Below are 57671 nucleotides of genomic sequence, written 5' to 3' on the forward strand. Positions count from 1 at the left end.
GAGCATGCAGGCAAGCCTAATGAAGCAACTGGCCGTGCAGCGGGCGGAACCGCGTCCTTTGGCCCCGGACAACCGTCGGTTGGCGCTCCCGCTAGGACGACTTCCTCAGAGTCGCCAGGCAGGGTGGCGAGCGACGAAACGCCTAGCCATGTGCTGTCCCTTGAGCTGTTTAATGAAGGCAAATCGCCGCAGGACATAGCCGCAGAGCGCGGCCTCAGCCGGGTAACGGTGGAAGGGCATATTATCCGGTGTGCGGAGGAGGGCTATGAGCTGGACTTTAGTCGGATTATTCCGGCCCACCGCGAAGAGGAGATTGTAGCAGCCATTATGGAGCTGAGTCCCGAGAAGCTGCGTCCGATTAAAGATGCGCTGCCGGATGATGTCGATTATTTTGCGATCCATGCTGTTATTTTTAAATACGGACTGAAGGCAGAGGATTGAACTGGAACTTACTTTTTAACGTATGGTGTGGATAGGTTTATGGAAGTTCTTTGTATTTGCTAGGCTCATCAAGTATACTGTGTTTAGTAGAAAAACGGTGCAAGTGCAGCGCTGGCGGGCACTCTTCGCCATTCAACCATGAAGCTTACGCGACTCGCGTAAGCTTTGCCATGCGAGAATACGATCAGTGCTTGCTGGGCGCATGCTGCCCCGTAATATTTTTTAGGAGGAAAGCTGAATGTATGACGTAATGGTTTTGCTGCATTTATTAGGTGCAGGGGGAATGGGTTTTTATATTGTGCTTCCCATTATGATTGGCCGCGCATCGAAGCTTGCGGGAGCGGGACAGGAAGGTTTGGCTGATGGCCTGCTTTCGGCCAATCGGATCGCGCAATATTTTCTCATTATTCAGCTGCTGACTGGCGGCTACATGATGTCGAAAGGCGATTATGCGGTTATTTGGATGATTATTGTTACGCTTTTGTTTTTGGGGATTGCCGCACTAGGCGGTATTATTACAAAGCCGCTGAAGCGAATTGTTTCCTCTATTCGTGAAGGTCAAAGCGCTTCTGCACATATCAGCAAAGCTCGCATCTTGAGCCTTATCGTACTGGTGCTGTATGTAGTTGTGATTTATTTTATGCGTTATCCAATTATGGCTACTGCGTAACAAGCGGCAAGTGAACACAAGGGTTGTTTGATCATGGAAGGAAAGTAAGCTCAAATCAACGTTGCAGGGGGCGGAGAATGTGGGACAAGCATCACCAGACATCATTACATTCGGAGAATCAATGGCGCTATTTATGCCGCAGGAGCATAAGGCGATTGAAAGAGCGACTACACTAGAGCAGGGCTTCGGAGGTGCGGAAAGCAATGTCGCCATTGGTCTTTCACGCTTAGGCAGCTCGGTAGGCTGGTTCGGCGCACTTGGTAATGATCCTTTCGGTCGGATTATATTGAAAACGCTTCGCGGTGAAGGAGTAGATGTAACCCGCGTTAGACTGAGTGATGAAGCACCGACAGGTATGATGTTCCGCGAGACGGTAGCTGGCCGTATGGCGGTGCATTATTACCGTAAGCATTCCGCTGCCAGCCGAATGGAGCCTGAGCATCTGGATGAGGCGTATATTCAGGGAGCGAAGCTGCTGCATGTAACAGGAATTACAGCGGCGCTTAGCGATAGCTGCCGCCGGACAGTACGCAGAGCCATTGACATTGCTAAGGATGCGGGTGTCAAAGTAAGCTTTGATCCCAATTTGCGTCTGAAGCTTTGGTCAATTGAGGAAGCGCGGGAAGTGCTGCTGCCATTTGCTGCGGATGCGGATTATTTTTTGCCGGGCTGGGATGAGCTGATGCTGCTGTACAGCACAAACAGCTATGAAGTGGTAAAGCAAAAGCTGCTTGAGCTGGACGCGGTAACGATTATTAAAGGCAAAGATGACGCGACAATTGTGCTGGAGGGCAGCGAGGAGACAGCTGTTCCTTTCTATAAGGCGGAGAAGGTCATTGATACAGTCGGAGCAGGCGATGGTTTTTGCGCAGGCTTTTTGGCTGGCATTATGAAGGGAATGACGCCTGTTGAAGCGGTAAAGCTTGCCAGCATCAATGGCTCACTCGTCGTTCAAATGCGCGGAGATTGGGAGGCGCTTCCAGAATGGAGCGTTGTTGAGCAGCGTATGAGCGATAAAGCGTGGGTGGAGCGTTAATTATGGCAGAACCGAATGTTCCGTCGTCTAAAGGACAGCGCCGCCGCGAGGCAATTTTACAATTGCTTAAGCAGCAGGGGCGCGTTACAATTTCCGAGATAGTGGAGCAATTCGATTGTTCGGAGGCGACCGCAAGAAGAGACTTAGAGCAAATGGAGGCCAGCTATCCGATCATACGTACGATTGGCGGGGCGATGTATGACGGGCTCAGCGTCGTTCGTGATATGGGTTTTTCGGAAAAGCAGGATATTTCGTTCCTCGAAAAAGAAAGAATTGCCGCGAAGGCGATATCGCTTATTCAGGAGGGAGATGTTATTGGCCTGTCCGGAGGCACGACCAATTATTTGATCGCTAAGCAGCTTAAGCTCAGAAGCGGTATTACCGTCGTGACGAATGCGGTCAATATTGCGATGGAGCTGGCGGGAAGCCCCATACAGGTCGTTGTAACGGGCGGCATTATGCGCCATAACAGCTTTGAGCTTTGCGGGCCGCTGGGGGAAGGCATGGTCGAGCATTTGAATATTGGAAAAATGTTCATTGGTGTCGATGGCGTTTCGGCAGGCGGGGGCATTACAACGTATTCAGAACAGGAAGCACAAATTGCCAAAGCATTAATCAGACGCTCGACCCAGACATATGCCGTATTCGATCAAACGAAGGTTGGCAAAATGTCACTTTTCTCGATTTCGCCGCTTGCAGCGTTGCAGGCTTTTATTACAGACCAGCCGATTGAAGGCGAGCTTAAATCAGCGGCGCAGCAGCTAAATATTGACATCTATGTAGCAGATACGAACGGTTAGCAGGGAAGGCAATGGGAGCTTGAAAGGAGGCTCCTGCTGCCTTCTTTTGCATGAATTAGCCTGCATCATGTAAGGGCCGCAATGTAACGATTAGCTTTCGTTTAGTATTGACAATAAATAAACGATCGTTTATTGTTGACGCATGAGACTAAGAGATGAAAATAAAGTCGAAGATATTTTTGAAGCTACCATTCAGTTGATCAATGAAATTGGCATTTCGGAAACGTCGATTTCTAAAATCGCCAAGCGGGCGAATGTGTCTGCGGCTACGATTTACATTTATTTTGAGAATAAGGAGGATATGCTCGGCAAGACGTATTTAAAAGCGAAGAAAATAATGAGCGATAAGCTGTTTAATGGGGTCGACCATTCCGCGCCAATTCAGCAGCGTTTTGATCTGTACATTCGCAATTTTATCCAGTTCGTACAGGAGCACAAATCCTATTTTTTGTTTATGGAACAAATCTCGAACTCCCCATTGCTGCAAAATTGGTGTCTGGAAGAAACTGCGGCGCTTTATTTACCTATATATGATTTTTTTGAGAGTGGCAAGCAGCAGCAGCTGTTCAAGGATGTAGATAATGATATGCTTATTACGTACTCTATTTTGCCGATAGCCGAACTGGTTAAAGAACAGTTTAAAGGGGCTTTTGAGTTTACGCCTGAAAAGCTGGATATAGCGATTAAAATGAGCTGGGACGCTATAAAGAAATAAGTTATGTGGATACAATATAATTGATTATTCACTTATTATATGAGAAGCTGTGGAAATCGTTTTTAGACCGGGAAATCCACGTCCAAAGACGATTTCCGCTGCTCCTGTGCGGTATTTAAAGCTCGGCTCCCTTTATTGAAGGGAGTCGAGCTTTATTTTACGCCGCGCAGGCAGCTTCGATTGCATTAGATACATACCGTAGCTCTGCAACAATATAAAGCAAGGGAGCAAATCAAGCCGATATCTTGCCTGTATTTCGATCCATAGCTGCACGAACGCATAGCCCAGCAGCAAAATCAGAAACAGCATATAGCTAGCTTTCTGCTGTAGCGCGAACCGGCTGCGCCATAAGCTGTACAGCGAATATACGCCAGCGGCGCTCATAGCCGTGAAGAGGAAACGCTCCGCTATTTTAAGGGCAGCGGCAAGCTCCAGACGGTTCATATCCTTCAAGCTCCACATGACCGCCGAATCCTCTTCACCCCAAAAAACCGTGAGCTTGCGTGCGAACAAGGAGGCTACGGCGATTGGATCACTGAGACGCTCCTTAATTAATGCCAGCTCTGCTGCATCGCGCTCCTCGCCAAGCTTAAATTGCAGCACATATTTGCCATCCTCAAGTGACCATCTGCCATCGGTTTCCGCATTCAGCCCTACGACGAATTTCCAGTATGGCTCCCGGTTAGAAAGTGGGTATTGCGAAGCACCGCTCTGCACGAGGGCAAAGCTGGCCAAAGATTGCACCATATAAAAGATAAGGAGTACCCCGGCAGCGCGGACAAGTATTCCCGTAGAGAGCTTGCCTATCGGCAGCTCGGCAGTTCTGCACTCGTCCGATTTAGCTTTAAATAAGCGAAATAACAGTAAAAAGGCAATAAAGCCAGCTATATATACGAGGCTGAGCGGCCTCATGAGGTTCGCAAGTCCGAAGGCAAGGCCGATTAGCAGCCAGCCATAGCTCTTTTCGAAGCGTTTATTTATAATGAGCAGGCAGCCAAGTGTGAAAAAAAAAGTCGACCAATGCTGATTCGTCAACACCGAGCACATGATGATAGTAGGAATATATAAGGCATAAAGCATTCCTGCAATTCGCGCCGTATGCTCATTAAACAGCTCTAGCGCAGCGTAATAAATGAGCAGCACGGTTGCAGTACTGAATAGTACATTTACTAGCTTAAGCATGAACAGTGCAGCTTCGCCAAATAGCTTGATCATGCCCGCCTCATACATCGTAAAGCCAAACTGATATACCCAACTTAGGAAATATTCATCCTGATTAAATGAAAAATCGCCTGCTGCTGCGAGCTGGGCAGCATGATACATAAACAGGAAATCGGAATCGGGAGGCGTATCGATCCAAAGAATCCAGCCAAGCCGAGTTAGCAGGCTGACCGCCATAAGTGCAAGCAAATAGCCTTTAGCCGATAGCCTCCGTCCAAGCAGCCAAGAGGCGGCAAGTATGAGGCTAAGCGTAACTAAAATGCCGCCAGCGGCGAGCAAGGGGTTTTGGAGCAGCTGCGAGGTATTCATAAAGGAAGCAGTGAAAACGACAACGAAAAACAAGCCTCCTATTAAGGTGAGTGTTTGAGCAGATAAAGAGCGAATGGATTGGAATAAGTTGAATAAGCGCATAGTTTCTCCTTTCTTTTAGCGGACTGACTTCTCCAAGTTTATCCCAAAAAGGGGGAAAGAGGCCAGCTGCGAGCCGGAATCGGCTAAACCAACGGAAAAAAAGCATCAGTAATAGGCGAGGCCTGTTACTATGTCGTATATTTCAAACGAATAAAGCCGCCCCTGCTGTTAGGCAAGAGCGGCTTTCATCCGTTCAGGGTATAGTTTATTCGTCGGAAGCATGGAACACAAGCTTGCCGCCTACCCAGGTGCGGCTCACAGCGGTGAAATCAGCATCCGTCAGGATGATATCTGCTTGCTTGCCGCAAGCGATGGAGCCCGTATGCTCATAGATGCCAAGCTGCTTAGCCGCATTGCCGCTCGCACAGCGACTGACCTCAGCGACAGACAGCTCCGTGTTCGCCAGCATGTAACGGAAGGCGCTCAGCATTGTCAGACTGCTGCCTGCGAGACTGTCGCTGCCCTGCAGGCGGGCAACCTGATCCTTCATCTCGACGGCCAAGCCGCCGAGCGAGTAGTTTCCGTCGGGCATGCCCGCTGCCGACATGGCATCGGTAATGAGAATGAGCTTATCTGCCGCTTTGGCAGCAGCAAGCAGCCGGATTGCTCCCGGATGAACATGATGGCCATCGGCGATAAGCTCAGCATAAATCCGTGGATCGCTGAGAACAGCGCCGACGGTTCCCGGTTCCCTGTGATGCAGCGGACGCATCGCATTATACGTATGGACAGCGTGGGACAGCCCGGCGTCTGCTGCGGCTTCCATATCCGCGTAGGTGGCATCTGTGTGGCCGCAAGCGGCAATGATGTTATTTTCAGCAAGCCAGGCAATGAGGGGAAGAGAGCCTTCCCGCTCAGGGGCAAGCGTCAATATTTGAATCAAATCGGGAAACGCCGCAGTCCATGCTTCCAGCCAGTCAAGCCGCGGAGGCGAGAGGTAAGCGGGATTTTGCGCGCCGATCCATTTTTCATTTAGAAAAGGTCCTTCTAAATGGACGCCAAGCAGTGCTGCATAGGGCATGTCCCCGTTTCTGTACTCCGCTGCTGCTTGCAAAACAGCCTCGAGCGCTGCTTTAGGCGCTGTCATCGTAGTCGCAAGCATGCCAGTTGTGCCTTGGGAGGCGTGAAAACGGGTAATCGTGTCGTAGCTGCTGCGGCTGGCATCCATAAAGTCAGCGCCAAAGCCGCCATGCACATGGACGTCGATAAAGCCCGGCAATAAATAACCGCCGGCTCCATCTATAATTGGCAGCGTCAGCTCATCAGCGCTAAGAACAGCATCTTTTTCCAGCAGCTGGTGAATGAGGCCATTTTTAATAACGGCGCTGCCGAGCATAACGCGGTCTTCCAATACAATATGGACGTGATGGATCACCCATGAGGCGGGCGAGTTAAGCATATGATTCCAGCTTCCTTCCGGCTTCGCGGTCGAGCAGCACGATAACCCGGGGATGCGTCTGGAGCAGCGAAGCCGGCACAGCGGTTGTAATAGGGCCGGTTAATGCTTGCTTCACGATCTCCGCTTTATCTGCGCCGCGAACCACGAGTATTATGGTATGTGCTTTCAGGATGGAGCCAACACCCATCGTTAGCGCCATCTTCGGAACCTCTGAGGCCGATTCAAAAAAACGGGCATTTGCCTCCAGCGTTTCCGCCTTCAATTGAACGGCATGAGTGCCTGCGGATAGCTCGGTATCAGGCTCATTAAAGCCGATATGTCCATTATGCCCGAGCCCGAGCAGCTGAATATCAATCGGGTTTTGCTCCAGCAGCTGGTCATAACGGCCGCATTCGGCTTGTAAATCTCCAGCCAGCCCATTGGGCAAATGATAATGATCATCTGTAATATCAATATGGGAAAATAAATGCTGCTTCATATAATAAGCATAGCTTTGCTCATGCTCAGGAGGCAGGCCGACATATTCGTCCAAATTGACGGTAGTCGTCTTGGCGAAGGATACCTCCTTGCTGCGATAGGCTTCTATTATTTTGGCATAAATGCCGAGAGGTGTCGAGCCTGTAGCAAGCCCTAGCACGGCATCCGGCTTCTCCTGAATTTTATTAATAATGGCTTGGGCTGCATAAGCGTCAAGCAGCTCCCAGTCGTTAAAGTGAATGATTTGCATGATGAAGCGCCTCCTTCAGGTTATGATTATATTTTAAACCAAAACTATCTTTTTAACAATAATTTTGATTGTAAAATTCATATTAATGAATTTTACAATCAATTTAACATGGACTTACAGCATATGTTATGATGGACGGATAGAATATTCGCAGGAGGTAAGGGCAATGACGATAACGCAGCATACGGAGGCGGAGGAAGCGGAGAAAACCGCGAAGCGCAAAAATGAGCATATTCGTATTTGCTTGCAGGAGGAAGTGAACGGCCAGCATATCGATACAGGGCTTGATCGGTTGCGGTTCCGTCATAATGCGCTGCCTGAGCTGTCATTTGAGGAAATTGAGCTTAAGACGGAGTGGTTTAAGTTGCCGATGAAAGCGCCGCTGCTCGTCAGCTCCATGACCGGAGGCACCTCGGAGGCTGGGGCTATCAACCGCCGGCTGGCGGAGGCTGCCGAGGCGCGGGGCTGGGCGATTGGACTCGGCTCCATGCGGGCAGCTATTGAGCGCGAGGACCTGGCGTCCTCCTTCCATGTCAGAATGGAGGCGCCCTCAGTACCGGTCATTGCCAATTTGGGAGCAGTACAGCTGAATTACGGCTTCGGTACGGATGATTGTCTGCGTGCGGTTGACATTGCAGAGGCGAATGCCCTCGTGCTTCACGTCAACAGCATGCAGGAGGTTTTTCAGCCGGAAGGCAATACGGACTTCCGCGGCTTGCTGGCGCGAATCGAGCAAGTATGCCGTGCGCTCCCTGTGCCAGTCGGCGTGAAGGAGGTAGGCTGGGGCATTGATGCTAGCACAGCCGCAATGCTTGCGAATGCAGGTATTTCCTTTATAGATGCCGCAGGAGCTGGAGGCACATCCTGGAGCCAGGTTGAGAAATACCGGGCGGGGGATGGACTGCGCCGGCAAGCCGCGGAGGCGTTCGCGGATTGGGGCATTCCGACAGCGGAAAGCGTTAGCGCCATTCGCCATACATTGCCGCATATGAACGTCATTGCAAGCGGCGGCTTAAGGCATGGTGTTGATGCAGCTAAAGCGATTGCGCTTGGTGCGAATCTCGCTGGTTTTGGGCGTGTCTTATTGCCGCAGGCGGTGCATGGGACAAACGACCTGTCGATTCGCCAGCTTACCCAGCAGTTTGAGCGCATTGAGTTTGAGCTGAAGGCGGCAATGTTCGGCATTGGCGTCCGCACAATTGAGCAGCTTCGCCAGACTGATCGGCTAGCTTCGAAAGCCGACTAATGATGAATTAGCCCACGCGGCAAATGAAGGGACCGCAGCCTACTTAACTAGGCCGGTCCCTTCAATTTTGATTCGGGCCTTGACGGCGAATTGCAGCGTCGGGTAAATATTTTGCCATTGCTGCCAGGCTGCCTCGCCGGCATGGGTTGCCCGGTAGCGCAGGCCAAAGCCAAAGGGATCTACGCCAGCCTGTTGTATTTTTTTTAGCAGCTTCTCCGTCGTTTTAGAGTAATCTGCACTTAGTTTTTTTTCCACGGGCCCCCAGCTTTGCTCAAATAGATTGGGAGGCGCTTCCTCCATAAGCGCTTTAATGTGAACATCCATGTTTAATTGAAGCTTTCCGTTTTTTTCTCTGAAGTAAAAGCGGCTCTTAATTCTGCTGATAGCCCCCACAAGCCGATTACTGGAGAAGCTTCCCTGAATGGAGGATTTCTCAAAGTTTTGGGCCAACTGATTAAAGAGCTGTGATTCCTCTGGCTTCAGGACGAGCTTAATTTTCGTTTTATCCAGCAGCGCGGTACGGTTAATAATATAGCCGCTGTTGCCCTCGCCCCGAATAATCGGAATAACAGGATCGAGACCTCGTTCCATAACCCGTCTGGATAGATCGGAAAGCGATTCTACATAGGTATAGGGATTATCCGTCCCATCTGCTCCGAAGCTTAGAAATAGCGCATTTCCCGGATAGCGCTCTGCCGTAGGGTTTATTTGCAAAATCGTCCGCGCATCCGGCGAGCCAATCGCCAAATTCGCAATACTTTGTATATCTCGCCTTCTTTTCATCCAATCCAGCATGGGAGAATAATCCTTCCAGGCAACGCGCTCGCCAATGAGGAAAATTTTGCAATGACCAAAGTCCAGCTCCTTGTCCACATGGGCTTTCAGCATACGCACACCTTCGGCGATGCTTGAAGCTTCAATGGTTTCGACCTGCGCTTTGCCAGCGCCAGGCTCGATTTTAGGTGAGGCGATGGCGAGGCGCAGTGTAATGAGATAAGGGTTTTGTTTTTTGCCGCTGAAATCGATACCCATCGCCACGATAAAATAACGTTTGTCAATATCCTTAAAACCGCAGCCGCTAGAGGCTGTACAGACCAATAGCAAGCACAAAGCTAGCAGTGTGAGCTTGAACCAGCGCATATTCATGCGGAAGTACGCTCCTTTCGGCTAAGCATGAATACAGAAATAACGATGGCTATATATGAAAACAGCATCGCGATAAGCCAATAACGCGTAAATATAAACTCCATGCGTTCATTGCCGAAAAATAAATAAAATACGGCAGCTATAGCAAACACGCCGCAAATCATATAGTTGATAAACGGCGTTTCCTCGAAGTCGGTTGCCATTTTCAGCTTGGGAAAGCAGCTTTTAATAAATTCCATCGCTTGATGCCAGCAACTCATCGTATAAATGAGCGATAGATTCAAGTAAATAATCAGAAATAGAAACAATACGCGTTCGATGAAGCCGTATTGCAGTGTAATCGCATCGGCAGTCATGCTCCAGACATAGAGATATTCACTTACTGCCTCTGTACCATGAAACCCAATAGGCACGAAGAAGGAAATGCTCAAAATAATCATGCCCAAAATGGGAACAAGCCAGCGGTACGTATAGCTGAAATTCGGAGGCAGCAGGCGGTTGAAAATAGATAGATTGAAAAAACCGGTGAATACAAATACTCCGGCTGCTATAGAACCAAGCTCTGGACGCACCATAACAAAATTGGCAACGGTATGGATGGCATCCCAATTTAGCTGCGGGTGTTTCACCATTTTGAACAGCACGAAAAAAATAATCGGCGCATTGAGCAGCAGCCCAACCTCAATAATATGCTGGACGGATAACGTCGAGCGCGAAGCCGCGTAGCCGCAGGCAATAACGAGCAGGCATAAAATGGCCAGCGGATTTAGCTCCGGATTGAAGAAGCGGTTAATCATGAGCGCGAAGGCGGCCACGACAATAGTAGAAGAAATGAAGCTGATAATCGCTACATAAATCATAATGGGCGAGACAAGCCAACGCGGCCAAGAGGCGCGTAAAATTTCAGGCAGCCCCATGCCCGGAAAATGAGATAGCGCAGCTGTGTAGACATAGGTCAGCAAAGTTCCGATGACTCCGGAAATCAGCATCGAAGAGACAGCGCCGGTGTAGCGGTGTTCGATCAAAATATGTGGAACATACAGCATCAGGTTAACGAAGCTGGTCAGAAAAAAGTTGTAAAAGAAGTAGCGTGTCATTCCACCTTCACCTGCCCAATGTCCCCCGACTGCGGTTTTCTGCCTGCAAACATGCGAAAATAAGGCTTGCCAAAGCTGCGCAAATTGCATAAATACACTACATACATGAAAGCACCTACCGTAACGCCGGTAATACCGAAAAAGATGGCCATCACAATAAGCGGGTATTTCAAAAAGCGTATTGCAAATGACAAGGAATTAACGGGAACGACAAAATTGGAAATAGCGACAACAGAGGTCACGATAATCATAATGCTGCTAACGAGACCGGCTTGCTGGGCAGCTTGCCCCAAAATAAGACCGCCGACAGTCGTAGCGGTTGAGCCAATATAGCGGGGCAGTCTAATGCTAGCCTCGATTAAAGCTTCGATCATAAATAGCATGACCATTACCTCTATGAAGGACGGATAGGGAACAGCCGAGCGGCTTCCTGCGATGGAGAGTGCCAGCTGTACCCGGAACAGCTCTGGATTGTAAGAAATAATAGATACATAAAGAGCTGGCAGCGTGATAGTCAATACAACCGCGACATACCGCAGTAAAATAAGCGTGCGGGTCATCCAAAAGGCTTCATAGTTATCCTCTACCGCATGCATAAAATCGAAAAAGGTGACGGGAAGCACTAAAGCGAACATATTTCCTTTTACGAGTATAGCGATTTTACCATTGGAGATAGCAGTCGTAATGCGGTCTGGGCGCTCAGTAATCAGGACGGTAGGGAACAGATGCCACTGCTTTCCAGTTAAAATCGTTTCTAGCTCGCCTGCTGCCTGCAGCATTTCGGTTTGAGCCTTCGTCAGTCTTAGCCTTAACTGATTTAAAACAGTCGGATCGACGCGGCGCTGGTCAAACAGCACAATAATTTCCGTCTTCGACAGCGAGCCTACGGTGTGCTCCTCTACGCATAGCTCAGGGGAGTGGTACATGCTGCGGATGAGGTTGAGCGACTTTTTTAAATCTTCGTTCAATGCTAGCTGAGGTCCTTGAATCGCACTTTCCACTTGGGTTTGGGTGCTTTCATTACTAATAATTTTCGCTGTATAAAGCGAGTAAACCATACCTTGCGCTTCGATTAAGATATTACCCTTAAGCAGCAAATCGGTCCATGTAGCTGGATCATCAACGACTAGATAATCGCTAATTGTACGCAGCTGCTTAACGTAGGGAACCTCTTCCTTCATAAACGGAACGATTACATAATTGCTGATCATTTGCTCGTCGCAAAGAGAGGAAATATAGGCAATTTCAATACTCGATTCATCATTTTTGAGTTGTTGCATCTTCAAGTCATCCGATTGGGCAAACAGCAGGCGAATGTGTTCGATCACAGGGCGCCCCTCCTTCCAGCTTGTCGTTCACTGGCTTAAGGTGCGTCAGGCGGCCAGTAATTATACCCATTGGAGTGAAACATTACAGGGTATCCTTTTGCCTAAGCAGCATAAAGTGCAGTACAATGAAGGGATGAGAAAAGAATTGCTAGGGTAGAGGAGAATACATATGTCCAACTGGTTCGAGCAGAGTTTCGGAAATGATTATATGGTTGTTTATAAGCATCGGGATTGGGATAATGCCTATAAGGAAGTGCAATTGATGGCGCAGTGGCTCCAGCTGCCGGCTAAAGCAAAAGTGCTGGATATTGGCTGCGGCATGGGGCGTCATGCTTTGGCACTTGCGGATTTCGGCTACGAGGTCACAGGGATGGATTTATCAGAGCCGCTGCTTAGCGAAGCAAGAAAGCATGATACGTTGCAGCGCGTAACTTGGGTGCAGGGCGACATGCGTCAGCTCCCTTTCGAATCGGGGACGTTTGAGGGGACGGTTAATTTATTTACGTCGTTTGGCTATTTTGCAGATGAACAAGAGAACGTGCAGGTGTTGCGAGAAATTCGCCGCATGCTGAAGCCAAACGCGCCATTTTTAATTGATTTTCTAAATCCGGCTTATGTCGAGCGCAATCTCGTTGCAGCATCGGAGCGCAAAGATGCAGAGACAGGCTGGGTCATTCGCGAGCGGCGTAAAATTGAGGATGGCTGGGTCAAAAAGCATATCGAAATTGCTGTAAGCAGCAATGAGGCGGACAATCGCCATTATGATGAGCAGGTTCGCCTGTATTCGCTCACATGGTTTGAGCAGGCTTTCGCCGACGCAGGCCTTGTGCTGGAGAAAACGTTCGGCAATGTCGATGGCTCAGCCTTTGATGAGTTGAACTCCCCGCGTCTCATTATGCTTGGAAGGGCTCTTGCGTAATGGCGGCTCAAGCGGTGCAATGGGAGCATGGACTGCTGCAAGTAAAGCTTCCGCTGCCCTTTGCACTAAAAACGATGAACAGCTACGTATTTACTGAGCCTGCGGGAGGTTACACGCTTATCGATCCCGGTCTGCGAACGGAGGAGACGCTCACAGCATGGGAAGAGGTGTTTGCGGACCATTCATTTGCGCCGGAGCAAATTTCGCGCATCGTTCTCACGCATCATCATCCCGATCATTACGGCTTGGCGGGTTATTTTGCCGAGCTAAGCGGTGCGCCAGTATTGATGTCAAGGCGCGCCCATAACTATGCCAAACGGTTATGGGGAGAGGGCAGCACGATGACAGAGGAGTTTGCTGATTTATTTGCGTTGCATGGCATGCCGCAGCATCATATAGATGAAATTAAAAGCAACTTTAGCAGCTTTCATGACAAGGTTTCGCCGCAGCCGAAGCAAGAGCAAATCATTTATATTGAGGCTGGAGAGACGCTGGAGCTTGGCGGTTCACAGTGGGAGCTGCTAGATGCGCCAGGACATGCCTATGGCCAGCTCTGCTTTTATGAAACAAATAAACAATGGATCATTTGTGGCGACCAGGTTCTGCCGCGCATAACCCCCAATATTAGCATCATGCCAGGTGAGGGGATAAATCCGCTTGGCGATTTTCTGGCAAGTCTGGACCGTCTAAGCGAATACAAGGTGAAGCGCGCTTTTCCCGGTCATTATGATTCATTCACTACGTTTACCAGTCGGATCGCCGAAATCAAGCAGCATCATATGCAGCGGCTGGAGCAAATGCAAATGATGCTGCAGGAGCCGCTCACGGGCTTTGAGGTATGTGAACGATCTTTCGGTGCACGGGTAAAGCAAAGCCCGCATCAGCACCGCTTTGCAATGGCCGAGACACTTGCCCATTTGTATGAGCTGGAACTGTCAGGCAGCATATCGCGAACGGAGCGTGCGGGCATCATTTATTTTTTCAAATGATAGGGAACGGTCGTTACGACGACGTTTTTGCGGTGCAGCAGCAGGGCGCGAATCATAAAGCTAGTTTGGTTGTGTAAAATATTATGCCAGCCGCGTTTCGGAATAAATTGCGGAATAATGACCGTCACGCGGTAGCTCGACTGGCTTGCCTTGCGTTCCACCGTATCAATAAATTTCAGCAGCGGCTGCATGACGGAACGATATGGCGAATGCAGCACAACTAGCCGTATGTCCGGCTGCCACTCCTTCCATTTTTTCTCGAACGCCTCGCCTTCCTCTCGCTCAAACGGCACATAAACCGCAATAATTTGATTCACTGACAATGACTTCGCATAGGCAATGGAATTATCAACGACATGTGTCATGCCGGCTACAGGCAAAATCAATACATTGCCATCAATAACCATGGCAGGCTCGCAGGTTGTGAGCCGCAGTTGCTCGCCGACGGCGTTATAGTGCCTTTTAATACGATGAAATATAAAAATAATAATCGGGAGAAACACGAGCACAGGCCATACTTGAGCGAACTTGGTCAAGAAGAACATCATCGTCACAATAAAACTAATGAGCGCTCCTGCCGAATTAATAAGCAGCTTCAAGGCCCAGCCCTTCGGCTTCTGGCGTACCCATTTTACGATCATTCCCGTCTGGGAGAGCGTAAATGGAATGAACACACCGACTGCATAAAGCGGAATTAAATGCTCGGTCTGACCGCCAAAGGCAATAATTAATAGGATGGACAGCACGCCAAGGCTGATAATGCCGTTGGAATAGCCAAGGCGGTCGCCTCTGACTGTAAACATCCGCGGAATAAACTTGTCTTTTGCTAAATTCACTGCCAGCAGCGGGAAGGCCGAATAGCCAGTGTTGGCTGCCAAAATTAAAATCAGCGCGGTTGTACCCTGAATGAAGAAATACATAAAATGCCGTCCAAAAGTATGCTCAGCAATTTGAGAAACAACCGTTACTTCTGCCGCCGGTTTAATGCCGTAAAAATAAGCAAGAAACACAATGCCAGAGAAGAGAATCGCCAGCAAAATACCCATTAATGCAAGCGTCTTTGCAGCATTGCGGGGAGCCGGGTCGCGAAAGTTCGGTATCGCATTGGAAATGGCCTCTACCCCTGTAAGCGCGGAGCTGCCGGAAGCAAAGGCACGCAGCAGCAGGAACAAGCTAACGCCTGCTACTGGCGTGCCAATCGGCGTATGCAGCTCAGGCGGTACTTGGCCAGTGACAATGTTGTAAATACCTGCGCCAATTAAAATAAACAGAGCAAGGACGAATAAATACACCGGATAAGCGAGAATGGAGGCTGACTCGGTTACGCCACGCAAATTCAATATCGTAATTAAAATGACGAAAATAACAGCAATCAACACATTATGCTCATGTAGGCTGGGAAATGCTGATGTAATCGCATCGGTTCCAGCAGAGACGCTGACGGCTACCGTCAATATGTAGTCTACAAGCAAGGAGCCGCCTGAAATTAATCCAGGGAAAATACCGAGATTTTCTTTGGAAACGACATACGCGCCCCCGCCTTGCGGGTAGGCAAATATAATTTGCCGATAAGACAGGATAAGCGCCAGCAGCAAGATGAGCACGAATGCGGCAATAGGGATGGAATACCAGAATGCAGCAGCACTTACCGTTATTAGCACAAGCAAAATTTGTTCGGGTCCATAAGCAACGGAGGAGAGAGCATCCGACGAAAGGATGGCCAGCGCTTTCAGCTTGATCAGCTTCTGATCGCCCAATTCATTGGATTTGAGCGGCCGTCCGATTAAAAGCCGTTTTAATAAAGTCATCATTTCAGGTCACCGCCAGCTGTTAGTCGTAAAAATGTAAGGCCGTTTTGCAAAGCACGTTATTGCTACTATTTCCTGTTGCAAGTTATTTCACCATGGAAAAAAAAGCTGCATAATCTCTCCGCATGATCATAGTCCTCCAGCAGACGGTTTGTAAAATCTCGTTTTCAGCTGAAAAGAGGCGGAAAGCTTCCCTTTTGACCATGTAAGCGATTACAGTTGAATGCGGTTTAGCGGCGCGAGGTGTAGCTTGCGCAAGGCATGATTATTGCTTTATTTTCAAAAATTATGATTTGAAATCTTCCCGCCGGCTGCTCTTTTATTTGCTTTGAGACGTTATCCCCTCAGCTCAGAAAAGTGAAGCAGCATCGGCAAGCCCAAATTCTGAGCTAAGGGGATAACAGCGTAAAGTAAAAAATAAAGCGGACATCATTTCATGGGAAAGGCTGTAAAACTGAAATGAGAATGTACATTTGCTCTAAAACGGGCTAGTCGATCGGCATAAAACAGGCGCCGCATCTTGATAAGATGCGGCGCCTGTTCGTTTAATATCCGATTTTAATCGAGCGGGGGATTAGTTGATTCTTCACGCTCCGCCTGCTTCCGATGAGCAATTCGGCTTGCGGCTGAGGCCGCAATAGCACCGATTATATCGTCAAGGAAGGTGTGAACTTCACCGCTCGTTTTATCATTAAGCCTTTTCAAAATGCCGGGCTTCAGCTTGTCAATATAACCAAAGTTGGTGAAGCCGATGCTTCCATATACATTGACGATGGACAGGGCGAGAATTTCATCGCAGCCGTACAATCCTTCATCGTTTCTGATCATTTCCTGAAGCGGCGGCAGCAGCTTGCCTTCCTCGGCCAGCATATCGAGCTGGATGCCAGTGAGCACTGCATTTTGCACCTCGCGCTTGGATAGAACGGCGTCAACATTTACAATGCATTCATCAATCGTAAGCTCAGGAAAATAATCCTTTTGCAAAAAATGCACGAGCTGGGCCACGGCGATCTTCGAAATACCGCGCTTAACAAGCCATTCCTCCGTCGCCTCGGCAACTTTGCGGCTGTTCAAGCTGTATGGCTGTGGTGTTGTCATCTCGGTGTCCCCCTTATTGGATGTAATTTTGTGGACAAAACTGGTCTAAAACGGGGAAGGGCTCGTATACATATTACTACAAAATGAGAGATGTACAAAGCCGCATGCGGCAAAAATCACTAGAGGAGGAAAAAATAAAATGGTTCAAACGAAATGGATTCGCCTTGCCGCGATAAGCGGTGTTATGGTTGTGCCTCTGCTGACCGCAGGGTGCGGGCTTTTTTCAACGGAGACAAGCAAGGAAATTGACCCGCCTCAGACAGAATCAACCAACGTCATTGACGGTACGAATACAGGACAGACAAGCAGCGTAAAGCCGCAAGGGGAAGAAACGCAATTGACCGTCTATTTGGAGGACAAAAACGGGTATCTTGCACCAATCTCGCTGCTTACGACGCTTGGCGGCAAAGAAGCAGCCGGGCAGAAGGCGCTGGAAATGATGGTCGATGGCGGCGCTTATGCGAGCCAGCTGCCGGAAGATTTTCAGGCGGTGATTCCAAAGGGTACTCAAATTAAGTCCTATCATGTTGATCCTCAGATGAAGCTGGCGACAGTAGAGTTTTCCGCTCCCTTTGCAGATTATACGGCAACGAAAGAGCGGGAAATCGTTGAAGCGATTACGTGGACGCTGACGGCGATGACTGGAATCGAAAAGGTGGAGCTCTGGTACGAGGGAAGCAAGCTGAGCGAAATGCCGGTTGATGGTTTCCCGCTGGATCGTCCGCTTACTCGCTCAGTCGGCATTAATTTGGAGACGGCGGATGGCGTCAGCTCGGCCTATTCAACACCAGTAACGCTGTATTTCTCCTCACAAACGTCCAATGAAGAGCAATATTATGTCCCCGTTACAAGGCTGATTGCAAGGCCTGAATCGACGGTTAAAGCAGCGGTGGAGGAGTTGATAGCAGGCCCCCTTAACCGCAAACAGCTGAATGGTGTGATGACAAATGACGTTCAGGTTACAAGCATCGAGTTAAAGGATGATACCGTAACGGTGGATCTTCAGGATACCGCATATGAGAGCGGCCAAAATGCTCCAGCTGAAATGCTGCAGGCTGTTGTCCTATCTGTGACGGAGAATACAGGGGCGGCCAAAGTTCAAATTCGGTTGAATGGTGAGGCGAACGTTGTGGATGATCAAAATACTTCTTACAGTGAGCCAGTCGGCAGACCGCATCATGTGAATGCGATGAAGTCATAGAATTATCATTGATGGCTTCAGGGCAAGGAGAGTGCGCAGAGGGCGTATATGCAGAGGGAGAGGGCGTATATGCGCCCTCTTTTTGCGGTTTCGGATGCTTTTCTAGTTTTACTTTGGTAATATGGTTAGTATTGTGTTGAAACATAGCTAGGAGGCTGCATGACGATGAGAACAGATGGACGTCAAACAAATGAGCTGCGCCCGGTTAAAATTACGGCCGGCGTAAATAAATATGCGGAAGGATCCGTCCTGATTGAGGTCGGAGAAACGAAAGTGATTTGTACAGCAAGCGTGGAGGAGCGTGTGCCTCCTTTTATGAAAAATCAGGGAAAAGGCTGGATTACGGCGGAATATTCGATGCTTCCCAGAGCAACTCATTCGCGCAATCATCGGGAATCCGCTAAAGGAAAGCTGACAGGCCGTACGATGGAAATTCAACGTCTCATTGGCAGAGCTTTGCGATCTGTCGTGGATTTGCAGGCGCTTGGGGAACGAACGATTACGCTGGACTGCGACGTTATTCAAGCAGATGGAGGTACGCGCACGACCTCGATTACTGGCGCCTTTCTCGCGCTTTGTTTGGCAGTAAATAAATTATCCACAAACGTTACGTTTACAAAATATCCGATAACGGATTATTTGGCTTCTGTGAGCGTTGGTGTTATTCAGGATCAGTCGATGCTTGACCTTGCTTATGACGAGGACTCTAAGGCGAAGGTGGACATGAACGTCGTAATGACGGGAAGCGGTCAATTTGTAGAGCTTCAAGGTACAGGGGAGGATGCTCCATTTTCACGCAAGGAGCTCAGTGAGCTTCTAGAGCTGGCAGAAGGCGGCATCGCTGAGCTGATTGCTAAGCAGCGCGAGGTGCTTGGAGAGGCAGCGGGGCTGATCGGAGGGGGAGCAGAAAAATGATGGAGCTGAGCAGCGAGATCATTCTAATTGCTACAAAAAATGAGGGCAAGGTCAAGGAATTTGCCCACGCCTTCGCCAAGCTTGGCAAGCGTGTTGTCAGCCTGAACGAATATCCGGATTTTGCGGATATTGTGGAGGATGGCGATACCTTCGCGGCGAATGCGCGAATTAAGGCGAAGGCGGCGGGCGATGCGTTTCAGGTGCCAGTGCTCGCTGATGATTCCGGCCTGAGCGTAGCGGCGCTTGCTGGTGCCCCAGGTGTTTATTCGGCCAGATATTCTGGCGAAGGGGCTACGGACAGCTCCAATAATGCAAAGCTGCTTGCGGAGCTGAACCGTTTGGCGCAGCCAGATGCGGCTGAGGCGCTGGAGGATGGCACAAGGCTGCTGAGCCGTGCCCAATTTGTATGTGTGCTGGCGCTGTATGATCCAGCGACTGGCGAGTTTATGGAGGCCGAGGGAACGGTTGACGGCTTTATTATGGACAAGCCGCGTGGTGATGGCGGTTTTGGCTATGACCCGCTGTTCTGGCTGCCAACGCTTGCTCGCGGTATGGCGCAGCTGTCCAAGGAGGAGAAGCAGCAAATTAGCCATCGCGGCAATGCGCTTAAGGAGCTGCTTCACAACTTATAGGCTTTAGCAAGCGAATACACACTTCATTTGAGTTGCGTGAGCAGATAGTATCGACTTAGGGACAACATGGCTATAAATTTTTAAAAAATTGGGGCTACCTCTTGGGCTAATTTTCACCTTCGAGTTGCCCCCAGTTGCTTATCGGCAATTATCAAACATATGTCCATTGACTGGAGCGGTTGGTACAAGTAATTGTTAGTCTACGAACGTTCTATTATCAAAAATTTTCTAAGATGGAGATGTTTCTTTTGTTTTGATTACCTCAAGATAAGAGCCCAATATCCAAGTGAGAAAACCTGCCAAACACCAATAAAAAACTGCCCATATAGAAAATTGCCAAAGAATAAGCCATGTTGCAAAAACGATCTCGCATACAATAATCCCAAATGCGTTTCCATGCTCCCGCAAGTGTTTATATGCTTCGATATAGTCAGATACCTCCGTAGTCAAATCTTGGTTTTTAATATATTTTGACGTCTTTGATATTGAAATTTCCTTTTTAATTCTTTGATTTCCTTCTGATTTTCTGAATTTACTCAATCTTTCATAAAACTTATTTATAGGTCTTAAACTTATGAAGAGCATAATAAATAGTGATAAGATAATTAGAGCACTAAAAAAATGTATATTTGATATAGTGTTAATTGAATAAATCCAAACTGTGACTAACAAGAATAGTGCAAAGAAGATCCAAAAAATAACCATAAAAGTTCTTTCCTCTTTTTTAAACCACACTCCAAAAAACATGTATCTAAGTCCATGTAAAACCAAGATGATCATACTTGAAAAGTACATATATAAAAAGCCGGACACAGCGATAATAATGGCTGCTAGGATGGGAAAGCCTGTCTGCGTTAATTCAAGCTTTGCATTTTTATCTTTGTCTAGTGGTAGAGGAATACCTAATTGATCAAGATAGAAGTAGACGTCTTCCGATTTTAATTCGTATGTAGTTTGAAACAACAAATTGTTAAGGCTCCCTCTAATCTTATATTTATCCTCAAGGAGCTTTACAAGTTCAAGGGTATTTCCTTCATCAAGGTAGCCCTGTGCTTTATTTTTCTTAGCTTTATCATCGAATTTCTCCAGTAAAGCGTCAGGATTTCTCATGAATGCCGCAGTAATTTGATCATTAAAATTAATAACGAGAAAAAATAAAATAACGATGCCAAATATGGTTCCTAAAAGGTAGCGAATTAAGTAAAATTCCCAGAAGCGATTGCCTCCCATGCTTGTCCCCACTTTTCTCTATCTGTATTGTATTTCAAAATAAAAAGTTCAATATTATTATAAATCAGACATCCTAATTTTGGTATTATTTTTTGGGTATACAAAAATAACGCCTATTCGCTTTTTCCAGACAGACTGTAATAGCCTTTAGGAAACAACAGCGATAAGGCGTTATTTTAATTAAGCTCGGCTTTCAATTATTTAATGCTAATGCTATACTCCTTCAGCCAAAGGTTCATTTGATACAAATAGGCGAACAGCTGGGGGCCGGACATTAATTGACCGAACCATGGAATATTGGAGCTGGCGTCAGCAGACTCAGCGAGCTCGCGAACTTTTTTCACATCAATGAGCGGCAGCAGCGGGGAAGAGGAATCATTTAATACGTCAAGCAGCAGCCCTTTGACAGCGGCCAAGTAATTCGGATTATGCGTCTTCGGATAGGGGCTTTTTTTGCGTGTCAGCACATCATCAGGCAATACGCCGCGGAGCGCCTTGCGTAAAATGCCTTTTTCGCGGTCGCCGGATGTTTTTATATCCCACGGAATATTCCATACATACTGCACGAGCCGGTGGTCGCAAAATGGAACGCGCACTTCAAGTCCCGCAGCCATGCTCATTCGGTCCTTGCGGTCCAGCAGCGTTGGCATAAAGCGGGTAATGTTGAGGTATGACATTTGCCTCATTTTGCGAACAGCTGCGCTTTCGCCGTCCAGATGCGGCACTTCTGCAACCGCTTGGGCATAACGGTCACCGATGTAGTCAAGCGGCTTAATCCATTTTTCGACATCCGGAGCGAGCAGACTGGCGCGCATATCAGAGGCGAGCGACCATGGAAAGGTGGACGCGTTCAGTGCATCCTCGCGATGGAACCATGGATAACCGCCAAAAATCTCATCTGCCGCTTCACCGGAAATGGCAACAGTCGCTTCTTTTTTGATTTCACGGCAAAACAAAAGCAGCGAAGCATCGACGTCCGCCATGCCTGGCAGGTCACGGGCGAAGGTGGCATCGCGCAAAGCGGCTACCAGCTCTGGCGTATCAAACTGCACCGGGTGATGGATGGTATCAAGGTAGGTGGTCATCCGCTCGATCCACGGGGCATCGCTATTCGGCTGAAAGGCATGAGCCTTAAAATGCTTGGCATTATCGGCATAATCGACCGAAAACGTATGAACGCTTCCTTGCCCTGTCTGCTCATAATATCGCACCGCAAGCGTCGTCAAGGCGCTCGAGTCCAGCCCGCCAGATAGCAAGGTGCACACCGGGACATCCGACACGAGCTGGCGCTCGGTCGTATCACGAAGCAGGTCGCGAACATGCTCGGCCGTTTCTTGTACATTTTCCGTATGGGGCGAGCTTTCGAGGCTCCAATATTTTGTTGTTCGGGTCCCCGCTTGAGACACCGTCATGCACTCTGCCGGCAGCAGCTCGGTAATATGCTTATAGACGCCTTGCCCTGGCGTTCTTGCAGGTCCAAGTATAAACAGCTCGGCAAGCCCTTCTGCGCCAACCTCCGGCAGTACGTCAGGATGGGCCAAAATCGCCTTTGGTTCTGATCCGAACAAAAACAGCCCGTTTGCCTGACTAATAAACAAGGGTTTGACGCCAAGTCTATCACGGGCCAAAAAAAGCTCCTGCTCCTCCACATTCCATATCGCAAAGGCGAAAATGCCATTAAAGCGTTCTACGCAAGCTTTTCCCCATTCCATAAAAGAATGGAGCAGCACTTCTGTATCGCATGTCGTTGTAAATTTACTTCCAGCGGCCTCCAATTCCTTGCGCAGCTCTCCTGCATTGTATAACTCGCCATTGTAGACGATGACGAATAAATCATCATCCTCAGTGCGACGAATCATCGGCTGGGCGCCATTTTCCGGATCAATAACACTAAGCCGCCGGTGTCCAAGCGCACAATGCGCTGATATCCATGTGCCTGAAGCGTCAGGGCCGCGAAGCTCAAGTGTTTTTGTCATTTTTTCCAATATGCTGCTGTCTTGGGTCAGATCGCGCGTCCAATCAATCCAGCCGGTTATTCCACACATTGCCCTCATCCCTCTCTTTGCAGGACTCCAGTCGCGATAATAATAGTCATATGCTGAAAAAAGGCATAAAATGTCTGTCCATCTAGGGAAGCTAGGAGTGGCGGCGCGGCAAGCAGCTATGTTTATGGCATTCATTCGGAAGGAAGGGTCAGCTTGCAAATGAGAAAAGGCGATGATGTTAGCTAACTACAAGCTGAGCGAAGGCAGGTATTGAAACCGGTGGATGAAGAGGGTAAACTTACCAAGAGAGATTGAATGATTGCATATATCCATGCAGCAAAGCGCACGGTCGTGGCAGCTTTGCTGCCGTTTGTTTGAAGAATATGAAGGGGGGTGTTATTAAAACGAGCAAGCAGCATTCTTCTCTACTACTGAATTTTAAGGAGTTCAAATGAAAAAAATTAGTGCTTTACTCATGTCATTATTTGTAGCTTTCTCCCTGTTTACTCCTGTACATGCGGCTGAGAAGCCAATAAGCGTCGTTATTAATGGCAGTGAAGTCAAGTTTGACAACTTTGAGCCTGTTATTGAAAAGGGCAGCACGCTCGTACCGATGCGTCCGATTTTGGAAGAGCTTGATGCAAAGGTCGTATGGAACAAAAGCACGCAAACGGTAACCGCTACCAAAGAAGGCGTAGATTTGTCGCTGCAAATTGGCAACAAAACGGCTACGGTCAACGGCGAGGAAAAACAGCTTGAGGTAGCTCCAAAAACAATCAAAAACGTAACCTACATTCCGCTTCGCTTCATTGGCGAGGCAACTGGCTATCAAGTAGACTGGAGCAAGGCGCTTCGCACGATTACCTTTACAGTTAAGGTTAATGCTGAAGGCAGCAAAGGCTTCTTGTGGAAAACAGAAAAAAACGGCAATACAGTCTATCTGCTTGGCTCTATTCATGTGGCCAAGGACAGCATGTATCCGCTTCGTCCAGAAATTGAAGAGGCATTCAAAACAGCACAGCATCTGGCGGTAGAGGTTGATTTGACAAAGCTTGATTCTGCAGCCTTGCAGGCTTATGCAAACAAGCTGGGCACTTACACGGATGGCACGACGCTCAAGGATCATATTTCGGCAGAGGCCTATGCAAAAGTTACAGCTCTGTTGAAAGCAAACAAAATGCCGGAAAATACCTTCGATCCTTATAAGCCTTGGATCGTATCACAAACCATTACTGCAATGAGTATGCAAGGCACCGGTTACAATACTAGCAATGGCGTAGATCTTTATTTCTTAGAGAAAGCCAACAAAGCGAATGTTCCTGTCATTTCTCTTGAGACAGCAGAGGGCCAACTGTCCATGTTTGAGAGCTTCTCAAAAGAATTGCAGGAGAAGCAGTTGGTTCAAACTATTGAGGCAGTAAGCCAGCCGGCAGCTTCGGAGCCTACAGGTATGGATGCTTTAAGCGATATGTGGGTAAGCGGCAGCGATGATGCACTCGTTGCAATGACAGCAGAAGTTGAAAAAGAGCCTGAATATTACAAGGCTTTAATTAAAGACCGTAATATAGGCATGACGGATCAAGTAAAAGGATTTTTGAACGGCACTGATAAATCGACCTATTTTGTAGTTGTAGGGGCATTGCATATGCTAGGTCCTGACGGTATTGTGACGATGCTTGAGAAAGATGGCTTTACCGTTGAAAGACAGTAGTAAATCGTTGCTATAATCAAATAATTTAGAAATTAAAGACGCCATTTCTCCCGTTAATTGGGGAAGAAGTGGAGTCTTTTCTTTTTGAAAGCGGATAATGAATGCTATAATTCGTAAAATTTATTTTTTTTAAAAAAATAATCTTTTACTTGAGTGGCATTGTTGTAATATACTTCAATAAGCAGGAAGCACATAAACCGGAGGGATGTTTGCATTGAAGAAAATAGTATTTTTTATCCTTATGATTTCGTTATTTATTCCAAGTGCTGCAACAAGTTATGCAGCAGAAGGGAAATGGAAAGTATATTTGGATGGTACAGAACTGTCATTCAGTAATTCTCCATTTGTTAGTGAAGGCACTACGCTTGTGCCCTTCCGCAATTTGTTTGAAGCATTAGGGGCCACAATTAGCTACAATGGCAAGACGAAAACGATTAATGCGAAAAAAGATCTTACAGAAATTATTTTAACGATTAATAATCCAGTAGCTTATTCAAATGGGGCATCCTTTAAATTAAATGTAGCTCCTAAGGCGATATCGGGTGTTACATATGTGCCGCTTCGTTTTGTAAGTGAAACGTTGGGCTACGGCATTGAAGTGAAAAGCAAAAACATATATTTAAATGCTGGCAGTACAGCGACGGAAACTCCTGCTGCGACTACTACGCCAGCACCTACTCCAACTCCAACTGATCCTGCTAAAACGCAAGATATGACGATTGAACAAATAGGCGAGCTGTCCGATAGAGTTGTGTATATTGAGGTAGTTGATCAAAATAATAAAGCAATCGCAAGCGGAAGCGGCGTTATTGTCGGAGCAAAGGGCGAAATTATTACCAATTATCATGTTATTGAAGGCGCTCATAAAGCGGTTATTTATACAAGTGATGAAGTGAAATATGTGTCCAGCACGGTATTGAATGCCGATAAGGATAGAGATCTGGCTTTGATCAAAATAGATTCGTCTAATTTGAGCTTGCCAACCGTTACGATTGGGGATTCCTCCAAGCTGAAATTGGGCGAAACGGTTGTGGCAATCGGGTCCCCGCTTGGCTTCACAAACTCGCTTACTTCAGGTGTTGTTAGTACGAAGAACAGAACAGTTGACGGGCAAAATTATATCCAAATTTCTACGCCAATAGATCATGGGAGCAGCGGCGGAGCCTTGTTTAACTTAAGAGGCGAGCTGGTAGGCATTACGACTGCGCTTGTAGAAAGCTCGGCAGCCATCAATTTAGCTATTCCTTCTACAGATGTGAGTACGTTTTTGAAAAAGCCTCAGCAATCTAAATCTTATACTGCGGCTGCGCCAGGAGAATCAACATCTGGAAGTACGCAAGCTGTAACGGTGAAACAAATTGAGAATTTTCTGAATGATGAGTATAGGTATATTACCCATGATGGTTTGGAATTTGATTTTACTTGGATTGTTTTGCTCACTGAGGATAAAGAAATTTCTGTCGGTGGTGTAATTGAAGATACTATTGTTTATACGGATTTGATGAAGCTTCAGAAAAAGGATGATATGGCTATACCAGATATTTTGTATTATGTGTCTAAAGAACTGTATGATCATCTAAAGGTTGAAGACGCCTATATTTCCTTGTATCTCTCGACTTACTCCAATACCTATCCGAGCCAATACCCTAAGGAAGAGATAGAGAGGAGAGGCTCGGGGTATAGCGTATTCCACAATTTTATTATTGGCACGGTTGATTTTAAAGAGAAGAAAATGTATTACAACTTGGATATATTTGGTAAAGGCGGCTTTATAAGTGTCCGAATTTAGCGGATGTCATCTATCTTCAAATGGTAAAAACAAAAGAGCGGTTTCTCAGATGAGAAGCCGCTCTTTTGTTAAATTCAAAGCAAAAAAGCAACGAAAGCGCACAAGTTAAAAAAACAGTGTGCTTTCGTTGCTTTAACTAGATAAAACGAATGGAATTGAAATACGTCCCAGGAGAGATTCGAACTCCCGACCGACGCCTTAGAAGGGCGTTGCTCTATCCAGCTGAGCTACTGGGACACGTAAGTATGAGTATAGCACGACGGGCTGCATTTATGCAATAGGCAATTTTGTGTTTCTACCTGAGCATGTTTGGGTAAAAAAGCCACATGAATTAATATACACATTTTCAATGTGCAGGGCAAGCTTTTTTTAAGATTATGCTCGCGGGTAAACGTATATTTTTATATTGCCCGCTTACGTGGTATAATCTATCGCAAGCAATGGACAGATGAAGCTGGAGTTTGACCGACAAGGTGGTGGTACCATTACAACTCCCAATGACTCGCATAATGAAGGCACAGGAAAAAACGTGTATTTGTTCCCGCGAATGTTGGATCAGTATCAAATTCAATTGACGCGGATGCTTGAAGCCGAGCAATATGGTGAAGCCAAGCGGCTGCTGCAGTTCCTGCTTTCCTGCGAAGGCGAGGACGAGCGTCACTATGAGGAATGGGAAAGCTTGCTTTCCTGGCTTGATATGGCTTTTCCGGAATATCACGTTCCTGGTGAAGAGGCGGCTTTAAATTCCGCAGAGCAGGAAGCCGATGAGCAAGCGATGCGTGAAGATCTGCTCAATCCTGCTGAGCAGGATGAAGGCTATGTGAAACAGGTGCTCTACATTATGAAGCATCACCCGATGATTGATCAGCAAATTTTAGCGCTGGAGCGGGCGGTATTCATTCGAGCAACCGAGGTGGACGATATCATTTCAAAGTGGCTCACCACAGCGTCAGACGTTCATCCTATCGTGCAGTTCAAGGCGCTGCAATGCTTGCGTAAGCGAGGAGCGGCCGGACGGCTCGTAATGGAGCGGCTAGGCGAGCAGGTGGAGCTTGAGATTGATGCGACGCCGCTCGCAATGGATGATTTTCCACAGCCCGTCAACCGCATTTTGGAGCGAGTGGAGAGCGTTACGGAGGCGGATGATCCATCGCTTCCACATTTTGCGAGAGAGCTTTGGAAGGATAGTCTGCAATTTTTATACGGCACGACCGCTTACACTTGGATGCTGCGGGATGATGAGGAGACGGTGGATTGCTACGCAGGAGCGCTGCATCAGACTTTGTTAATTACCGTATACGGCACCGTCAATGATGATGATATTCGAGATACATACGGCATTACAGAAGCACTTAGATTCCGTTACGAACAGGCCTGCCGGACGCTACGTCAGGTGGCCGTTGTACAGCAGCCAGGGGATGAAGATCCAGAGCCTTGATTAAAAGGCTCAATACTATTATAATAGAATGGTTTATGAAACGTGAAATCTACGGATGTATGCGTATTTTTGGAGGGGAAAGCATAAAATGAAAGCAACTTGGGAAAAAATAGACAAGAACCTCATCTCTATTGATGTTGAGGTTGGTGCTGAGAAAGTAGCAGTAGCACTGGATGAGGCGTTTAAGAAAGTCGTTCAAAAGGTTAATGTTCCAGGATTCCGTAAAGGTAAAGTTCCACGGGGCATGTTCGAATCGCGCTTTGGCGTAGAGAGCCTGTATCAGGATGCAATTGACATTTTGCTGCCTGAAGCTTACACAAACGCAATCGCAGAAAACGATCTTCAGCCGGTTGACCGTCCTGAAATCGACGTTGAGCAATTTGGCAAAGGTCAAACGTTCAAATTCAAAGCTAAAGTTATCGTTAAGCCAGAAGTTGAGCTTGGCGAGTACAAAGGCCTTGAAGTTACAGCTGCAAGCACAGAGGTAAGCGAAGAAGAAATCACAGCTGAGCTTGCGCGCCTGCAACAACGCCATGCTGAGCTGACTGTTCTTGATGAAGGTGCAGCTGAGAACGGCGATACAACGGTCATTGATTTTGACGGTTATGTAGATGGAGAACAGTTCGAAGGCGGCAAAAGCGAAGGTTATTCGCTGGAGCTGGGCTCGAATTCCTTCATTCCAGGCTTTGAAGATCAAGTAGTTGGCATGCAAATTGGCGACTTCAAAGATGTTGAAGTAACGTTCCCTGAAGCCTACCACGCTGAAAACCTTGCTGGTAAGCAAGCGGTTTTCAAAGTGAAGCTGCATGAAATCAAACGCAAAAGCCTGCCCGCTCTTGACGATGAGTTCGCTAAGGATGTCAGCGAATTTGATACGCTTGAAGAGTACAAGCAAGATCTTGCTGGCAAGCTGAAGGAAAAGAAAGCTAAAGATGCAGAGCAAGCGCTTGAAGTTCAACTCGTTGAAAAAGCAAGCGAAGCTGCGCAAGTGGAAATTCCACAGCCGATGGTTGATACTGAAGTGGATTTCATGCTTCGCGACTTCGAAAACCGTCTTCGCATGCAAGGCATGACGCTGGACCTGTACTACCAGTTCTCTGGTCAAGACGAGTCCGTGCTTCGTGAGCAAATGGCAGGCGATGCAGCAAAACGCGTTCGCAACAACCTAGTTCTTGAAGCCATTGCTAAAGCAGAGGGCGTCGAGATTACAGATGAGGATTTGACAGCTGAGCTTGAAACGCTGTCTGCTTCTTACAACCGTCCAGTTGAAGAGCTTCGTGAACTGTTCACGAAAAACGGCAACATCGACAGCCTGAAGCAAGATGTTCAACTGCGCAAAACAATCAAGCTCTTGAGTGATAACTGCAAGATCGTTGAAGCAACTCAAGAAGCTTAATCAAGCAACTGAATATAAGCATTAACCTGAGAATAAGGCACGTCTACCCACGTGCCTTATTTTCAAACTACATAATGGTACATTTAAGCGCGGGGCCGTTCTCCGTACATATCAAGCATCGCCGTTCGCATAAGGTAGTAGTGAAAAATGACAGTGAGCTTTTGGCGTGTTACAATAAAGCCATGAAATTAAGCCATAAACGAAAAGAGGTTGGTCGGATGAATCTGGTACCTATCGTAGTCGAACAAACGAATCGCGGGGAGAGGTCTTACGATATTTACTCGCGTTTGCTCAAGGACAGAATTATATTTCTCGGAAGTGCGATTGATGACGATGTTGCAAACTCCATCATTGCACAGCTGCTTTTTCTAACGGCCGACGATCCTGAGAAAGACATTCATCTGTACATCAATTCCCCTGGCGGTTCCGTTACGGCTGGCATGGGCATTTTTGATACGATGCAATATATTAAGCCGGACGTGTCTACGATTTGTGTAGGTATGGCTGCGAGCATGGGTTCCCTTCTGCTGACAGCGGGAGCCAAGGGCAAGCGTTTCGCGCTGCCTAACAGTGAAGTTATGATTCATCAGCCGCTCGGCGGTGTAAGAGGTCAGGCAACGGATATTAAAATCCATGCCGACTGGATTCTTAAAACGAAGCATAAGCTGAATAATATTTATGTGGAGCGTACCGGCCAGCCCTATGATAAAATCGACCGCGATACAGATCGCGATTATTTTCTTAGTGCACAAGAAGCGCTTGAATACGGCTTGATCGACAAGGTTATTACCACGCCGATATAAGATTTTGAAGAAGGGGTGATTCCATGTTTAAATTCAACGATGAGAAGGGCCAGTTGAAATGCTCATTCTGCGGCAAATCGCAGGAGCAAGTGCGTAAATTGGTTGCCGGTCCCGGCGTCTATATATGCGATGAATGTATCGAGCTCTGCACGGAGATTGTAGAGGAAGAGCTAGGTCATGAAGAAGAGCTGGACTTGAAAGACATTCCGAAGCCGCAAGATATTCGCGGTATTCTTGATTCCTATGTCATTGGACAGGAATTTGCTAAGAAGTCGCTTGCAGTTGCAGTTTACAATCACTACAAGCGCGTAAATTCACAAAGCAAAATCGAAGACGTTGAGCTGCAAAAGAGCAACATTTTGCTCGTTGGCCCTACAGGCTCGGGTAAAACGCTGTTGGCGCAGACGATGGCTAAAATTTTGAACGTACCTTTTGCAATCGCTGATGCAACCTCGCTTACTGAAGCGGGTTATGTGGGCGAGGACGTTGAGAACATTTTGCTCAAGCTTATTCAGGCGGCAGATTATGACGTTGAGAAAGCAGAGCGCGGCATTATTTATATCGACGAAATTGATAAGGTGGCTCGTAAATCCGAAAACCCTTCAATTACGCGCGATGTATCGGGTGAAGGCGTGCAGCAAGCCTTGCTGAAAATTCTTGAGGGTACGGTTGCCTCTGTACCGCCGCAAGGCGGTCGCAAGCATCCACATCAAGAGTTCATCCAGATTGATACGACGAACATTTTGTTTATTTGCGGCGGTGCCTTCGATGGTCTGGAGCAGCTAATCAAACGTCGTATCGGCAAAAAAGTGATCGGCTTCAATTCTACTGGCGAAGTACAGAAGGATTTGAAGGCTGGCGAATACTTGTCGATGGTATTGCCGGAGGATTTGCTCAAATTCGGTCTTATCCCCGAGTTTGTTGGTCGTCTTCCAGTTATCTCGACTTTGGAGCCGCTTGATGAGCCGGCTTTGGTACGGATTTTGTCCGAGCCGAAAAACGCACTTGTTAAGCAATACCAGAAGCTGCTGGAGATGGACAATGTCAAATTGGACTTCGAAGAAGGCGCGCTTGAAGCGATCGCTAAGGAAGCCATTAAGCGCAATACAGGTGCCCGCGGCCTTCGTGCCATTATTGAGGGCATTATGCTTGACGTGATGTATGAAATTCCGTCGCGCGATGATGTGAACACTTGCCTCGTTACGGAGCAGGCCGTTCGGGACAAAATCATGCCTGAACTGACAGCGAAGAAGGGCAAGAAGAAGGAAGAAAGCGCCTAAATAATATTCATCACCGTCACTGTTCCACCCGCTGGGCGGCTTCATAGCTCGCATCAAGAGGGTGGACTTTGACGTTCATGGGAGAGATCACTGTATGTACACACGTAAAGATACGGTGCCTGTCAAAGTCGGTAACTTGACGATTGGCGGCAGCGACGAAGTCATCATTCAAAGTATGTGCACGACCAAAACGGCAGACGTAGAGGCAACTGTTGCGGAAATACTTCGGCTCGAGGAAGCGGGCTGTCAGGTCGTTCGCGTGACCGTCAACAATAAGGAAGCGGCGGAAGCGATTAAGGAAATAAAGAAGCGGATTCATATTCCTCTTGTTGCCGATATCCATTTTGATTATAGGCTCGCGCTTGCTGCAATTGAAAACGGCATTGACAAGGTTAGAATCAATCCCGGCAATATTGGCCGCCGCGAGCGTGTCGAAGCGGTCGTTAAAGCCTGCAAGGAAAAGGGTATTCCAATTCGCATCGGTGTAAATGCCGGCTCCTTGGAAAATCACTTGCTGGAGAAATACGGCTATCCAACGCCTGAGGCAATGGTGGAGAGCGCCTTGTTCCACATCGGTATTTTGGAGGAGCTAGATTTCCATGATATTATCGTGTCGCTCAAAGCTTCCGACGTTCCTATGGCTATTGCCGCTTACAAAATGGCGGCGGAGAAGATCCGTTATCCGCTTCACCTTGGCATTACGGAAGCAGGCACGCTGCATACGGGCACGATCAAAAGTGCTGCCGGCATTGGCGCGCTGCTGACGCTTGGCATCGGTAATACACTGCGTATTAGCTTGAGTGCTGATCCAGTGGAAGAAGTAAAGGTAGCTCGGGAGCTGCTGAAAACCTTTGGACTTATTACGAATGCTGCAACGCTCGTCTCATGTCCAACTTGCGGCCGGCTTGATATTGACTTGTTCACTATTGCCAATGAGGTCGAGGAATATATTTCAAAAATCAAGGTTCCGATCAAGGTGTCAGTGCTTGGCTGCGCCGTCAACGGTCCTGGTGAAGCACGTGAAGCAGATATCGGTATCGCGGGAGCTAGAGGCGAAGGGATGCTATTCCGTTACGGAGAGCTGGTTCGCAAAGTTCCTGAAGCCGAGCTGCTCAGCGAGCTGAAGAAGGAAATTGATATCATCGTACAAGCTTTTGAAGAAACAGGAGAAATTCCTGGCCGCAAGCATCATACGCCTGCCTTATAAACATGGCCGTGCTGTTGTTCATGTGAACGACGGCACGGTTATTTTTCTCTCGATGAGGCAATACTACCAGTTATGAACTTTATTGCCGGATAGTGTGCCTTTGAGAGGAGCGGGTAACGTATGAGTTTAAGTATTATTTTGATGCTGATTCAAGTGTTTTTTGCAGTGGTTATCGGTTTGTACTTCTGGAATTTGCTGCGCAATCAAAAAACGAATCGGTCTGCGGTTGACCGGGAGTCCCGCAAGGAAATGGATAAGCTGCGCAAGCTGCGTTCCATCTCACTGACGAAGCCGCTGGCCGAGAAGACAAGGCCACAGGCGATGCAGGATATCGTTGGCCAAATGGATGGTCTGCGTGCGCTTAAAGCTGCGCTGTGCAGCGCAAATCCGCAGCATGTCATTATTTATGGCCCGCCGGGCGTTGGCAAAACAGCCGCCGCTCGCGTCGTGCTGGAGGAAGCGAAGAAAAACGCAGCCTCGCCATTTTTGCCTGAAGCGAAGTTTACGGAAATTGATGCGACTACCGCGAGATTTGATGAGCGCGGCATTGCTGATCCTTTAATTGGTTCTGTTCACGATCCGATCTATCAAGGCGCGGGGGCGATGGGAGTTGCCGGTATCCCTCAGCCGAAGGCTGGCGCTGTAACGAAGGCGCATGGCGGTATTTTGTTCATTGATGAAATCGGGGAATTGCATCCCGTCCAAATGAATAAGCTTTTAAAAGTACTCGAGGATCGCAAAGTATATTTGGAGAGTGCTTATTATAATTCCGAGGATGTTAATATTCCTTCGTACATCCATGATATTTTTCAAAATGGCCTGCCTGCCGATTTTCGTCTTGTAGGCGCGACGACACGTTCGCCGCAGGAGCTGCCTCCTGCAATTCGCTCACGCTGCATGGAAATTTTCTTTCGTCCGCTGCTTGCAGGCGAGATTGCTTCCATTGCCGAAAATGCGATTCGCAAAATTGGATTTTCCCCCTGCCCTGAAGCTGTAGAGGTTGTGCAGCGATATGCGACAAATGGCCGTGAAGCGGTAAACGTCATTCAGCTGGCAGCAGGTGTTGCTTTATCCGAGAAGCGGGACCGTATTTCGGCTGCCGATGTTGAATGGGTTGTGAACAGCAGCCAAATACCGCCGCGTCCAGAGCGGAAGGTGCCAGAAGCGCCGCAAGTGGGCATCGTTAACGGTCTTGCCGTGTATGGTCCGAATATGGGCATGCTGCTCGAGGTTGAGGTTAGTGCGATTCCGGCTGTTAGTGGTAAAGGGCAATATACGATTACCGGAGTAGTCGAGGAGGAAGAGCTCGGCGGAGGCTCGCGTACGCTACGCCGCAAAAGCATGGCGAAGGGCTCTGTCGAAAACGTCCTGACTATGTTGCGCCGATATGGTCTTAATCCGCAGGATTATGACCTGCATATCAACTTCCCGGGTGGAACGCCGATTGATGGCCCGTCAGCTGGCATTGCAATGGCGACAGCAATCGCCTCCGCGATCAAAAACGAGACAATTGACAATAAGCTGGCGATGACAGGAGAAGTTGGCATCCATGGCGACGTCAAGCCTGTTGGCGGTGTATTGGCGAAGGTCGAGGCGGCTTTTCAGGCAGGGGCGGACACAGTCATCATTCCGCGTGAAAACTGGCAGGCCATCTTTGCAGATTTAAAAGGTTTGAAGGTCATTCCTGTGGAACGTGTAGATGAGGTATTTAATCTGGTGTTCCCTTTAGGAAATACCGTCGTAAACGAAGTGGAAAACCACATTGCAAACGAGCGGTATATGGGGGCGGCTGTTCCCTATTTGCAGGCTGATTCCGCAGAATGATAAAATAAGGGAGACTTAAACATTTGGAGGTGCTGGTGTGGGACCCGGAAAAACGAAAAACCGTCGGCTGCCCTTGCTTCCGCTCAGGGGGCTACTGGTATATCCCAGCATGGTGCTACACCTTGATGTGGGTAGGGACAAATCGGTTCGCGCGCTAGAACGCGCGATGGTTGACGATCATATGATATTGCTTTGCTCGCAATCGGAAGTGAACATAGAGGAGCCTACCGAGGAAGATATATACAGAGTCGGTACGATTGCGAAGGTACGGCAGATGCTTAAGCTGCCAAATGGAACGATCCGCGTGCTGGTGGAAGGCGTCCTGCGCGCGGAAATTATGGATTATTTGCCGACGGAAGAATTTTATGAGGTTATGGTTAAGGAGTTTCCGGAAGAGGAAACAACAGACCCTGAGGTGGATGCGCTCATGCGCTCGGTGCTCAGCCAATTCGAGCATTACACGTCCTTGTCCAAAAAAATTACGCCGGAGACGCATGCGGCAGTCTCGGATATTGATGAGCCAGGACGCTTGGCCGATGTGATTACGAGCCATCTATCTCTTAAAATTAAAGACAAGCAAGAGATTTTGGAGACAATTGATGTCCGGCAGCGGCTTGAACGGCTGCTCGACATTTTGAACAATGAGCGGGAAGTGCTGGAGCTTGAGCGCAAAATCAGCCAGCGCGTCAAGAAGCAGATGGAGAAAACGCAGAAGGAATATTATTTGCGTGAGCAGATGAAAGCGATCCAGAAGGAGCTTGGCGAGAAGGAAGGACGCGCCGGCGAGGTTGAGGAGCTGCGCAGCCAGCTTGAGCAGGCTGATGTGCCTGACCAAGTGAGAGAGAAGATTGAGAAGGAAATTGACCGTTTGGAAAAAATGCCGACTACTTCAGCTGAAGGCGGCGTTATACGCAATTATATTGATTGGCTCTTATCGTTGCCATGGAGCAAGGAGACGGAAGACGATCTCAGTCTGTCCAAGGCGGAAGATATTCTTAATCAGGATCATTATGGACTTGAAAAGCCAAAGGAGCGGGTACTTGAGTACCTTGCGGTTCAGCAGTTGGTGAAAAAGCTTAAAGGACCGATTTTGTGCCTAGTGGGCCCTCCAGGCGTTGGTAAAACGTCGCTCGCCCGCTCCATTGCGAAGTCGCTGGGACGCAAATTCGTCCGCATATCGCTTGGCGGCGTTCGGGACGAAGCAGAAATTCGCGGGCATCGCCGTACATACGTTGGTGCTATGCCAGGTCGTATTATTCAAGGCATGAAGACGGCGGGTTCTAGTAACCCTGTATTTTTGCTCGATGAAATCGACAAGATGGCAATGGATTTCCGCGGCGATCCGGCGTCAGCTCTGCTTGAGGTGCTGGACCCAGAGCAAAACAATACGTTTAGCGATCATTTTGTTGAGGTACCATTTGACTTGTCTGGCGTTATGTTCGTCACGACGGCTAATGCCATGCATAATATTCCGCGCCCGCTGCTGGACCGAATGGAAGTGCTGTACATTCCCGGCTATACCGAGCTTGAGAAGCTGAAAATCGCTCAGCGCTATTTGCTGCCGAAGCAGAAGCGGGAGCACGGGCTTACAGATGAGCAGCTGCAGGTGAGCGAGGAAACGCTGCTTCAGCTTATTCGCGATTACACGCGGGAATCCGGCGTGCGGAATTTGGAGCAGCAAATGGCTGCGATTTGCCGCAAGGCAGCGAAGCAAATTGTGGCATCGGGTACAGTTCCATTAAAGGTAGAGGAAGCAGTTGTCCAAGATGAGCCAGCTTTGAATGTGCTGGAGGCTGCATTTGGCGAAGGCGAAGAAGCTGCCTCTATATCTGGGCGTCTGGAGAAGCAGCAAGAGGCTGCCTTGCAGTCTGAGCAGCTTGCAGAGACAGAGCAGCAAGCCGAGGTGAAGACGCTTCACGTTGATGTGGAGCTGCTCAAGGAATGGCTTGGACCAGCGAAGTTCCGCTATGGTATGGCTGAGGCCGAAAATCAGATCGGTGCAGTTACTGGCCTTGCCTGGACTGAGGTCGGCGGCGATACACTCGTTATTGAAGTGACCGTTATGCCAGGCAGCGGAAAGCTGACGCTCACGGGGCAGCTCGGTGATGTCATGAAGGAATCAGCGCAGGCTGCGTTCAGCTATACGCGTTCGAAGGCGCTGGAGCTTGGCATTGACCCGCAGTTCCATGAGAAAAACGATATTCATATTCATATTCCGGAAGGTGCGATTCCGAAGGATGGTCCGTCTGCGGGCATAACGCTTGCCACTGCGCTTATTTCGGCTTTGACCGGACGTTATGTATCCAAAGAGGTCGCGATGACAGGGGAAATCACGCTTCGCGGACGCGTCTTGCCAATCGGCGGTCTCAAGGAAAAATCGCTTGCCGCCCACCGTGCAGGCATTAAGAAAATATTGCTGCCGAAGGATAATGAACGCGATCTGCGCGACATTCCAGACAGTGTGCGGAGCGAGATAACGTTTGTCCCGGTCGGGCATATTGATGAAGTCCTTCTGCATGCGCTGCTTCCGGCCAAGACAGAAGAGAAAGCAGGAACACCTACATTATGAAGATTACACAAGCAGATTTTATTATAAGCGCGGTTCAGCCGCATCAATACCCGGAGGATGCCTTGCCAGAGATTGCTCTGGCAGGGCGTTCGAATGTTGGGAAGTCCTCATTAATTAATAAAATGATTATGCGTAAAAACTTGGCAAGAACTAGCTCACAGCCTGGCAAAACCCAGCAGCTTAACTATTATCGCGTCAATGACAGCATTTATTTTGTCGATTTCCCCGGCTATGGCTATGCCAAGGTTTCCAAAACCCAGCGCGAGGCTTTTGGCCAAATGATTGAAAGATACATTCGCGATCGCAAGGAGCTTAAGCTGCAATTGCTTATTATTGACATTCGCCATGAGCCATCGAAGGATGATCAGCTTATGTACAACTGGCTCAAGCATTACAATATTCCGACCTGCATTGTGGCAACGAAAGCGGACAAAATTCCTAAAGGCAAATGGGACAAGCATATTAAAATGATCAAGACGACGCTGCAAGCGGATCCTCGTGATAAGGTGGTGCTCTATTCCTCGGAGACTGGCCAAGGCCGCGATGAATTATGGAGCGTTATTACGGAGACGATCTCCACATAAGCGAGCAAGTGCGGCAACTTTTCACATAAAGAAGAGAATACAGGAAGATATGTGGGTCTCCTCGCATAATTTTCCCGTTTTTTCTGAAATATGCGAGAATTTCGGCACTGAGAGGCAGGAATAATTGGATGCAATCACGTATAATATAGGTAAGCGAGCGTGAAAGGGCGAATGGACATTAGAAGGATTCGTTTCAATTTCTCGTAAAGCGGGTATAGAAGAATAGAATTGATTGTAGCATCCAATTGCAAGTTTAAAGAATTGAGGAGATTTTTATGGCTCAGCGGCTAGCCACAGAGTATGTAAATGCCAAACTGCAGTTAACGAATGAAGAGATGACCCAATTTGTCCGTTTTTTTGATGATCAGCAGCTTCACCTACAAGTGATGGTGCTCGATAACGGCAATCAGGAGCTGGTTCTCGAAGACGTAGCAGGGAGGGAAGAGATCAGACTGATCTTTGAGCGTCAACAAGACCGTTACGTTTGTGTGCTCTCCTGCCGCCTTGTCCACCAGAAGCTAACCAATGCTATGCGTAAAGCTGTTTCAGCATTCCATGGGGACGCCGTTGTTAATCGCATTTACAGCCATTATACAATGACCTACCACTATATACAGGGTGCCGTTCGCAAAATCGTTGAAACAACGAAGAGCGGCGTACGTGTTGTATTCGAGTACAAGGATACGATCGGGCAACTGGAGCGGGTATTCCGCAGCCGTTTGATTGAACGCGAGATTTCAATGGTTAATAATGCGATTAATGAGCTGCTTGATCTTCGTAATCAGACGAAAAATCAGACTGAGATCGCTGCTATTGATGAGCGTTTGGCTATGCATACGCACAAGCTGTTTATGCTTGAGGCGTAATTAAGGTATTTATGACAAGCAAATAGTAGACATAAGCCTATAGGAATCGCAGCCGCGATTTCTTTTTTTTTAATTCTTAAGAAAGTATAAGTTTTATCCTTATATTCGCTTAGAATTCTCCGTCAAAGCTCTACGCTCGTCCCAGAAAGTCGACGAAGTCGTTTTTGCTTGATTTTCAGGAACGATTGCTTCCTCTGCCGTTCAAAGCATTTCGGCTGCTAATGGACAAGAAGGTGAGCGGACAATGCAGGTCAAATTTCTGTATTCAGTCCGCAGAATGCAAAAAATAATATGGCCAGCTGAAAAAAAAGGTTGCAATTCTTTCGGATAGATGTTATTTTTAATCTCGTTGAAAACATCGTTTAACACAATAATAGGAACCAGGATTCACTCAGGACATGGTTATGTTGCGAGAGATTATTCCCTCGGGAAGTGAATGACGTAGGTCCTAGCGGATGAAATTTTTAAACATTTTATTCCTAGGAAGGGGGAACCGGAAGATGGAATACTCAACTTTCGGAAGACACGTTGCTGTTGATACTTGGGGAGTAGATTTCGATCTGCTGAACAACGCTGAATTTTTGCAAGCCCAAATGGTGGAGGCTGCTGAAAGCTGCGGCGCTACTGTATTGTCGGTGCAATCCAAACAATTTGAGCCTCAAGGAGCAACCGTACTCGTGCTGCTGTCGGAGAGTCACCTCTCTATTCACACGTATCCTGAGAGAGGATTTGCCGCGCTTGACTGTTATACTTGCGGTGAAACCGTGGATCCGCAGGTGGCTATCGATTATATGATTGCTGCACTGAAGCCAACGACAACTCATGCGAAAAAGCTGATACGTGGTATGGGCGAATTGCAAGTTGAAGAACCGAAAATGAAACAAATCGAGCTCGTTTAAAGCTCTCAAATGTATGATACAGAAATAACCATGGAAGCTTCCATGGTTATTTCTTTGTATGATTAGGGAATAATGGATTTGTGGTTCAAACTTTATTCATAAATGAAGGAAGTATGAATGTCGAACTGTGCTATAATGGCGTAGACAGAAAGAACGCGGCAATTTGATAAGGGAGGCAGGTGAAACACATGCACATCATTACAGTAGGTCTTAACTACCGTACTGCTCCAGTAGAAGTAAGAGAACGTTTTGCTTTTTCGGAAAAAGAGCTGCCGGAAGCTGTCAAACAGCTTATGAATACAGACAGCATTTTGGAATGTGTCATTGTGGCGACCTGCAATCGGACAGAATTGTATGCGGTAGTGGACAGGCATCAATTATGCGGGCATCATATTCGCAGCTTTATGGAGCAGTGGTTTAACCTGCCAAGGAAAGAATTTACGAATCATTTATATATGTACGAGGATGAGAAGGCAATCGAGCATCTTTTCCACGTAGCGAGCGGTCTGGATTCAATGATTATCGGCGAGACGCAAATTCTCGGACAAGTGAAGGATGCTTTCGCATTAGCCCAGCAGCAGAAAGCGACGGGAACGCTTTTCAATATGTTGTTTAAGCAGGCGATTACGATGGCGAAGCGGGCGCATTCGGAGACGACGATTGGCGAATCTGCCGTATCGGTCAGCTATGCTGCTGTTGAGCTAGGCAAGCGGATATTCGGTCAATTTTCTAAGAAGACGGTCATGCTGATTGGGGCTGGCGAGACGGGTGAGCTAACCGCGAAGCATTTGTACGCGAATGGTGCTGATCGGGTTATCGTTGTGAACCGGACGTATGAGCGTGCTGTTCAATTGGCGGACAAGTTTAACGGAATAGCTTGCTCCATGGATGAAGCGATGAATAGGCTGCATGAAGCTGATATCGTCATTAGCTCGACGGGTGCTGATAACTTCGTGCTTACGCGCCAGGTAGTCGCAAGCGCCATGCAGCGCCGGAGATCAAAGCCGCTATTCATGATTGATATCGCCGTTCCAAGGGATCTTGATCCAACGATTGCAGCGGTGGACAACGTCTTTTTATATGACATTGACGATTTGGAGGGCATTGTGGAAAGTAACTTGGAACAGCGCCGCAAGGAAGCCGCCAAAATCGAAACGATGATTGCTCAGGAAATGAATCTGTTTGAGCAATGGTACAAAACGCTGGGTGTCGTGCCGCTTATTCGGGCGTTGCAGACGAAAGCAGCAGAGATTCATGAGGATACGTTCAACAGTCTGACGAACAAGCTCCCAGATCTGGAAGAGCATGAGCTTAAAGTAATTCGAAAGCTGACGAAGAGCATTGTCAATCAAATGATGCAGGACCCTATTTTGCGGATCAAGGAAATGGCCGGAGAAAGACGTGCTGACGAGGCGATGGACATGTTTGTAAAGCTTTTTGCATTGGAAGAGCAATTGGACAAGTCGCAGCAAGCTGAGCTTAAAGCGGAGGCTGCCGAGGCGGCTGCAGCAAAAATGAAAAATGCGCAATCACCTGCAGCTACGGCAGCATTGGCTTCTGCCCTTCGGTAGAAGCACGCTCTTGACAGACGCATAGGGCGGCGATGTGGAGGCATTTATGGCAACGCTAAACTGGTTGTATGACGCGATACTTTATGTATACGCCCTGAGCCTTCTGTTTTATTTCTCCGATTTTATGGACGCAAGCCGGAGAGCGAAACGGATGGGTACAGGGCTACTTATTTTTGTATGGATTTTACAGACGTTATTTTTGATTTCGCGAATCGTGTCGCACTTTGAAGTGGCGACGATATCAACCTTTGAATATTGGTTAGGGTTTTGCTGGCTCCTGGTTTCTATATCGCTTGTAATTAGCCGTTTCTTCAAAATAGAGTTTATTGTGTTTCTTGTAAACGTCGTTGGTTTTGCCGTGCTGGCCCTTAATCTATACAGCAAGCCGGGCAATGAGGCGATGTTTGCGATTTCTGCAACAGCAAGAGAGCTGCTAATTGTGCATATTAGCCTCGTGCTCGTTTCCTACGTGGCATTAACCATAGGCGTTATTTTCGCCGGGATGTACATTTTTCTGCATCGTGAGCTGAGGGAGAAGCGCTGGTCCAAATATGTGAGAAGGCTGCCAAGCCTTGATAAAATCGAAAGATATTCTGATCGCGCTGTCATTATCGGTGTTCCACTGCTTGCTTTGTCGCTGTCGCTTGCGGTGACGCTGCTGCTTATTGAGGGACGTTCGATGCTGCTGCTGGATTGGAAAGTGATTACTTCCTTCCTCGCTCTAATTGCATATATCATTTTTGTAGTTAACCGGTCGCTGCTTAATCGCACGAGTACGCAGCTTGCGAAGCTGCACATTATGGCGTTCAGCTTTCTAGTTCTTAATTTGCTGGCAAGCTACGTATCTAATTTTCATTAGAAGTTAGGTGATGTTTATGAACGGCTACTATCCGGTAATGCTAAAGCTTCAAGGAAGCCGCTGCATCGTTGTGGGCGGAGGCCCTGTTGCCGAGCGCAAGGTGCTGGGGCTGCTTGAGGCGGGAGCCGATCAGGTGACGGTTATTGCGCTTGTTTTTACTCCGCAGCTAGAGGAGCTTGCGCGTACTGGTCATATCGAGGCGGAAGCGAGAGCTTATGCGAGCGAGGATGCGAAGGCGGCACGGCTTCTTTTTGCCGCTACGGATCAGGCCGAGCTGAATCGCCAAATTATGCTGGATGGCGAGCAAGCTGGCATCTGGGTTAATCGTGCAGATGAGGCAGGGGAAGGAACTTTTATTAATCCGTCGGTTGTGAGGCGCGGCGAACTGGTCATTGCCGTTTCTGCATCAGGAGCGAGCCCGGCGTTATCCTCTCGTATTCGGGAGGAGCTATCGAAGCAGTATGGCTCGGAATATATAGGCAGTACAGCTAGGCTGAAGGAGCTTCGTGAACGGGTGAAGCTCACCATAGCCGACCATAGGCTGCGACGCGAGGTGTTGAAGCTTGCAGCGCACGAAGCGCCATGGCAAGGCGAGGAAGACGGCGATTTAGACGGCTGGATTAGGCGGCTCATCGCAGCAACTGACAGGAGGAATACATAAATGACAGCACACATTAAGGAAAAGCGTACCATAATCGTAGGGACCCGCCAAAGTGCACTGGCGCTTACACAAACAGGGCAAGTGATTGACGAGCTTAAACGAATCAGTGAGCAGCATGGCTTCGACTATTCGTTCGAAATTCGAAAAATCGTCACAAAAGGCGATCAAATTCTCGATGTGACGTTATCGAAGGTTGGCGGAAAAGGATTGTTCGTAAAGGAGATCGAGCAAGCGCTGCTGGATGGCGAAATTGATATGGCGGTCCATAGCATGAAGGATATGCCATATGAGCTGCCTGAGGGGTTAGTGAATGGGGCGATTCCGAAGCGCGTTGATCCGCGCGATTGCCTCATTATGAAGCAGGGAGACAGTCTCGCTGCTTTGCCGCAGGGCGCAAAAGTTGGAACGAGCAGCCTGCGCCGCTCATCTCAGCTCAAAAATCTGCGTCCCGACTTAGTTGTACAATCCATTAGAGGCAACATTGATTCCCGTATTCGCAAGCTGGAAACGGAAGGGTTCGATGCCATCGTTCTTGCAGCCGCTGGTCTCAGCAGAATGGGCTGGGAAAACCGTATATCTGCCTTTTTGCAGGAGGACGTATCGGTGCCGGCTGTTGGGCAAGGTGCGCTTGGTATAGAATGCCGAGGAAATGACGGACAGATTCGCGAGCTGCTTGATTTATTTAATGATGCCGAAACCGCTTATGCGGTTCGGGCCGAGCGGAGCTTTCTTGGCGCGCTTAATGGCGGCTGCCAAATTCCGATTGGCGCACATGCCGTTGTGTGTAAAGGGGCAGACGGTACGCTGGAAGGCGCGGAGCTTATGCTAACTGGAATTGTAGGCTCGGCGGATGGAGAAGTGCTGCTGAAGGAAATCAAGAGGGGCAGCGATCCAGAGGCGCTGGGTAAGGAAGTGGCCGCAGCGCTTATTGCAAGAGGAGCGGACCGCATTTTAGCGGAAATCGGGGGATAGCCATGATGGGGAAAGGTATCGTTTATTTGGTTGGCGCGGGGCCAGGTGACGCCAAGCTGATTACGCTTCGCGGCTTGGAGTATCTGAAGAAAAGCGACGTTGTCGTCTACGACCGCTTGGCAAGCCCAAGGCTGCTTGCACATATGAAGCCGGGCGCTGAGAAAGTATACGTAGGCAAGCTTCCCGATCGCCACACGATGAAGCAGGAGGAAATTAACCAGCTGCTTGTGGACCTTGCTTTGCAAGGCAAGGTAGTGACGAGGCTTAAGGGTGGCGATCCGACGATTTTTGGCCGCGTAGGCGAGGAAGCGGGACTGCTTAAGGAGAACGGCATAAGCTTTGAAATTGTGCCCGGTATTACTTCTGCGATTGCTGTGCCTGCTTATGCTGGCATTCCGGTGACACATCGTGATTTCGCTTCCTCACTTTCAATCATTACGGGACATGAAAGCCCTGATAAGCTGGATCGCTCGATCTATTGGGACAAGGTAACGAATGCTACAGGAACGCTTATTTTTCTAATGGGCGTAGCCAAAATTGGCTATATTGCCAATCAGCTCATGAAGCATGGCAAGCTTGGCACGACGCCTGTTGCGTTAGTGCGCTGGGGAACGAGAGTCGAGCAGCAGACCGTTGTCGGCACGCTTGCTACGATTGAGCAAATGGTGCGGGAGGCTAATTTTCAGCCGCCAGCTGTCATTGTCGTTGGCGATGTAGTGCTGCAGCGGGAGCAATTGCAGTGGTACGAAAGCAAGCCGCTGTTTGGCACGCGCGTGCTTGTAACGCGAGCGAGAGCACAGGCAAGCGAGCTGGCTGACCTTGTAGATGAGCTGGGCGGCGAACCATGCGAATATCCTGTCATTGATATCCGCGAGCCTCAGGAGGCCTCAGCGGTCGCTACACTGCGTGCTGCACTTTCGGAAGCGGAGCAATATGGCTGGCTCATGTTCACGAGCGTAAATGGCGTGGAGTATTTCTATCGGTGGCTGCGGCGCTTCGGCATTGATATCCGGCGCTTCCATAAGGCGAGAATCGCCGCCGTTGGCCCGAGGACAGCCGAGGCGCTGGAAAATCGCGGGCTGACTGTCGAGCTGCTGCCAGCAAAGTTTCAGGCTGAAGGGCTGCTGGAGCAGCTTGCTGACGAGCTGCAGGCTGGCGAGCGGGTACTGCTGCCGCGTGGTGACTTGGCGCGTGAGGTGCTGCCGCGCGAACTGGCAGCCAAGGGACTGCTGCCAACGGAAATTGACGTATACGAAACCGTGCTTGCCGATACGCAGGATGATCAGGTGCTGGAATGGATCAACGAGCAGCAGATTCACATGATTACGTTCACCAGCTCCTCCACGGTGACGAACCTGCTGGAGAAGCTGCGCCGCAGCGGCATTAGCGATCCTGTTCAAGCGATTTTGGACATTCCGGCGATCAGCATTGGGCCGCTGACATCAGCTACGATGAAAGAAGCAGGCCTGCGTGTAGCCGCTGAGGCTGAGCAGGCGACAATTCCATCGCTTATTGATGCGATGATTAAGTACCGCAGTGCAGAACGGACATAAGGCATTATTTTTTAATATATAAGCATTCATAAGTTTCATAATTAAAATCAGCTTGTATTTCACCCTCGCAACGGCAGCATTGCCGCCGAATACAAGGACAGCTGTTTACGCTTGTACAGATGGGCAAATACTTGGTGCAGCTAACAAATGAGGCAAATGCTAGCCGTAATTCGCATAGCGCAAGCCTCACAAAACAGTTGGAGGAGGAATAGAAGATGGCATTTCCTGTCGTAAGACATCGGAGATTGCGGCAATCCGCCGCTCTTCGCAGCATGGTTAGGGAAACGGCGCTTTCTGCTAATGATTTTATTTATCCTATTTTTGTAACGGTGGGCACGAACGTGAAGGAAGAAATCGCGTCAATGCCAGGCGTTTATCATTTTTCATTAGACCGCTTGGAAGAGGAGATCAGAGAGGTTGTGGCTCTGGGTATTCCATCCGTCATGCTGTTTGGCGTTCCTGCTGACAAAGATAGCGAAGGCACCTCCGCATTTGCGCCTGATGGCATTGTGCAAGAGGCCATCCGTGCGGTGAAGAGCTGGGCGCCAGAGCTTCTCGTTATTGCAGATACATGCCTTTGTCAATTTACAGATCATGGCCATTGCGGCCTAATCCATGTGCATGAGCGTACAGGCAACGCAGAGGTTGATAATGATGCCTCGCTGATACAGCTTGTTCGTACAGCCGTTTCCCAAGCAGAGGCAGGCGCGGATATGATCGCTCCATCCAACATGATGGACGGCTTCGTGGGCGCTATTCGCGAAGGCTTAGACGAAGCGGGCTTTACGCATATTCCGATTTTGTCCTACGCGGTCAAATATGCTTCCGCTTTTTATGGACCGTTTCGTGAAGCGGCGCATTCAACACCGCAATTCGGCGACCGCAAGACGTATCAGATGGATCCTGCCAATGCGCGCGAGGCGCTGCGGGAAGCGGAGTCTGACGTCATTGAAGGCGCGGATATGCTAATGGTTAAGCCAGCGCTTGCGTATATGGACGTTATTCGCCTGCTTAAGGAGCATTTTGACCTGCCGGTGGCAGCGTACAATGTGAGCGGCGAATATGCGATGGTAAAAGCGGCAGCGGCAAATGGGTGGATTGACGAGCGCGCTATCGTATTGGAGACGCTGACCGGAATGAAGCGGGCTGGTGCGGACATTTTGATTACGTACCATGCGAAGGATGCGGCACGCTGGTTGAAAGGGGCTGAATAGTCGATGAATCATTCATCTACAGGCAGAAGCGATACACGCTCACGCGAGGCATTCGCGCGGGCCAAGCAAGTCATTCCCGGCGGTGTGAACAGTCCGGTTCGCGCTTTTAAATCCGTAGGCTTGAACCCGGTTTATATGGAGCGCGGCCAAGGCAGCCGCGTATTTGATATCGACGGCAACAGCTATATTGATTACGTCGCTTCATGGGGACCGCTCATTATGGGTCATGCGCATCCCGAAGTTGTCGAAGCGATCAAGCGTACCGCAGAAAAAGGCACCAGCTTTGGGGCACCGACTGAACTGGAGACGCTTATGGCGGAGCTGGTGTGCGAGCGCTTGCCTTCGGTCGATGTGGTTCGGATGGTCAACTCCGGCACAGAAGCGACGATGAGCGCTTTGCGTCTTGCACGCGGCTTTACGAAGCGCAGCAAAATCGTCAAATTTGAAGGCTCTTATCATGGTCATGCCGACAGCTTGCTCATTAAAGCGGGTTCCGGTGTGGCGACGCTAGGCTTACCTGATAGTCCCGGCGTTCCAGAGAGCATTGCCTCGCAGACGATAACCGTGCCTTACAATGATATCGAGTCGATCAAGCTCGTATTTGAAAAATATGGCGAGGAAATTGCCTGCGTCATCGTCGAGCCGATTGCCGGCAATATGGGCGTAGTTCCGCCGCTTCCGGGCTTTCTGCAAGGCCTGCGTGATATAACGGAGCAATACGGCAGCCTGCTTATTTTTGATGAAGTAATGACCGGTTTTCGCGTCCACTACAGCAGTGCGCAAGGGCTGTACGGAATTAAGCCAGATATCACTTGCTTCGGCAAGGTAATCGGGGGCGGATTGCCGGTCGGCGCTTATGGCGGCAGACGCGATCTGATGGAGCTTATAGCGCCGAGTGGTCCAATTTATCAGGCGGGCACGCTGTCCGGCAATCCGCTGGCGATGGCTGCTGGTTATACGACGCTCAAGCTACTGACGCCGGAAACATATGAGCTTCTGGAGCGCCAAGCGGTTCGGTTGCAGCGCGGCTTTGAAGCAAATGCGAAGGCGGCTGGCATTGCTTCGACGATTAATCGTGTCGGCTCGATGGTATGTCCGTTTTTCACCGAAACGCATGTCATCAATTACGATACAGCCAAAACATCCGATTTAGAGCGCTTCAAGGCGTATTTTGCCGCTATGCTGGAGCTTGGCGTGAGCGTCGCTCCATCGCAGTTTGAAGGCATGTTCGTATCGGCTGTCCATACCGATGAAGATATTGATGCAACGATTGCTGCCAACGCGGCTGCTTTGAGCAGATTGTAGTTCTCTAGCAAGCAATAAGCTAGGCGATGGCATTTCAAAATAGGAGGTTTCATTCCATGCCAATGCTTCACTATAAGCGGGCGGGGGAGTGGCTTGAGCTGGATTGGCAGGAGCTGTCAGAAGGCTCATGGTCTGTGCAAAAAAACGACGGGCAGCCTGGAGAAAGCACCGGATCACTCGAGGCCGGCAGTCATCCGCATTACGTGCGGCAGTGGCTGCTGGCCCGTTCTCTTTTTCCAGAAAAATGGATTAATCGGCTGTTCTCTATCGGAGGCATCCGTTTTGACGGACAACGTGTTCAATTGCTCGCTTTTCCCGCTGCTGATCCGCATAGCGATAAGTTGTATCGCCAAGCAAAGCTATCGCCGAATGCTCCGCGCCCTATCGTTCTGTACGAGGATGATTTTTGCCTCGTTCTATATAAGGATGCGGGCATGGCTGTGCATGGCACAGGCGCCAATCAGGCAGGAACGCTGGATGAAGCGGCGGCACGTCATATGCTGCTGAAGGGAGATCCGCTGCCTGTTCGGCACATCCACCGTCTTGATGATGATACCTCGGGTCCCGTCCTTTATTCCAAAAATGATTTCGCCCAGTGGAAGCTGGACGAAGCGATGCGCCGCAAGGCGATCGACCGCCGCTATATTGCGTTCGTTCAAGGGCGGCTGCGCCAGGGCGCAGGCACCGTTGATGCTCCAATTGGCAAGGATCGCCATCATCGCTCCAGAAGGCGTGTTGCACCGGGCGGTGATTCCGCTGTAACCCACTATGAAGCGGTCGAAAACTATGGAGCGGCTACGCTTGTCCGTTTGCAGCTGGAGACGGGTCGAACGCATCAAATTCGCGTCCATATGAGCCACTTGGGCCATCCGCTGCTTGGCGATGCGCTTTACGGGGGCTCTGTGAAGCTGCTGAAGACGCAGGCGCTGCATGGTGAGCGACTTCTGTTTGCCCATCCGTGGACGGATTTGCCTGTGGAGGTTGCGGCCCCGGAGCCTGATTGGCTTGCCGAATTAAGAGCTAAATTGTAGCTGCTGCAAAAGATAGTCATGCTCTCCCCCCCTAGCCCATATAGATAATTAGTGAGAGTAGCATTTTTAGCCCAAGCATTGTTTAAATGGGTCAGTATAGGGAGGGAGGACTTGAGCGTGACGGATCAAACGAAAGGCTTGCGCTTTGATGTGTATGAACGCGTACATCTGTCGGATGAAGTTGCCGATATTGATGAGCTGGAAGAAATTGAGCTTGTGCCTCGCATTCAGGTTGTTGAGCAGGGGGAGCACGCAGTATTAAAAGGCCAGCTGCTGCTAAGTGGCGTATATCGCAGTACGAATGAAGCCGCTCCGCTTCAGGTGTTGGAGCATTTCATCCCCGTCGAGATTACAATGCCGCTCAATCGGATTTCGCGGCTGGACGATGTGACGGTGGAAATTGATAATTTCGACGTCGATTTGTTGTCATCGCGTACGCTTAACATTACCGGGGTGTTGTCGCTTCGGGGCATTCTCGTAGAGCCGCAGCAGGAGACGGAGGAGGCGTGGCGCGAGGAGCCATTCACCGTCGTCCATGATCGTGCAGATACGAGTCAGGCATCGTTCGAAGAGGAGCTTCGGCGGAGTGGTGACGAACCCTTTGCAGCTGACGAGGCCGCTGAGGTCGCAAAGATTGCTCTGGGAGCGCAAGCGGAGCCTTATTTTGCTGGACAGGAAGGGCAATTGCCTTTCAGGGGCGAGCAGGAGGAAGCTGAGGCGTTTAATGGGGCTGCTCAAGAGCTCAATGAGTCTGATTCTGGTCTTGAAGCTTACAATGCTTATAATGAGCAGGCGTATGAAGAGGCTGACGAGCGCGAGGAGGCAGAGGAAGGACCGGAGGCTGGTGTTACGATCTCGCCTTCGCCGCGTGATACAGGCTGGTCGGCAGCCGAGTGGTTTCAGGAGCAAAATCATTCCGGGTCGCAGCCGAGCTTTAACACGAATTTTAATTCACCGCCTGCTTATGCGCAGCAGCCAGCTGTAACTGGGCTGGGTCATGGCATTGCGCAGGATAGGCAGCAGGGAGCTTCTGCCTATCAGCAAGCGGAGGATCTTGGCTGGAGCCCGGGGGGACAACCGCTTCAGGAAGAAGAAGCCTACATTCCGGCGGCAGCAGAGCAGAGCGGCCACGACGCTTCTCCGTGGCAGGAGAGCGAGCTCGAACGTTTAAGCGAGTGGCAGGAGGCGGAGGAAGCAAGTGCGGAGCCGCAGGCAGAGCCTGAGAAGCAGGAGATGCGCATAGCCTTTGGCAGCAAGGCGCCGGAAACGGCGGCATCGCCTGCATCAGGCGTCGGGCTTGTGACGCTGCTGCAAACGAGCAAGCGTGAGCAATTGGCGCGGCAAGCAGCGGAGCAGGAGGCAGCGGAATATGCGTTGGAGCAGACGAAGGCACAGCAACCCGCAGGCGATGAGATCGAATGGCGCAATTTGTTTTTGAAGCAATCCGATGAGCGGGAATTCCGTAAAATTCGGGTATGCATCGTGCAGCGCGATGAGACGCTTGATTCCATTGCGGTGCGCTACAGCTTGAATCCGCGGGAGATTTTGCTATACAACGGCTTAAATGAGTCGGCGGTGGAGGAAGGGCAGCTGCTCTATATTCCATAGCGCACATTAATTTATCTAATCAAAATACAACGTTCTTCAGCGCCTGTATTAGGCAGCTGAAGAACGTTATTTGCATTTATATAACTTTCAAACAGCTAATCTATCAAGAAATAATTGTAAACTTATTTTTCAACAGGTATACTAAGTGAGATTTATTTCATTTAAATACATGTTATAGGGTGGGTTCGATGGGGAAAATGTACAAGCTTATTATTACCATTATTTTAATTCTAAGCCTGCCATCCACTAGCTTTGCGGCCGTAAGTCAAAGCAGTGAAGGGAAGGAAGAAAGGATCAGACATGCAGTACAAATTTATTATGATTTGAATTCTAGCAAGCTTGTGGTAAAGACAACCGAAATCAGCTTCGATACAGGAAAAAGAAAGATGAACGAATACACATTTAATGATAAAGATATTCAGCTGAATAGTGCGGATGGGTATATTCATGAAAATAAATCTATAATTAGCATTTCACCAACTAGTGTAAAAGCATATGCTGCCATTATGCAAAAAGGTAAGACGGAGAAGTATACTAAAAACTTTTTAATCACACTTTATGAGTTTGACTATAATACAAAAACGGTTCGTAAAATCAAGCAATTTAAGGATCAGACGACTGCCTATTCATCCAGGTTGATTCATCTATATCGTTCATTAGGAATCTACTCTATTTATTCTGAGAAAAAGGATGAATATGACTATTTTTCTTTAAAAGATAATAAGCGTGCCTACTCTGGTGGATTAATAATTGAACCCCGAGAGGTGGTTGATACACAATTCACATTAAATCCGCATCCCAAATCGGGGGGCTACGGGGTATATTGCCCTGACAATAATTACGTTAATTGCCATCTTGTCAATTATGGTGGAGGGAAGGGAGAAACGGTTAAAATAACCTCTCACCAGAAAACAAATCATACAAATGGACCAATGGATGCAACGTTTTTCTTTGGGACAACAACGGTTAGGAAGCAAAATGAGACAATCAATGCTCAAATAAAATGGACAGTGACAGGTACAGTTAAGGGTAGCAAAAGTATTTTGTTTCAAGGTCCTGCAACTCATTTAAAAACGTATGTGTCTCCTTCAAATAAATATCTAGTGTTAATCGCAGAAACACAGGTGAAAGATGCTGTTACAGCATCTGTTGTTTATATTTATGATTTGAAGTCGCTAAAGCTTATAAAAAAATATAACTCGGAGTATAAGGCGACTGCTGAAGGCATTAATTGGCTTTCAGATGAGGTATATATGATTCAGTATTATTTTGCAAGGCCTGCTAGCTATCCACCTTTCATTTATTATATTCCCTATGGCTTAAGTTTGCCTGTTACGTATGAAGAAACGTGGCAATGGGGCGTGGATACCTTTAGTCACAAGGAGATGTTTTATTTAACACGTCCCTTAGCAATCACATCAGGCGGAGCATATTTACGCTATAGTAATCAACCTGCTTTTATTATGAGAGGAAAATATTATGTCCCATTAAAAGAGTTTTCCGAAGGGTTTAAATTGGATTATAGCATTGGCAAAACAGATATCGAGTTTACAAGAAATGGTCGAACAGCAAGGCTGCCGATTAAGGATAGCGGTGTTATTCAGTTGACGAACAACACCTTTGTTCCATTAGGTGACTGGAATATAGAGTTGGGCTTGAAGGTGCAAAGTCTTCAAAAATCCCTTTGGAATAACGAGCTTTCCTTATCTGATGCCGAGCGGAAAAATGGCTTTGGTTTGCAGGAGTAGCTTAACGATTAATTGGATGGGCAAATGTGAGAGGTCATCCGAAATAATGTACTAGCCTTATTTGACTTTTTTTCACAAAGAGTGTATCATTAAATAAATATGTCTTTAAGTCAACGAACGACGTTGAAGGGGAAGAGTACGCAGCCAAGCCTTCAGAGAGCGGAGCCGTTAGTGCTGAGAGTTCCGCAGGATTTTACTCGTACAAGTCGCCCTGGAGTTGCTTGAATCAAGCGGATTGCCATTCGTGAATTCAAGCCGGCCACAGCCGTTATCTGTTTGAGTGCCGCGCAGCTGCAAGACGCGCGGAACAAAGGTGGTACCACGGAAGCTAACCTTTCGTCCTTTGCTATAAGGGCGGAAGGTTTTTTTGTATTCAAAATTAAGTATGGATGCCATTATGCGATATGTGGAGGATGGAGCTTATGTCTGAAAATCAAACGACGCCGGCGATGCCGACGACCTACGACCCAAAAGCCGCTGAACTGAAGTGGTATGACTTCTGGATGAATGGAAAATTTTTCGAAGCGGGTCAGCGCCCAGAGGCCGAGACTTATACGATCGTTATTCCCCCGCCGAATGTAACGGGCGTTTTGCACATTGGGCATGCGCTCGATTTCACCTTGCAGGATATTCTCATTCGCTTTAAGCGGATGCAGGGCTTTGATGCTCTGTGGCTGCCGGGAACGGACCATGCAGGCATTGCAACCCAGACGAAGGTGGAGCAGAAGCTGCGCGAGCAAGGACAATCCCGCTACGATCTCGGACGCGAGGCTTTTTTGGAGCAGGTATGGGATTGGAAGGAGCAATACGCGGAGACGATTCGCGGCCAATGGGCAAAGATGGGGCTGTCGCTCGATTATTCGCGTGAACGCTTCACACTTGATGAGGGGCTGTCCAAGGCTGTTCGCGAGGTTTTTGTACAGCTGTACAAGAAAGGCCTTATTTACCGCGGCAAAAAAATCATCAACTGGGACCCGGCTGCGAGAACGGCCTTGTCCGATATTGAGGTTGAGCATAAAGAGCTGAACGGCCATTTATACCATTTGCAATATCCGCTTAAGGATGGCTCAGGGCATATTACGGTTGCGACAACACGTCCGGAAACGATGCTTGGCGATAGCGCGGTTGCCGTTCATCCTGAAGATGAGCGTTACCAGCACCTGATTGGCCAAATGATCGTATTGCCCGTTATCGGTCGTGAAATTCCAATTATTGGCGACGAATATGTAGATAAGGATTTTGGCTCCGGTGCTGTTAAAATTACGCCTGCCCATGATCCGAATGACTTTGAGGTAGGCCTTCGCCATGATCTGCCGCAAATTATCGTGATGGACGAGTCCGGCAAGATGAATGCGGAAGCTGGCCCTTATGCGGGACTGGATCGTTTCGACTGTCGCAAGCAGCTTGTGCAGGATTTGCAGGAGCAGGGCGTGTGCGTGCTGATTGAGGATCATGTTCATCAGGTAGGTCATAGTGAGCGCAGCGGTGCAGTTGTTGAGCCTTACCTGTCAACGCAATGGTTCGTTGAAATGAAGCCGCTCGCTGAACAGGCAATTAAAGCGCAGAAATCCAGCGAAGGGGTAACCTTCGTTCCGGACCGTTTTGAGAAAATTTATTTGCACTGGATTGAAAATGTACATGACTGGTGTATTTCCCGTCAGCTGTGGTGGGGACACCGTATTCCAGCTTGGTATTGCGATGCCTGCGGTGAAATGCATGTAGCACAAGAGGAAGTAACGAGCTGTCCATCTTGTGGCAGCACGGAGCTTCGCCAGGATGAGGATGTTTTGGATACATGGTTCAGCTCAGGTCTGTGGCCGTTCTCGACGCTTGGCTGGCCAGAGCAGACAGAGGACTTAAAACGCTACTATCCGACGAATGTTTTGGTGACGGGCTACGATATTATTTTCTTCTGGGTATCCCGAATGATTTTTACCGCATTGGAGTTTACGGAGCAAAAGCCGTTCAAGGATGTGCTGATTCACGGTCTCGTACGCGATGCGAATGGCAATAAAATGTCCAAGTCGCTTGGCAACGGCATCAATCCGCTGGAGGTCATTGAACAGTACGGCGCTGATGCGATGCGCTATATGCTTTCGACAGGCAGCACGCCGGGACAGGATTTGCGCTTCCGCTTTGAGAAGGTTGAGCAGGCACGCAACTTTGCGAATAAAATTTGGAATGCCTCGCGTTTTGCGCTGATGAATCTGGAAGGATTCGCAGCGAGCGACATTGATATTACGGGCAAGCTAGGTACGGCGGATCGCTGGATTTTGCACCGCCTGAACGAAACGGTTCGCGAAGTAACCCGTTTGATGGACAGCTATGAGTTTGGAGAAACGGGACGCCAGCTGTACAATTTCATCTGGGATGACCTATGCGACTGGTATATTGAGTTTGCGAAGCTTAACCTCTATGGCAACGATGAAGAAGCGAAGCAAGCGACAAAATCGGTGCTCGCTTATGTGCTTGACCGCACGCAGCGCCTGATTCATCCGTTTATGCCTTACATCAGTGAGGAAATTTGGCAGCATCTGCCGCATGAAGGCGAGACGATTACGCTTGCCGCATGGCCGCAGTACGATGCTGCGCTAGAGGCGCCTGAAGCAGTGAAGGAAATGGAGCTGCTGATGGATATTATCCGCTCGGTGCGCAATGTCCGCGCGGAAGTAAATGTGCCGATGAGCAAAAAAATCGAGCTGTTGATTAAGCCAACGAGCGAGGCTGAAGCGGTCATTCTGACTCGCAATGAAGAGTTTGTCCGCCGGTTCTGCGGAACCTCGAAGCTTGAGACTGGTCTTGATTTATTGGCTCCGGATAAGGCGATGAGCGGTATTGTAACGGGTGCGGAGCTGTACTTCCCGCTTGCAGGGCTGATTGATATTTCGCAGGAAATCGCAAGGCTTGAGAAGGAGCTTGCGACGCTTAACAGCGAAGTAACCCGCATTGAGAAAAAGCTGGGCAATGAGGGCTTTGTAGCGAAGGCGCCTGCGAAGGTTATCGAAGAGGAACGCTCCAAAATGAAGGATTATGCGGACAAACGCGATAAGGTTCAAGCTAGAATCGCGGATTTGCGCGGATAGACACCGGGAAGAAAGAAGGCGTTTCTACGATGACAAATCATCTCTCAGGCCAGCCGGAAAGCGGCGGGCTTCAGTCGTACCAGGAAGCGGTGGATTGGATAAATGGCCTTATTCCGTTTGGAATAAGGCCTGGTCTTGAGCGGGCTCTAGTATTGATGGAGCGGCTTGGCAATCCGCATCGCAGATTGAAGTTTATCCATGTCGCTGGAACGAACGGCAAAGGCTCTACCTGTGCTTTTTTGACGAGCACGCTCATTAAATGCGGTTATGATGTTGGTACGTTCACATCCCCATACATTACGAAGTTTACGAATCGTTTTCAATATAACAATGCGGATATTGAAGAGCAGACGCTGCTTGAGCTGTCGAATATGCTAAAGCCTGTCGTTGAGGAAATTGCGGCAACTGAGCTGGGGTCTCCTACGATGTTCGAGGTGTCTACGGCGCTGGCTATATTGTATTTCGCTAAAGTAACCTATCCCGATTATGTCGTATGGGAAACGGGGCTTGGCGGACGAATGGACGTTACGAATATTGTGACGCCTGTTCTCTCTATCATCACCAATGTCGGGCATGACCATATGGATCGCCTTGGTGATACGCTGGAGAAGGTGGCAGCGGAAAAGGCAGGCATTATTAAGCCCGGCGTTCCTGTTGTGAGTGCGGTTACGCAGCCAGAAGTGATTGAAGTGATTCGGCAAAAAGCGATCGACAGCAAAAGCTCGCTCTATTTGTTAGGCGAGCAGTTCAGCGAGACGGCGCTTTCGGTCCGCGAGGATGAGCAAACGTTCCGTTTTGATGGGCTTTTCCGTCCGATTCATCCACTAACGATCACGCTCAACGGAGCTCATCAGCGCGCGAATGCAGCGGTCGCAGTGATGGCCCTTGAGGTGCTTCGCCAATATGCGGCTCTTATTGTGGAGGATGATGCGCTGGAGGAGGGGCTGCGCCTTGCCGCATGGCCCGGGCGTCTGGAAATGGTGTCGCATTCCCCGCGTATTCTCATTGATGGCGCTCATAATCCTGAGGGAGCACAGACGCTTGCTGCCGCATTAAAATCAACCTATCGTTATGATCGTTTAATCCTAATGATGGGTATGCTGGATAATAAGAATCATCGCGAGGTTATGAAGCATATACTGCCAATAGTAGATACGCTAATTGTGACCGAGCCTGATTTTCGCAACAAAAAGGATGCGCAGGCGTTGGCTGATCTCGTACGTGCTGTGCAGGGGGACGAGGATTTTGAACTGATTGTGGAGCCTGACTGGAAGGCAGCGCTTGAGCAACTGCAGCATTTGACCGGGGAAACAGACCTTGGGGTTGTGACCGGCACGCTTTATTTAATAGCGGACGTTCGCGCCCGCTTATTGTACAACTCTGATTCTGAAAAAGGTTGGTGAACCGTCTTTGAATACAGCAAAACATGTTCATTTCATCGGAATAGGCGGTTACGGGATGAGCGCTATCGCCCGCGTTATGCTGGAGAAGGGCTATACGGTAACGGGTTCTGATGTCGCTCGTCAGGAGCTCACTGAGAAGCTGGCGGCGAAGGGCGCAAAAATCTATATCGGTCATGAGCCGGAAAATATTAAAGGTGCGGAGCTGGTGGTTTACTCCACTGCGCTAACACAGGATAATGTAGAGCGCCGTGCCGCGGAAGCTCTCAATATTCCGGTGCTGCATCGTTCGCAAATGCTGGCTCAGCTTATGAATGAAGGCAAGGGCGTTGCTGTTGCCGGCGCTCATGGCAAGACGACGACCTCATCAATGATCGCGCTCGTTATGGAAAACTGCGGCACCGATCCAACGTATATTATTGGCGGCGAGATTGTAAACGTCGGCACAAATGCAAAGGCGGGAAAAGGGGATTACGTCGTAGCGGAAGCCGACGAGAGCGATGGCTCTTTCCTGCATTATCAACCGTCTATTGCGATTGTAACCAATATCGAACCGGATCATTTGGAAAACTATGACGGGGATTTCGGCAAGCTGAAGGCTGCCTACGTTCAGTTTCTGTCGCAGGTAAAGCCGGATGGCAAAGCTATCGTATGCGCGGACGATGACAACATTGACGAGATCATCAGCAAGCTGTATGCAGGCCAATCGCTCGACCCATCACAGCTCGTTACTTACGGCATTGATGGTGAAGCCCAGTACAAGGCAGAGAAAATCGTGCTTGGTGACCGCAAAGTATCGTTCGAGCTGACCCACCATGGAAAGCTGCTGGGCGAGGTTGAACTGTCTGTGCCAGGTAAACATAATGTTTATAACGCGATGGCAACCATTATTACCTGTCTGGAAGCAGGGCTGCCTTTTGCACAAATTGCGAACGCCATTCGTGATTTCATTGGCGCGAAGCGTCGCTTTCAGGTGCTCGGCGAAGTAGAGGACATTCTCGTTATTGACGATTATGCCCATCATCCTACTGAGATCAGTGCAACGATCAGTGCTGCCAAAGCGACGGGCAAACGGATTGTCGCTGTGTTCCAGCCGCAGCGCTACACGCGCACCTATTTCCTTCTCGACCAGTTCAGCCGAGCGTTTCCGGAGGCGGACGAGGTCATCATTACCGATATTTATTCACCAGCTGGCGAACAGCAAATTGAGGGCGTCAACTCGGAGAAGCTGGTTGAGCTGATTAAGACGAACAGCAATGCGAATACGACGTTTATTGCAACAAAGG

Annotated in this window: 46 protein-coding genes, 1 tRNA gene and 1 other annotated feature (2 of these 48 cut by a window edge); of the genes, 36 read left to right on the forward strand and 11 right to left on the reverse strand. The window is 48.7% G+C overall.

Going from position 1 to position 57671, the window contains the following annotated elements:
• From recQ to V5J77_RS07830, 5 genes are all read left to right on the forward strand, one after another.
• On the forward strand, window positions 1-441 hold the end of the coding sequence (recQ, locus tag V5J77_RS07810; protein WP_338555212.1) for a DNA helicase RecQ. 1767 nt of this gene lie to the left of the window's left edge; the window shows 441 of its 2208 coding nt (coding positions 1768-2208); its start codon lies beyond the left edge, outside the window; its stop codon occupies window positions 439-441.
• A 238-nt stretch (window positions 442-679) separates the two neighbouring features.
• Window positions 680-1111: a hypothetical protein gene (locus V5J77_RS07815; protein ID WP_338555214.1), complete on the forward strand. Its 432-nt coding sequence runs from the start codon at window positions 680-682 to the stop codon at window positions 1109-1111.
• Between the two features lie 79 nt (window positions 1112-1190).
• The gene (locus V5J77_RS07820) at window positions 1191-2147 is read left to right on the forward strand and encodes a sugar kinase (protein WP_338555215.1); all 957 of its coding nucleotides are present in this window, start codon (window positions 1191-1193) and stop codon (window positions 2145-2147) included.
• A 2-nt stretch (window positions 2148-2149) separates the two neighbouring features.
• On the forward strand, window positions 2150-2947 hold the full coding sequence (locus tag V5J77_RS07825) for a DeoR/GlpR family DNA-binding transcription regulator (protein ID WP_338555217.1): 798 nt from the start codon (window positions 2150-2152) through the stop codon (window positions 2945-2947).
• 142 nt (window positions 2948-3089) lie between these two features.
• Window positions 3090-3662, forward strand: coding sequence for a TetR/AcrR family transcriptional regulator (locus tag V5J77_RS07830; protein ID WP_338555218.1), 573 nt, complete (start codon window positions 3090-3092; stop codon window positions 3660-3662).
• A 132-nt stretch (window positions 3663-3794) separates the two neighbouring features.
• On the opposite strand, the gene V5J77_RS07835 is transcribed toward V5J77_RS07830, so the two are convergent.
• From V5J77_RS07835 to nagB, 3 genes are all read right to left on the reverse strand, one after another.
• Window positions 3795-5294, reverse strand: coding sequence for a glycosyltransferase family 39 protein (locus V5J77_RS07835; protein ID WP_338555219.1), 1500 nt, complete (start codon window positions 5292-5294; stop codon window positions 3795-3797).
• Between the two features lie 205 nt (window positions 5295-5499).
• Window positions 5500-6693, reverse strand: a complete 1194-nt coding sequence (nagA, locus tag V5J77_RS07840) for an N-acetylglucosamine-6-phosphate deacetylase (RefSeq protein ID WP_338555220.1) — start codon at window positions 6691-6693, stop codon at window positions 5500-5502.
• On the reverse strand, window positions 6686-7420 hold the full coding sequence (gene nagB / locus V5J77_RS07845) for a glucosamine-6-phosphate deaminase (RefSeq protein WP_338555221.1): 735 nt from the start codon (window positions 7418-7420) through the stop codon (window positions 6686-6688). The genes nagA and nagB overlap by 8 nt, the downstream gene beginning before the upstream one ends.
• Window positions 7421-7586: 166 nt before the next feature.
• On the opposite strand from nagB, the gene fni reads away from it, so the two are divergent.
• A complete protein-coding gene (gene fni, locus V5J77_RS07850) occupies window positions 7587-8666 on the forward strand; it encodes a type 2 isopentenyl-diphosphate Delta-isomerase (RefSeq protein WP_338555222.1) in 1080 nt (359 codons plus the stop codon).
• 39 nt (window positions 8667-8705) lie between these two features.
• Here the strand turns inward: fni and V5J77_RS07855 are convergent, their stop codons facing one another.
• The 3 genes from V5J77_RS07855 to V5J77_RS07865 are packed head-to-tail and all read right to left on the reverse strand — an operon-like array spanning window position 8706 to window position 12237.
• On the reverse strand, window positions 8706-9812 hold the full coding sequence (locus V5J77_RS07855) for a Ger(x)C family spore germination protein (protein WP_338555223.1): 1107 nt from the start codon (window positions 9810-9812) through the stop codon (window positions 8706-8708).
• Complete coding sequence (locus V5J77_RS07860) at window positions 9809-10909, reverse strand: GerAB/ArcD/ProY family transporter (protein ID WP_338555224.1); 1101 nt, start codon at window positions 10907-10909, stop codon at window positions 9809-9811. The genes V5J77_RS07855 and V5J77_RS07860 overlap by 4 nt, the downstream gene beginning before the upstream one ends.
• Window positions 10906-12237: a spore germination protein gene (locus tag V5J77_RS07865; protein ID WP_338555225.1), complete on the reverse strand. Its 1332-nt coding sequence runs from the start codon at window positions 12235-12237 to the stop codon at window positions 10906-10908. Before V5J77_RS07865 ends, V5J77_RS07860 begins: the two co-directional genes overlap by 4 nt.
• 169 nt (window positions 12238-12406) lie before the next feature.
• On the opposite strand from V5J77_RS07865, the gene V5J77_RS07870 reads away from it, so the two are divergent.
• Both V5J77_RS07870 and V5J77_RS07875 read left to right on the forward strand, forming a co-directional pair.
• On the forward strand, window positions 12407-13156 hold the full coding sequence (locus tag V5J77_RS07870) for a class I SAM-dependent methyltransferase (RefSeq protein ID WP_338555226.1): 750 nt from the start codon (window positions 12407-12409) through the stop codon (window positions 13154-13156).
• A complete protein-coding gene (locus tag V5J77_RS07875) occupies window positions 13156-14145 on the forward strand; it encodes an MBL fold metallo-hydrolase (RefSeq protein ID WP_338555227.1) in 990 nt (329 codons plus the stop codon). Before V5J77_RS07870 ends, V5J77_RS07875 begins: the two co-directional genes overlap by 1 nt.
• Here V5J77_RS07875 and V5J77_RS07880 read toward each other — a convergent pair.
• On the reverse strand, window positions 14130-15956 hold the full coding sequence (locus tag V5J77_RS07880; RefSeq protein WP_338555228.1) for an APC family permease: 1827 nt from the start codon (window positions 15954-15956) through the stop codon (window positions 14130-14132). The genes V5J77_RS07875 and V5J77_RS07880 overlap by 16 nt on opposite strands.
• Window positions 15957-16511: 555 nt before the next feature.
• Window positions 16512-17051, reverse strand: a complete 540-nt coding sequence (locus tag V5J77_RS07885) for a phosphatidylglycerophosphatase A (RefSeq protein WP_338555229.1) — start codon at window positions 17049-17051, stop codon at window positions 16512-16514.
• 139 nt (window positions 17052-17190) lie between these two features.
• On the opposite strand from V5J77_RS07885, the gene V5J77_RS07890 reads away from it, so the two are divergent.
• From V5J77_RS07890 to rdgB, 3 genes are all read left to right on the forward strand, one after another.
• The gene (locus V5J77_RS07890; RefSeq protein WP_338555230.1) at window positions 17191-18252 is read left to right on the forward strand and encodes a GerMN domain-containing protein; all 1062 of its coding nucleotides are present in this window, start codon (window positions 17191-17193) and stop codon (window positions 18250-18252) included.
• Between the two features lie 165 nt (window positions 18253-18417).
• On the forward strand, window positions 18418-19167 hold the full coding sequence (gene rph / locus V5J77_RS07895) for a ribonuclease PH (RefSeq protein ID WP_338555231.1): 750 nt from the start codon (window positions 18418-18420) through the stop codon (window positions 19165-19167).
• On the forward strand, window positions 19167-19799 hold the full coding sequence (rdgB, locus tag V5J77_RS07900) for an RdgB/HAM1 family non-canonical purine NTP pyrophosphatase (protein WP_338556635.1): 633 nt from the start codon (window positions 19167-19169) through the stop codon (window positions 19797-19799). The genes rph and rdgB overlap by 1 nt, the downstream gene beginning before the upstream one ends.
• Before the next feature lie 228 nt (window positions 19800-20027).
• Here rdgB and V5J77_RS07905 read toward each other — a convergent pair whose 3' ends face one another.
• Both V5J77_RS07905 and asnB read right to left on the reverse strand, forming a co-directional pair.
• Window positions 20028-21029, reverse strand: coding sequence for a hypothetical protein (locus V5J77_RS07905; protein ID WP_338555232.1), 1002 nt, complete (start codon window positions 21027-21029; stop codon window positions 20028-20030).
• 197 nt (window positions 21030-21226) lie between these two features.
• On the reverse strand, window positions 21227-23074 hold the full coding sequence (gene asnB, locus V5J77_RS07910) for an asparagine synthase (glutamine-hydrolyzing) (protein WP_338555233.1): 1848 nt from the start codon (window positions 23072-23074) through the stop codon (window positions 21227-21229).
• A 391-nt stretch (window positions 23075-23465) separates the two neighbouring features.
• On the opposite strand from asnB, the gene V5J77_RS07915 reads away from it, so the two are divergent.
• Both V5J77_RS07915 and V5J77_RS07920 read left to right on the forward strand, forming a co-directional pair.
• Window positions 23466-24725 (forward strand): TraB/GumN family protein, encoded by a 1260-nt coding sequence (locus tag V5J77_RS07915; protein ID WP_338555234.1) that lies wholly within the window; start codon window positions 23466-23468, stop codon window positions 24723-24725.
• A 214-nt stretch (window positions 24726-24939) separates the two neighbouring features.
• Window positions 24940-26514, forward strand: coding sequence for a trypsin-like peptidase domain-containing protein (locus V5J77_RS07920; RefSeq protein ID WP_338555235.1), 1575 nt, complete (start codon window positions 24940-24942; stop codon window positions 26512-26514).
• A gap of 163 nt (window positions 26515-26677) precedes the next feature.
• Here the strand turns inward: V5J77_RS07920 and V5J77_RS07925 are convergent.
• Window positions 26678-26751: transfer RNA gene (locus tag V5J77_RS07925), tRNA-Arg, on the reverse strand.
• A gap of 211 nt (window positions 26752-26962) precedes the next feature.
• Here V5J77_RS07925 and V5J77_RS07930 point away from each other — a divergent pair.
• From V5J77_RS07930 to murC, 23 genes are all read left to right on the forward strand, one after another.
• Window positions 26963-27952: a hypothetical protein gene (locus tag V5J77_RS07930; RefSeq protein ID WP_338555236.1), complete on the forward strand. Its 990-nt coding sequence runs from the start codon at window positions 26963-26965 to the stop codon at window positions 27950-27952.
• Between the two features lie 88 nt (window positions 27953-28040).
• Complete coding sequence (tig, locus tag V5J77_RS07935) at window positions 28041-29348, forward strand: trigger factor (protein ID WP_338555237.1); 1308 nt, start codon at window positions 28041-28043, stop codon at window positions 29346-29348.
• Between the two features lie 218 nt (window positions 29349-29566).
• On the forward strand, window positions 29567-30151 hold the full coding sequence (clpP, locus tag V5J77_RS07940; protein WP_056039867.1) for an ATP-dependent Clp endopeptidase proteolytic subunit ClpP: 585 nt from the start codon (window positions 29567-29569) through the stop codon (window positions 30149-30151).
• Between the two features lie 23 nt (window positions 30152-30174).
• Window positions 30175-31431: an ATP-dependent protease ATP-binding subunit ClpX gene (clpX, locus tag V5J77_RS07945; RefSeq protein ID WP_046229405.1), complete on the forward strand. Its 1257-nt coding sequence runs from the start codon at window positions 30175-30177 to the stop codon at window positions 31429-31431.
• 94 nt (window positions 31432-31525) lie between these two features.
• A complete protein-coding gene (ispG, locus tag V5J77_RS07950) occupies window positions 31526-32638 on the forward strand; it encodes a flavodoxin-dependent (E)-4-hydroxy-3-methylbut-2-enyl-diphosphate synthase (RefSeq protein WP_338555238.1) in 1113 nt (370 codons plus the stop codon).
• A 120-nt stretch (window positions 32639-32758) separates the two neighbouring features.
• Window positions 32759-34462 carry an ATP-dependent protease LonB gene (lonB, locus tag V5J77_RS07955; protein WP_338555239.1) on the forward strand — a complete coding sequence of 568 codons (1704 nt, stop codon included), beginning with the start codon at window positions 32759-32761 and terminating at the stop codon, window positions 34460-34462.
• Between the two features lie 37 nt (window positions 34463-34499).
• The gene (lon, locus tag V5J77_RS07960; protein ID WP_338555240.1) at window positions 34500-37031 is read left to right on the forward strand and encodes an endopeptidase La; all 2532 of its coding nucleotides are present in this window, start codon (window positions 34500-34502) and stop codon (window positions 37029-37031) included.
• Window positions 37028-37615: a ribosome biogenesis GTP-binding protein YihA/YsxC gene (gene yihA / locus V5J77_RS07965; RefSeq protein ID WP_046229401.1), complete on the forward strand. Its 588-nt coding sequence runs from the start codon at window positions 37028-37030 to the stop codon at window positions 37613-37615. The genes lon and yihA overlap by 4 nt, the downstream gene beginning before the upstream one ends.
• Before the next feature lie 275 nt (window positions 37616-37890).
• On the forward strand, window positions 37891-38481 hold the full coding sequence (locus V5J77_RS07970) for a non-ribosomal peptide synthetase module (protein ID WP_338555241.1): 591 nt from the start codon (window positions 37891-37893) through the stop codon (window positions 38479-38481).
• Window positions 38482-38981: 500 nt separating this feature from the next.
• Entirely contained in the window at window positions 38982-39380 is a 399-nt protein-coding gene (gene speD, locus V5J77_RS07975; RefSeq protein WP_338555242.1) for an adenosylmethionine decarboxylase, read from the forward strand.
• Between the two features lie 188 nt (window positions 39381-39568).
• Window positions 39569-40951, forward strand: coding sequence for a glutamyl-tRNA reductase (hemA, locus tag V5J77_RS07980; protein WP_338555243.1), 1383 nt, complete (start codon window positions 39569-39571; stop codon window positions 40949-40951).
• 46 nt (window positions 40952-40997) lie between these two features.
• Window positions 40998-41810, forward strand: a complete 813-nt coding sequence (ccsA, locus tag V5J77_RS07985; RefSeq protein WP_338555244.1) for a cytochrome c biogenesis protein CcsA — start codon at window positions 40998-41000, stop codon at window positions 41808-41810.
• Between the two features lie 16 nt (window positions 41811-41826).
• Entirely contained in the window at window positions 41827-42471 is a 645-nt protein-coding gene (locus V5J77_RS07990) for a bifunctional precorrin-2 dehydrogenase/sirohydrochlorin ferrochelatase (protein WP_338555245.1), read from the forward strand.
• Entirely contained in the window at window positions 42472-43443 is a 972-nt protein-coding gene (gene hemC / locus V5J77_RS07995) for a hydroxymethylbilane synthase (protein ID WP_338555246.1), read from the forward strand.
• Between the two features lie 2 nt (window positions 43444-43445).
• On the forward strand, window positions 43446-44996 hold the full coding sequence (cobA, locus tag V5J77_RS08000; RefSeq protein WP_338555247.1) for a uroporphyrinogen-III C-methyltransferase: 1551 nt from the start codon (window positions 43446-43448) through the stop codon (window positions 44994-44996).
• 215 nt (window positions 44997-45211) lie between these two features.
• Complete coding sequence (gene hemB / locus V5J77_RS08005) at window positions 45212-46210, forward strand: porphobilinogen synthase (RefSeq protein ID WP_338555248.1); 999 nt, start codon at window positions 45212-45214, stop codon at window positions 46208-46210.
• A 3-nt stretch (window positions 46211-46213) separates the two neighbouring features.
• Window positions 46214-47515: a glutamate-1-semialdehyde 2,1-aminomutase gene (gene hemL / locus V5J77_RS08010; protein ID WP_338555249.1), complete on the forward strand. Its 1302-nt coding sequence runs from the start codon at window positions 46214-46216 to the stop codon at window positions 47513-47515.
• A 56-nt stretch (window positions 47516-47571) separates the two neighbouring features.
• Window positions 47572-48546 carry an RluA family pseudouridine synthase gene (locus V5J77_RS08015; protein ID WP_338555250.1) on the forward strand — a complete coding sequence of 325 codons (975 nt, stop codon included), beginning with the start codon at window positions 47572-47574 and terminating at the stop codon, window positions 48544-48546.
• 117 nt (window positions 48547-48663) lie between these two features.
• On the forward strand, window positions 48664-50154 hold the full coding sequence (locus tag V5J77_RS08020) for a LysM peptidoglycan-binding domain-containing protein (RefSeq protein WP_338555251.1): 1491 nt from the start codon (window positions 48664-48666) through the stop codon (window positions 50152-50154).
• 188 nt (window positions 50155-50342) lie between these two features.
• Window positions 50343-51902: a hypothetical protein gene (locus V5J77_RS08025; RefSeq protein ID WP_338555252.1), complete on the forward strand. Its 1560-nt coding sequence runs from the start codon at window positions 50343-50345 to the stop codon at window positions 51900-51902.
• 114 nt (window positions 51903-52016) lie between these two features.
• Window positions 52017-52249 (forward strand) — a binding site (T-box leader).
• 75 nt (window positions 52250-52324) lie between these two features.
• Entirely contained in the window at window positions 52325-54985 is a 2661-nt protein-coding gene (locus V5J77_RS08030) for a valine--tRNA ligase (RefSeq protein ID WP_338555253.1), read from the forward strand.
• A gap of 29 nt (window positions 54986-55014) precedes the next feature.
• The gene (locus tag V5J77_RS08035; RefSeq protein WP_338555254.1) at window positions 55015-56388 is read left to right on the forward strand and encodes a folylpolyglutamate synthase/dihydrofolate synthase family protein; all 1374 of its coding nucleotides are present in this window, start codon (window positions 55015-55017) and stop codon (window positions 56386-56388) included.
• Between the two features lie 7 nt (window positions 56389-56395).
• Window positions 56396-57671 carry the 5' portion of a UDP-N-acetylmuramate--L-alanine ligase gene (gene murC, locus V5J77_RS08040; protein ID WP_338555255.1) on the forward strand. 125 nt of this gene lie beyond the right edge of the window, so only the first 1276 of its 1401 coding nucleotides appear in the window; it begins with the start codon at window positions 56396-56398; the stop codon falls past the right edge of the window.

The sequence above is a fragment of the Paenibacillus sp. KS-LC4 genome (assembly GCF_036894955.1).
Taxonomy (GTDB): Bacteria; Bacillota; Bacilli; order Paenibacillales; family Paenibacillaceae; genus Pristimantibacillus.

Coding starts and splice junctions, on each gene's coding strand:
- V5J77_RS08035 (WP_338555254.1), top strand. CDS start 55,015: ATGACAAATCATCTCTCAGGCCAGCCGGAAAGCGGCGGGCTTCAGTCG.
- rph (WP_338555231.1), top strand. CDS start 18,418: ATGAGAACAGATGGACGTCAAACAAATGAGCTGCGCCCGGTTAAAATT.
- hemA (WP_338555243.1), top strand. CDS start 39,569: ATGCACATCATTACAGTAGGTCTTAACTACCGTACTGCTCCAGTAGAA.
- V5J77_RS08015 (WP_338555250.1), top strand. CDS start 47,572: ATGCCAATGCTTCACTATAAGCGGGCGGGGGAGTGGCTTGAGCTGGAT.
- V5J77_RS07970 (WP_338555241.1), top strand. CDS start 37,891: ATGGCTCAGCGGCTAGCCACAGAGTATGTAAATGCCAAACTGCAGTTA.
- hemC (WP_338555246.1), top strand. CDS start 42,472: ATGACAGCACACATTAAGGAAAAGCGTACCATAATCGTAGGGACCCGC.
- hemL (WP_338555249.1), top strand. CDS start 46,214: ATGAATCATTCATCTACAGGCAGAAGCGATACACGCTCACGCGAGGCA.
- nagB (WP_338555221.1), bottom strand. CDS start 7,420: ATGCAAATCATTCACTTTAACGACTGGGAGCTGCTTGACGCTTATGCA.
- V5J77_RS07990 (WP_338555245.1), top strand. CDS start 41,827: ATGAACGGCTACTATCCGGTAATGCTAAAGCTTCAAGGAAGCCGCTGC.
- tig (WP_338555237.1), top strand. CDS start 28,041: ATGAAAGCAACTTGGGAAAAAATAGACAAGAACCTCATCTCTATTGAT.
- V5J77_RS07915 (WP_338555234.1), top strand. CDS start 23,466: ATGAAAAAAATTAGTGCTTTACTCATGTCATTATTTGTAGCTTTCTCC.
- V5J77_RS07905 (WP_338555232.1), bottom strand. CDS start 21,029: ATGGGAGGCAATCGCTTCTGGGAATTTTACTTAATTCGCTACCTTTTA.
- speD (WP_338555242.1), top strand. CDS start 38,982: ATGGAATACTCAACTTTCGGAAGACACGTTGCTGTTGATACTTGGGGA.
- rdgB (WP_338556635.1), top strand. CDS start 19,167: ATGGAGCTGAGCAGCGAGATCATTCTAATTGCTACAAAAAATGAGGGC.
- V5J77_RS07885 (WP_338555229.1), bottom strand. CDS start 17,051: ATGACAACACCACAGCCATACAGCTTGAACAGCCGCAAAGTTGCCGAG.
- nagA (WP_338555220.1), bottom strand. CDS start 6,693: ATGCTTAACTCGCCCGCCTCATGGGTGATCCATCACGTCCATATTGTA.
- ccsA (WP_338555244.1), top strand. CDS start 40,998: ATGGCAACGCTAAACTGGTTGTATGACGCGATACTTTATGTATACGCC.
- V5J77_RS07825 (WP_338555217.1), top strand. CDS start 2,150: ATGGCAGAACCGAATGTTCCGTCGTCTAAAGGACAGCGCCGCCGCGAG.
- asnB (WP_338555233.1), bottom strand. CDS start 23,074: ATGTGTGGAATAACCGGCTGGATTGATTGGACGCGCGATCTGACCCAA.
- V5J77_RS07930 (WP_338555236.1), top strand. CDS start 26,963: ATGAAGCTGGAGTTTGACCGACAAGGTGGTGGTACCATTACAACTCCC.
- V5J77_RS07870 (WP_338555226.1), top strand. CDS start 12,407: ATGTCCAACTGGTTCGAGCAGAGTTTCGGAAATGATTATATGGTTGTT.
- V5J77_RS07890 (WP_338555230.1), top strand. CDS start 17,191: ATGGTTCAAACGAAATGGATTCGCCTTGCCGCGATAAGCGGTGTTATG.
- V5J77_RS07860 (WP_338555224.1), bottom strand. CDS start 10,909: ATGACACGCTACTTCTTTTACAACTTTTTTCTGACCAGCTTCGTTAAC.
- V5J77_RS07835 (WP_338555219.1), bottom strand. CDS start 5,294: ATGCGCTTATTCAACTTATTCCAATCCATTCGCTCTTTATCTGCTCAA.
- clpX (WP_046229405.1), top strand. CDS start 30,175: ATGTTTAAATTCAACGATGAGAAGGGCCAGTTGAAATGCTCATTCTGC.
- V5J77_RS08025 (WP_338555252.1), top strand. CDS start 50,343: ATGGGGAAAATGTACAAGCTTATTATTACCATTATTTTAATTCTAAGC.
- V5J77_RS07875 (WP_338555227.1), top strand. CDS start 13,156: ATGGCGGCTCAAGCGGTGCAATGGGAGCATGGACTGCTGCAAGTAAAG.
- hemB (WP_338555248.1), top strand. CDS start 45,212: ATGGCATTTCCTGTCGTAAGACATCGGAGATTGCGGCAATCCGCCGCT.
- ispG (WP_338555238.1), top strand. CDS start 31,526: ATGTACACACGTAAAGATACGGTGCCTGTCAAAGTCGGTAACTTGACG.
- cobA (WP_338555247.1), top strand. CDS start 43,446: ATGATGGGGAAAGGTATCGTTTATTTGGTTGGCGCGGGGCCAGGTGAC.
- lonB (WP_338555239.1), top strand. CDS start 32,759: ATGAGTTTAAGTATTATTTTGATGCTGATTCAAGTGTTTTTTGCAGTG.
- V5J77_RS07855 (WP_338555223.1), bottom strand. CDS start 9,812: ATGAATATGCGCTGGTTCAAGCTCACACTGCTAGCTTTGTGCTTGCTA.
- yihA (WP_046229401.1), top strand. CDS start 37,028: ATGAAGATTACACAAGCAGATTTTATTATAAGCGCGGTTCAGCCGCAT.
- V5J77_RS07815 (WP_338555214.1), top strand. CDS start 680: ATGTATGACGTAATGGTTTTGCTGCATTTATTAGGTGCAGGGGGAATG.
- clpP (WP_056039867.1), top strand. CDS start 29,567: ATGAATCTGGTACCTATCGTAGTCGAACAAACGAATCGCGGGGAGAGG.
- fni (WP_338555222.1), top strand. CDS start 7,587: ATGACGATAACGCAGCATACGGAGGCGGAGGAAGCGGAGAAAACCGCG.
- V5J77_RS07880 (WP_338555228.1), bottom strand. CDS start 15,956: ATGATGACTTTATTAAAACGGCTTTTAATCGGACGGCCGCTCAAATCC.
- V5J77_RS07830 (WP_338555218.1), top strand. CDS start 3,090: ATGAGACTAAGAGATGAAAATAAAGTCGAAGATATTTTTGAAGCTACC.
- V5J77_RS08030 (WP_338555253.1), top strand. CDS start 52,325: ATGTCTGAAAATCAAACGACGCCGGCGATGCCGACGACCTACGACCCA.